45 protein-coding genes and 1 other annotated feature are annotated in these 46,041 nt (G+C 37.5%); of the genes, 34 read left to right on the plus strand and 11 right to left on the minus strand.

Annotated features, from left to right (window positions below; all coding sequences use genetic code 11):
• Positions 1-154: 154 nt before the first annotated feature.
• From ACTQZM_RS05770 to ACTQZM_RS05820, 11 genes are all read left to right on the plus strand, one after another.
• Complete coding sequence (locus tag ACTQZM_RS05770; RefSeq protein ID WP_441653164.1) at positions 155-400, plus strand: hypothetical protein; 246 nt, start codon at positions 155-157, stop codon at positions 398-400.
• Between the two features lie 45 nt (positions 401-445).
• On the plus strand, positions 446-667 hold the full coding sequence (locus ACTQZM_RS05775) for a hypothetical protein (protein ID WP_441653165.1): 222 nt from the start codon (positions 446-448) through the stop codon (positions 665-667).
• A gap of 126 nt (positions 668-793) precedes the next feature.
• Complete coding sequence (locus ACTQZM_RS05780; protein ID WP_171313907.1) at positions 794-991, plus strand: hypothetical protein; 198 nt, start codon at positions 794-796, stop codon at positions 989-991.
• Positions 957-1,172 carry a hypothetical protein gene (locus ACTQZM_RS05785; RefSeq protein ID WP_441653166.1) on the plus strand — a complete coding sequence of 72 codons (216 nt, stop codon included), beginning with the start codon at positions 957-959 and terminating at the stop codon, positions 1,170-1,172. Before ACTQZM_RS05780 ends, ACTQZM_RS05785 begins: the two co-directional genes overlap by 35 nt.
• A complete protein-coding gene (locus ACTQZM_RS05790) occupies positions 1,169-1,414 on the plus strand; it encodes a hypothetical protein (RefSeq protein WP_441653167.1) in 246 nt (81 codons plus the stop codon). The genes ACTQZM_RS05785 and ACTQZM_RS05790 overlap by 4 nt, the downstream gene beginning before the upstream one ends.
• The gene (locus tag ACTQZM_RS05795; RefSeq protein ID WP_441653168.1) at positions 1,414-2,340 is read left to right on the plus strand and encodes a phage replisome organizer N-terminal domain-containing protein; all 927 of its coding nucleotides are present in this window, start codon (positions 1,414-1,416) and stop codon (positions 2,338-2,340) included. Before ACTQZM_RS05790 ends, ACTQZM_RS05795 begins: the two co-directional genes overlap by 1 nt.
• 242 nt (positions 2,341-2,582) lie before the next feature.
• Positions 2,583-3,428, plus strand: a complete 846-nt coding sequence (locus ACTQZM_RS05800) for an ATP-binding protein (protein ID WP_441653169.1) — start codon at positions 2,583-2,585, stop codon at positions 3,426-3,428.
• Positions 3,429-3,444: 16 nt separating this feature from the next.
• Positions 3,445-3,777, plus strand: coding sequence for a hypothetical protein (locus tag ACTQZM_RS05805; protein WP_441653170.1), 333 nt, complete (start codon positions 3,445-3,447; stop codon positions 3,775-3,777).
• Entirely contained in the window at positions 3,770-3,937 is a 168-nt protein-coding gene (locus tag ACTQZM_RS05810) for a hypothetical protein (protein WP_441653171.1), read from the plus strand. Before ACTQZM_RS05805 ends, ACTQZM_RS05810 begins: the two co-directional genes overlap by 8 nt.
• A 74-nt stretch (positions 3,938-4,011) precedes the next feature.
• Complete coding sequence (locus tag ACTQZM_RS05815) at positions 4,012-4,554, plus strand: hypothetical protein (protein WP_441653172.1); 543 nt, start codon at positions 4,012-4,014, stop codon at positions 4,552-4,554.
• A 334-nt stretch (positions 4,555-4,888) separates the two neighbouring features.
• Positions 4,889-5,362: an ArpU family transcriptional regulator gene (locus ACTQZM_RS05820; protein WP_441653173.1), complete on the plus strand. Its 474-nt coding sequence runs from the start codon at positions 4,889-4,891 to the stop codon at positions 5,360-5,362.
• A gap of 12 nt (positions 5,363-5,374) precedes the next feature.
• On the opposite strand, the gene ACTQZM_RS05825 is transcribed toward ACTQZM_RS05820, so the two are convergent.
• On the minus strand, positions 5,375-5,557 hold the full coding sequence (locus ACTQZM_RS05825; RefSeq protein WP_060470583.1) for a hypothetical protein: 183 nt from the start codon (positions 5,555-5,557) through the stop codon (positions 5,375-5,377).
• Between the two features lie 120 nt (positions 5,558-5,677).
• Complete coding sequence (locus tag ACTQZM_RS05830; protein ID WP_322401173.1) at positions 5,678-5,809, minus strand: putative holin-like toxin; 132 nt, start codon at positions 5,807-5,809, stop codon at positions 5,678-5,680.
• 892 nt (positions 5,810-6,701) lie between these two features.
• On the opposite strand from ACTQZM_RS05830, the gene ACTQZM_RS05835 reads away from it, so the two are divergent.
• From ACTQZM_RS05835 to ACTQZM_RS05850, 4 genes are all read left to right on the plus strand, one after another.
• Positions 6,702-6,911, plus strand: a complete 210-nt coding sequence (locus tag ACTQZM_RS05835) for a hypothetical protein (protein WP_441653174.1) — start codon at positions 6,702-6,704, stop codon at positions 6,909-6,911.
• A 39-nt stretch (positions 6,912-6,950) separates the two neighbouring features.
• A complete protein-coding gene (locus ACTQZM_RS05840; RefSeq protein ID WP_168931843.1) occupies positions 6,951-7,175 on the plus strand; it encodes a DUF2922 domain-containing protein in 225 nt (74 codons plus the stop codon).
• An 82-nt stretch (positions 7,176-7,257) separates the two neighbouring features.
• Positions 7,258-7,809, plus strand: coding sequence for a TetR family transcriptional regulator (locus ACTQZM_RS05845; RefSeq protein WP_087663316.1), 552 nt, complete (start codon positions 7,258-7,260; stop codon positions 7,807-7,809).
• A gap of 601 nt (positions 7,810-8,410) precedes the next feature.
• Positions 8,411-9,394, plus strand: a complete 984-nt coding sequence (locus ACTQZM_RS05850) for an aldo/keto reductase (RefSeq protein WP_441653175.1) — start codon at positions 8,411-8,413, stop codon at positions 9,392-9,394.
• Between the two features lie 351 nt (positions 9,395-9,745).
• On the opposite strand, the gene ACTQZM_RS05855 is transcribed toward ACTQZM_RS05850, so the two are convergent.
• Both ACTQZM_RS05855 and ACTQZM_RS05860 read right to left on the minus strand, forming a co-directional pair.
• Positions 9,746-11,050, minus strand: a complete 1,305-nt coding sequence (locus ACTQZM_RS05855) for a 2-hydroxycarboxylate transporter family protein (protein WP_441653176.1) — start codon at positions 11,048-11,050, stop codon at positions 9,746-9,748.
• Between the two features lie 9 nt (positions 11,051-11,059).
• Positions 11,060-12,712, minus strand: a complete 1,653-nt coding sequence (locus ACTQZM_RS05860; RefSeq protein WP_441653177.1) for a malolactic enzyme — start codon at positions 12,710-12,712, stop codon at positions 11,060-11,062.
• A 100-nt stretch (positions 12,713-12,812) separates the two neighbouring features.
• Here ACTQZM_RS05860 and ACTQZM_RS05865 point away from each other — a divergent pair, with 100 nt between their 5' ends.
• Positions 12,813-13,700, plus strand: coding sequence for a LysR family transcriptional regulator (locus ACTQZM_RS05865; protein ID WP_441653178.1), 888 nt, complete (start codon positions 12,813-12,815; stop codon positions 13,698-13,700).
• A 58-nt stretch (positions 13,701-13,758) separates the two neighbouring features.
• Here the strand turns inward: ACTQZM_RS05865 and ACTQZM_RS05870 are convergent, their stop codons facing one another.
• Together ACTQZM_RS05870 and ACTQZM_RS05875 are read right to left on the minus strand one after the other, a co-directional pair.
• Positions 13,759-15,957, minus strand: coding sequence for a glycosyltransferase (locus tag ACTQZM_RS05870; protein ID WP_441653179.1), 2,199 nt, complete (start codon positions 15,955-15,957; stop codon positions 13,759-13,761).
• Between the two features lie 54 nt (positions 15,958-16,011).
• The gene (locus tag ACTQZM_RS05875) at positions 16,012-17,055 is read right to left on the minus strand and encodes a GGDEF domain-containing protein (RefSeq protein ID WP_441653180.1); all 1,044 of its coding nucleotides are present in this window, start codon (positions 17,053-17,055) and stop codon (positions 16,012-16,014) included.
• Between the two features lie 237 nt (positions 17,056-17,292).
• On the opposite strand from ACTQZM_RS05875, the gene glpK reads away from it, so the two are divergent.
• Both glpK and ACTQZM_RS05885 read left to right on the plus strand, forming a co-directional pair.
• Entirely contained in the window at positions 17,293-18,795 is a 1,503-nt protein-coding gene (glpK, locus tag ACTQZM_RS05880) for a glycerol kinase GlpK (protein ID WP_441653181.1), read from the plus strand.
• 351 nt (positions 18,796-19,146) lie between these two features.
• The gene (locus ACTQZM_RS05885; protein WP_441653182.1) at positions 19,147-19,803 is read left to right on the plus strand and encodes an HD domain-containing protein; all 657 of its coding nucleotides are present in this window, start codon (positions 19,147-19,149) and stop codon (positions 19,801-19,803) included.
• A gap of 188 nt (positions 19,804-19,991) precedes the next feature.
• On the opposite strand, the gene ACTQZM_RS05890 is transcribed toward ACTQZM_RS05885, so the two are convergent.
• Positions 19,992-20,873, minus strand: coding sequence for an Rpn family recombination-promoting nuclease/putative transposase (locus ACTQZM_RS05890; RefSeq protein WP_441653183.1), 882 nt, complete (start codon positions 20,871-20,873; stop codon positions 19,992-19,994).
• 760 nt (positions 20,874-21,633) lie between these two features.
• Between ACTQZM_RS05890 and rsmG the strand changes: the two genes are divergently transcribed.
• The 13 genes from rsmG (at position 21,634) to guaB (ending at position 36,497) form a co-directional block, all read left to right on the plus strand.
• The gene (gene rsmG / locus ACTQZM_RS05895) at positions 21,634-22,350 is read left to right on the plus strand and encodes a 16S rRNA (guanine(527)-N(7))-methyltransferase RsmG (RefSeq protein WP_441653184.1); all 717 of its coding nucleotides are present in this window, start codon (positions 21,634-21,636) and stop codon (positions 22,348-22,350) included.
• Between the two features lie 18 nt (positions 22,351-22,368).
• Positions 22,369-23,133: a ParA family protein gene (locus ACTQZM_RS05900; RefSeq protein ID WP_441653185.1), complete on the plus strand. Its 765-nt coding sequence runs from the start codon at positions 22,369-22,371 to the stop codon at positions 23,131-23,133.
• On the plus strand, positions 23,123-23,998 hold the full coding sequence (locus ACTQZM_RS05905; protein ID WP_047242584.1) for a ParB/RepB/Spo0J family partition protein: 876 nt from the start codon (positions 23,123-23,125) through the stop codon (positions 23,996-23,998). The genes ACTQZM_RS05900 and ACTQZM_RS05905 overlap by 11 nt, the downstream gene beginning before the upstream one ends.
• A 79-nt stretch (positions 23,999-24,077) precedes the next feature.
• A complete protein-coding gene (locus ACTQZM_RS05910; protein ID WP_016250529.1) occupies positions 24,078-24,266 on the plus strand; it encodes a DUF951 domain-containing protein in 189 nt (62 codons plus the stop codon).
• A gap of 2 nt (positions 24,267-24,268) precedes the next feature.
• The gene (ychF, locus tag ACTQZM_RS05915; protein ID WP_113827509.1) at positions 24,269-25,369 is read left to right on the plus strand and encodes a redox-regulated ATPase YchF; all 1,101 of its coding nucleotides are present in this window, start codon (positions 24,269-24,271) and stop codon (positions 25,367-25,369) included.
• A 97-nt stretch (positions 25,370-25,466) separates the two neighbouring features.
• Positions 25,467-26,165 carry a DUF1129 domain-containing protein gene (locus ACTQZM_RS05920; RefSeq protein WP_441653186.1) on the plus strand — a complete coding sequence of 233 codons (699 nt, stop codon included), beginning with the start codon at positions 25,467-25,469 and terminating at the stop codon, positions 26,163-26,165.
• Between the two features lie 495 nt (positions 26,166-26,660).
• Positions 26,661-27,521 carry an Rgg family transcriptional regulator gene (locus tag ACTQZM_RS05925; RefSeq protein ID WP_441653187.1) on the plus strand — a complete coding sequence of 287 codons (861 nt, stop codon included), beginning with the start codon at positions 26,661-26,663 and terminating at the stop codon, positions 27,519-27,521.
• Positions 27,522-27,575: 54 nt separating this feature from the next.
• On the plus strand, positions 27,576-28,439 hold the full coding sequence (locus tag ACTQZM_RS05930; protein WP_441653188.1) for an Rgg family transcriptional regulator: 864 nt from the start codon (positions 27,576-27,578) through the stop codon (positions 28,437-28,439).
• An 80-nt stretch (positions 28,440-28,519) separates the two neighbouring features.
• Positions 28,520-29,815, plus strand: coding sequence for a radical SAM/SPASM domain-containing protein (locus tag ACTQZM_RS05935; RefSeq protein ID WP_087402543.1), 1,296 nt, complete (start codon positions 28,520-28,522; stop codon positions 29,813-29,815).
• A 187-nt stretch (positions 29,816-30,002) separates the two neighbouring features.
• Entirely contained in the window at positions 30,003-31,568 is a 1,566-nt protein-coding gene (locus ACTQZM_RS05940; protein WP_441653189.1) for an ATP-binding cassette domain-containing protein, read from the plus strand.
• Positions 31,569-33,137, plus strand: a complete 1,569-nt coding sequence (locus ACTQZM_RS05945) for an ATP-binding cassette domain-containing protein (protein ID WP_441653190.1) — start codon at positions 31,569-31,571, stop codon at positions 33,135-33,137.
• Positions 33,138-33,541: 404 nt separating this feature from the next.
• Positions 33,542-34,720 (plus strand): MFS transporter, encoded by a 1,179-nt coding sequence (locus tag ACTQZM_RS05950; RefSeq protein WP_441653191.1) that lies wholly within the window; start codon positions 33,542-33,544, stop codon positions 34,718-34,720.
• Positions 34,721-35,012: 292 nt separating this feature from the next.
• Positions 35,013-36,497: an IMP dehydrogenase gene (gene guaB / locus ACTQZM_RS05955; protein WP_016250540.1), complete on the plus strand. Its 1,485-nt coding sequence runs from the start codon at positions 35,013-35,015 to the stop codon at positions 36,495-36,497.
• A gap of 362 nt (positions 36,498-36,859) precedes the next feature.
• Here guaB and ACTQZM_RS05960 read toward each other — a convergent pair whose 3' ends face one another.
• Positions 36,860-38,311 carry a polysaccharide deacetylase family protein gene (locus ACTQZM_RS05960; protein ID WP_441653192.1) on the minus strand — a complete coding sequence of 484 codons (1,452 nt, stop codon included), beginning with the start codon at positions 38,309-38,311 and terminating at the stop codon, positions 36,860-36,862.
• Positions 38,312-38,590: 279 nt separating this feature from the next.
• On the opposite strand from ACTQZM_RS05960, the gene ACTQZM_RS05965 reads away from it, so the two are divergent.
• The 3 genes from ACTQZM_RS05965 to ACTQZM_RS05975 are packed head-to-tail and all read left to right on the plus strand — an operon-like array spanning position 38,591 to position 41,385.
• On the plus strand, positions 38,591-39,526 hold the full coding sequence (locus ACTQZM_RS05965) for an FAD:protein FMN transferase (protein ID WP_441653193.1): 936 nt from the start codon (positions 38,591-38,593) through the stop codon (positions 39,524-39,526).
• A 21-nt stretch (positions 39,527-39,547) separates the two neighbouring features.
• Positions 39,548-40,153, plus strand: coding sequence for an NADPH-dependent FMN reductase (locus ACTQZM_RS05970; RefSeq protein WP_248626017.1), 606 nt, complete (start codon positions 39,548-39,550; stop codon positions 40,151-40,153).
• Positions 40,154-40,170: 17 nt separating this feature from the next.
• Entirely contained in the window at positions 40,171-41,385 is a 1,215-nt protein-coding gene (locus tag ACTQZM_RS05975; RefSeq protein WP_441653194.1) for an NAD(P)H-dependent oxidoreductase, read from the plus strand.
• A gap of 516 nt (positions 41,386-41,901) precedes the next feature.
• Here ACTQZM_RS05975 and serS read toward each other — a convergent pair.
• The 3 genes from serS to ACTQZM_RS05990 all read right to left on the minus strand — a co-directional run bounded on the left by serS (position 41,902) and on the right by ACTQZM_RS05990 (position 45,421).
• Positions 41,902-43,170 carry a serine--tRNA ligase gene (serS, locus tag ACTQZM_RS05980; RefSeq protein WP_441653195.1) on the minus strand — a complete coding sequence of 423 codons (1,269 nt, stop codon included), beginning with the start codon at positions 43,168-43,170 and terminating at the stop codon, positions 41,902-41,904.
• Positions 43,171-43,264: 94 nt separating this feature from the next.
• Positions 43,265-43,465 (minus strand) — a binding site (T-box leader).
• Positions 43,466-43,563: 98 nt separating this feature from the next.
• A complete protein-coding gene (locus tag ACTQZM_RS05985; RefSeq protein ID WP_441653196.1) occupies positions 43,564-44,742 on the minus strand; it encodes a sensor histidine kinase in 1,179 nt (392 codons plus the stop codon).
• The gene (locus ACTQZM_RS05990; protein WP_016250547.1) at positions 44,732-45,421 is read right to left on the minus strand and encodes a response regulator transcription factor; all 690 of its coding nucleotides are present in this window, start codon (positions 45,419-45,421) and stop codon (positions 44,732-44,734) included. The genes ACTQZM_RS05985 and ACTQZM_RS05990 overlap by 11 nt, the downstream gene beginning before the upstream one ends.
• Positions 45,422-46,041: the final 620 nt, after the last annotated feature.

Below are 46,041 nucleotides of genomic sequence, written 5' to 3' on the forward strand. Positions count from 1 at the left end.
TTAGATGAATACGGCGGGGCGATGGTGTTCTTGAATGGCTTTAGAGAAATTTTATCGAAATACAACCTAACGCCCGAATTAATTGCCAATATTTTAGAAAGGGGTGCAGATCATGAACATATTCAGCCAAGAAGCAACGCAGGAATTGCAAACAATGATAACTGAAATAATTAGAAAAGAATTGCCTCTTGTGGTTGCTGAGGTAGTCAGGGAGCAGATACAGCCACAAGGATATATCAAGGCGGAAAGAGTTAGAAAAGAATTGCTAGACAACATAGCACCGCAGACGCTAGAAGAATTTAAAGCGCTGGGTTTAAAGTCTTACAAGATGACTAGCCCACGCATGACATTTTACAAGAAGTCAGATATAGACAAGTTTATGATGCAATTTGAACAATAGAAAAATTATATCGAGCGTACACAAGAAAAGAGAGGAAGGCTAAACATGAACGAATCAGATTTAGAATACTATCACAAACAACTAACACAAGCCATTGATAAACTGGCCACGCTTGCAAGCTTTGACGAGTCTACAAAGTGCATTGAATGGAAAGACGGCAAAGAAATTCATTTGAATAAGTATGAAGTTGTTAGAAATACAGTAAAAGAAGTAATTGACGAATTGGAAGTAATCGAACTAGTTTACTTCATTGAATCAGAAAGCTAGAGGCATCGAGTAAATGAATTTCAGGGCAATAAAAAAAGGCTTACCCACCCGACCAAAGGAAGTAGCCTTACAAGCTATAAAATGCTTTTATTGCCCTTATTTTACCAAAGACAAGGGGGCATTTCAATGTATAAACGAAATATTTTACTAGGGTTGTTAGTGGGGCTAGGCATCGCGACCATCGCAACACCTAAAATTATTCTATTCATCGCTATTGTTGCGATGCTTTTATTGATACTAGATTTTGATGAATATCAATTGAACGATATTTTGAAGGGAGCTGATCAGCATGGAAAAAACCATTCAAACATTAAAGCTAGATAATAGAGAATTGATTGAGGAGTTAAACGAAATTAATTGCAGAAATACAAATATTATCAGAGAACTTCTTGGAAAAGCAAGAGATAGAGAAGTAGGACAAGCGCTAAAAGAACTAAGCGACAACAACAGAAGATTAATCAAAGTAATTACAATTTTAGAATACTTAGAGGAGTTAGAGAAATGAATATTAAAGAACTTAGAAAAATCACTAGTACAGATAAATTCACAGAAATGCCACTATCAACACAAGCGTATTATTTTCATTTATTCATCAACGCCGACAAAGATAATTTTGTGCAAAACCCTAAAGCAATTCAGAGGTTTATAGATGCTGATGATGACGAGATAGAAATATTAGAAGATGAAAACTATATTGTAAAATACGAAAGTTATGGCGTAATTTTGAATGATTTGAGGGAGATTTAATGACAGATAATAAAAAATATTATTACTTAAGATTAAAAGAAAATTTTTTTGATAGCGATGAAATAATTATGCTTGAAAGCATGGAAAAGGGCTATCTATATAGCAACATACTTCTTAAATTGTATTTAAGAAGCCTTAAAAATGAGGGTAAATTGATGTTCAATGACAGGATACCGTTCAATATAGATATGTTATCCCGAGTTACTAGACATAGTGAGAATGATGTTGAACAAGCTTTACGCATATTTGAAGAATTGAAACTTGTTGAAATTTTAGACAATGGAGCTATTTTCATGAGTGACATTCAGAACTTCATAGGCAAAACAACGACGGAAGCAGACAGAAAAAAAGCTTATAGGCGTAGAATTAACGCTGAAAAAGAACAAATAAAACAAAATAATGGAGAAAATAAAAATAACAACATTATTGCTAGTGGTGGTGTTTCAGGACATTTGTCGGACATTTGTCCAGACAAACGTACACCAGAGAAAGAGATAGAACTAGAGATAGAGAAAGAGAAAGAACTACAACAAGAGACAGAGGCAAGCGGTCAATTGTCGTTGTCGTTGTTGTTTGAATTTTGGGAGAGTAACGGTTTTGGGATGCTTGCACCAAAGACAAGACAAGACCTTGCTTATTGGGTTAAAGATTTTCAAGAGATAGGAGCAACCGAACAAGAAGCGCTGGAACTCATTCAAGAAGCTTTGAACCTTGCTATTAACGCAAATGCACGACGCTATAACTATGTGAATGGCATTCTTAAAAATTGGGAGGCAAAGCGCTATACAAACGTTAAGCAAGTCAACGCAGATCGTAAAGCAAGTGCAGGAATGCGAAAAGATATGACAGACAGACAGCGCGAAGATTATGAAAAAGTCGAGCGTGAAGCGATGGAGAACCCGAACAGCATATACAATGCGTTTTAGTGTTTAAAATCGTTTATCAGGCGTTTTGAATTGTCTGAGTGTAAATTATACTAGATTAGATTTAAAACGCCTTAGAGAAGAAACTAGATAGCAAAATGCGCTAATTTCTCTAGAACATAATCACGGAATAAAGAAAAACGAGTTGAAATATCTTCCTAAGGGTATTACACCCCCTAAGCTAACAAATTGATTTTAAAACCTAACTACAGGGAAAAGACGAGCAAAAAAGGAGCGTGGGTATTTTGGAAATAGCAGAACCATTCAAGAAGATGTACGGGGGCATTGTTGAAGCAGGTATTTGCCCCGTATGTGGTAACACTATGTACAAATGGGCGAAACCTACAAAGACAGCGAAAAGAGATGGCGCGGTTTGCCCGAGATGCAAATATATTCAGCAAGCAACCGAACAGCAGAAGCGCGATGAAGAAATTTATATCCAAAAGCAAAAAGAAAAACAATTAAATTACATGAAACGCAATTCAATTGTGAATGATAATATAACATTGAACTATACTTTAGAAACTTACAAAAATGACAACAGAGAAAGCGAGCAAGCAAAAATCAATGCTAAGTTTTGGCTTGATGCATTAGAGAAAAAACCCGTGCATATTGTACTTACTGGAGGCACTGGAGTAGGTAAAACACATTTAGCGGTAGCCATCGCCAACGAGTACCTCAAACGGTCAGACTATACAAAGAAAGTTATAGTAATCAACTATAGGGAGCTTCTAGAACAATTGAAGATAGGTTTTAACGATCCTAAAGTATACAAAGAATTACAAGGTTATCTCATGCAGGAAGTGAAGAAAGCTGATTTTGTGGTTATAGATGATTTAGGGGCAGAGCTGGGAGCAATAGAAAACCGAGCAACACCCACACAATACAATTTAGACACATTACAAAGCATTGTAGAAGCACGTTTGAACAAGGCAACACTATTCACAAGTAACTTTAATTCTAAGGAGTTACGTTTAGCATACGGCGAGCGTATATTTTCAAGAATTATGAACAACTCAAGCTATAAAGGGCAACTACTAGCATTTAGATTTGTTAAAACACAAGATAGACGGGTTAAGAGTGATTTTTAAACAAGGGAGGCAAGCGATGAAGCAATTAAACGATATTGAAACAAAAGTACTTGAATTAATTTCATATAGCGCAGATTGCCCGACATCATGCGAGTATATAGCAAGTAACGCAGGCATTACAGAAAGGACAACAAAGAAAGTTATCAATAGCCTAATTTTGAAGGGCGTTCCTATTCTAGGCGGTAGGGGCGTAGATGGCAAAAAGTCAGGCTATTATATCCCACGAACAGAGGAAGAGCGACAAGATGGCTTGCGTTCATTTACTAACCAAATTAAAGAGATGATCAAACGACAAAAAGCACTTGAAGCCATCGACCTTACAACGTGGAGGAATGCAGAATATGAATGAACTAATCAGCGACAAACTAACAAAGGCGCTTGACTTTGCAGAACAATTGAAGCGAGCCACATTATACGATGAACAAAGAGCGAACAAAGAAGAATTGCTATATATTGCAGATAATCAAATAACGTTACTCATGCAAGTTTTGCGATTGCTGGAAGAGTAACCTAATATTTTGAAAACTTGTAAAAACTTGTCATTTGAAAGGGGTGTTGCCTATGATTGTCTAGGCGGTGGAAGATGGCAACTAATAAATCACTTTACAACTACTACAAAATACTACTTTTAAAAATTAATAGCATTAAAGGAGATAAGATAATTATGAAAAAAACAATTCTTGATCAATTTAAAAATATTAGAACATTGAACGAATATTATAGACAAGAAACAAAGAAAGTATACGACAATATTTATTTGTCAGAGATTGGAAAAGGCGAAAAGATAGACAAGTTGAAAAAAGAATACAATGAAAAATTAGCTAGTTATAAAAAAATAGTAATTAATGAACTTTCTAACGCATTAGAAAAAATGACATTGCCTACTGATATAGTTACTAGTGAAGACGCCACTTATCAATTGAAATTCAACAATGCCTTGATTATGTTTAAAGATGGTCTAGTAAACGAAACAGCTGGGCTGAACATTATCAATCAATTCAAAGATGATACAGTCGCATTAAATGCTTTTAGCGCTTATTTATCGCGACGAAAGGACGAGCTAAGTAATAAATTATCCGATGTGATTTTTGGCATTTCTGACAAACGGCAAGTAATTGAAAAATGAATGGTTTGATTGATAGTGTTAGTAGAATTGATGTTGATTATTTATTTAACCTAGATAGTGACGATGATAACATTGTTGATAGTGATTTATACCTAAGTGGTTACGAGGATATAATAAACACATTTAGCGATGATATGCAGGCTATTATAAAATAAGATGGGGGCGATGCTACCCACCTACCCCTATTTTTTGAGGTTCACGCCGTCACTGCACATTTTTTCTCACGCGACTTTTTGAGCATAAAAAAATAGCCCTAGAAAACTAGGACTAAAGAAAAAACTTGATTTCTAAGCTAAACAGCGCTTGAATAAATTATATCATAAGGGGCGGTAATATGGCAAAGTTTGATTTGAACAAATACAAGAAAGACAATGAAAATGAAGTTGATTATCATAAAACTAAAGATAATTTAAAAGTATTTTTGAGCGCTTATTTAAAAGCAAGGGAGCGCGTAGGAATGCCAAGAGAGCCAAAATTGACAGCTACATTGTCAGAGATACCCGTTTCAAGTGGTAGAGTATCAAAAGAAGCAGAGGACATTCTTATATACAACGAGCAGGCAAAAGAAGAATTTTTAGAATTACATGAACTTTTTATTAGAGGGTACAGCGCTATTCAACACCCATTTAAGCCTGACATTGCAATGCGTAGGAAAAAGATATTTATGGATCGTTTCGTTTATGGATATCCGATTTTTATGGTCGCTGAAAGAAATCATATCAGCGAATATCTTGTGAGTACTGAAAGTAATGAAGCTATCGCACAATTTTGCAATGAATTAGATATTTTGGAATATAAAAAGGGTTAGCCAATTGATAGGCTAGCCCTTTAATTGTTCGCGTCTTTCTTGAATGTAGCTTTCAAATAGTTGTAAATCTTCTTCAGTCGCATAATTTAAAATGAATAGTTTGCCTGATCGTTTATAAGCTTGTTGATTAGTCTTTGCACGGTTCTTTTCTCTATACTTACGGTTAGCGATGGTTTGTTTATTTTCTGATTGCATCGCTTGCACCTCTTTTCTAAACATGATATAGTGTAAATAGAAAAAGGTTAGCACCGTTTGAAGACGGTAGCGGAATTTTTGTGACTAGATAGCCGTAAACCCTGCTAAAAGTTTAGACGGCTATTTTTTATTGTCTTTATTGTTCACTAGCACGATTAACGTCGCAAATGCAATCATTAAGCTTAGTGCTTCATAAACAGACATTGTGCAATTTCCTTTCTTCAGAATGTGAGTAAGAGTTTTTACACTCATAAGCACCACCCCCAGAAATGAGAATTGCTAACCGTCTTTAACTTTACTAACCTTATGAGTTTATTATAATGTATACGGTAAACAAACACAATAGTTTTTGAAATATTTTTTCGCTTAGTTGGTATTTTCTAACTAAGCTTTTTTATTTGCTTGTTTTCGCCTTAGATTGCTGATTAATTGCAACGCTGAGAGCATTCAAATAGCTAGGCAATATATTTATACCCCTAAGCACTCAAACGCCTAGAAACGTGTTTATTTAGGTTATATGAGAGCATAAAAAAAGAGGTGACCGTCAGCACAGGGAGTACAAGCCCCCAGGGTGCCAGGATTACCTCTTTTCACTTATTATATCAGAATACACATCTATTTCAAGTGCTGGAGCTTCTTTCTGATTAGTTAGGGTATTTATATTACTAACCGAAATACATTGCCTAGAGTGTTTAAACTTGCCATTTCTTACCCCTTAAAAAGAGGCTGACCCAAAAGTATTTTAGCAAGATAACTAAAAAAAGAAATCCTTACGATGAAATAAACAATTAATAATAAACAAAGAAAATCCGAATATTCAACTTGATTACTCATAAAATCAACGATGAATATTCGGATTATTTAGATACTCATTTTTTATAAGAGACTAATGGGTCAGCCCCAACATCATTCAACTTCTTTCTTGTATACGCCCGATAATTATTTTTTTGAACCACTTTTTGAACATCATTTTGAACTAAAAGCCTATTATATTGTATTTGTGTTTATTTATTTAAAAATCATGGAAGTGCGCTTGTATCATGGGTTTGTTGGTATTTGTTTATTTTTGCTTGTTAGTTAAAAACATAAAAGATGTAAGACATACGTATGAATTACTCAATAAACAAGCAAAGGATGAAGAAACATGAAAGCATTTATCAACAACAAACTAACTATTTTAGTGAATGATCCTAACCAAGAAAAGGCAATTAGCCAAACTTTTCCAAATGTCGTGGAAACTTATGATGAAACAAAAGCCCAACAATTTGCCCAAGCTTTGATGAAATTAGCCCCAGCAAATAGCGAAGTTGTCAGCATCATCGAAACCACGCAACGTAAGATTATCGCCAAATAAAAATGGCTTAGAATATAAGAAATATTGGAGGAATCAAACATGAAAAAATTATACCTAACTTTTGAAAATGAAAATGGCAAAAAAACAAGCATCACACCTAAAGTCTTTGCGGAAAATTTAGAGGCTGATGTGGTACGCCAAGCAATGGATGAAATGGCTGGACTTGGCATTTTCCATAAAGATGAGTACGGTTTATACACCAAAGTTGCCGGTGCGCGCTACGTAGAAACGATCGAAACACCATTATTTAGTGTCGATAAATAATTTTTTAGAGAGGCAGTCCAATCTGTCTCTCTTTGTCGTGTTATAATGAAGTCAAAGTATAGGTTATGAGAGGATTGAGAATATGGATACAAAAACAATTTTTGGAGAAAGCTTACTTGCATTAAATAAAACAAAAGATTTAGATAAAATTACAATTTCAGATATTTTGAAGAAGGCTGGTTTTAGTCGTCAAACTTTTTATAATCATTTTGCCGATAAATATGAACTGATTCAATATGTATACAAGCAAATGATTATCCCAACTTTTGATCATTTGTCTGCAGATTTTGATTTTACGGCGAATATGTTGGTTGCTTATCAAAACATGCAAAATCATCGGAAATTTATGCAGCAAGCTTGCCGGTTCAAAGATCAAAATAATTTGCAGGAATATATCTTTTATCACTGCTATAATTTTGACTTAGCTTGGTACCAATTATTGTTTAAAGGTCCGCTCCCAACCGAAGTACTGCTGGCTTGTCAATATCATGCCCACGCTTGCACCCATCTAACACTAGAGTGGATAGAAGACGGCACTTTTGACTACCAAGAAATCGTCGAAAGCATCGTCAACACCCGCAAAGCCAGCCTCAACCCCCTCTTTGAAAAACACAACAAACCAATGCCGTATTAAACCAAGGATGTGAGGTAGCTTGGGCAGACATGAGAAAATTCGTGTTTACCCACCGATGAGAAAATCAGTCAGCTTTAAAGATTTTCACAATCGGCGGGGCAAATTTTCAAAATGTCTAGCTACCGAACACAGATTAAAAAAGGTCGTGAGAAGGGTCGAACAGCTACAAGCAGCTAAGTTTGTCCGGAATGACAGGAAAATCCACTATTTTTAAGATTTTCCTAGGCAGGCCGGCTTAGATGCGATGTAGCTACCCTTCGAACGCCGTAAACCAAGGATGTGAAGCGACTCGGTCAGCTACGAGCAAAAGGTTATCAATCAACTTGGGCAAATACGAGAAAATTCATGTGTTACCTACTGCTAAGAAAATCGGATGAAAGGAGATTTTCTTAAGCAGGAGGGTGAATTTTCCGAGTATTTAGTTGATTGATACCGATAAGGATAAGTTTGTCCAGAACGTTGGGAAAGTCCAAGAAGTAAAGACTTTCCCAGACGGATTGCTTAGATGTTCAAAACTTGATTTTTTCGTGAAATTGTCTATTATCTTTGCATTTTTCTTGCGTTATACTAAAGCTATCAAGGACAAAGTGAGGGAAAGAGGATGGAATTAAGAAAATTTGGTTTAACAGATTTGATGGTATCGCAAGTTTGTCTTGGTTGTATGGGATTTGGTGAGGCAAATAGTGGGATGCATGCCTGGACGGTGGATTATCCAACTTCTGCGCGCTTAATTCATGAGGCTCAAGGGCTAGGCATCAATTTTTTTGATACTGCGATGAGTTATCAAAATGGTACGAGCGAAGAATTCTTAGGGCGTGCTTTGAAAGAAAATAATAGCCGTGAAAAAAGTGTGATTGCGACTAAGTTCATGCCGCAAATACATAGCCAATTGTATCCAGAATTAGCACCAAAAGCTTATATTGAACGCTGTTTGGAAGATAGTTTACGCCGCCTACAAACGGATTATATCGATTTATATATTATGCACGCTTGGGATGAAAGTATTGCGCCACTTGAATTGATGACGATTTTAGATGGTTTGGTAAAAAGTGGCAAGGTACGTCATATCGGGGTGTCAAACGCGTTTAGTTGGCAAGTCGCTCAAGCTAATGAAATCGCCAAAGCACATGGGTTGACGCCGTTTGCATCGATGCAAGGTCATTATAATTTGATTTTTAGAGAAGAAGAACGTGAAATGTTGCCGTACTGCCAAAAAGAAGGAATGGCCTATACACCTTATAGTTCGCTAGCTTCTGGTCGTTTGGCTCGTCTGACTTCCGATTCGAAACGTGCGCAATTAGATACTTACGCCAAAGGAAAATATGAAGCGACTAAAGACCAAGATCAAACAATAATCCAACGAGTTGCGGAATTAGCCGAAAAGAAAAACACGAGCATGAGTGCTATTGCTTTGACCTGGTTAATGCAAAAAGGCACCTTTCCAATTATGGGTGTTACCAAAGACCGACATTTGACTACCTTATCACAATTAGAGTGTGTCACCTTAACCCCAGAAGAATGCCAATATTTAGAAGAAAATTACCATGCCCACGACCTAGTAGGAATGATGAAATCAAGGATGTGAAGCGACTCGATCAGCTACGAGTAAAAGGTTATCAATCAACTTGGGCAAATACGAGAAAATTCATGTGTTACCTTCTGCTAAGAAAATCGGATGAAAGGAGATTTTCTTAAGCAGGAGGGTGAATTTTCCGAGTATTTAGTTGATTGATACCGATAAGGATAAGTTTGTCTAGAACGTCGGGAAAGTCCGAGAAGTAAAGACTTTCCCAGACGAGCTGGCTTATACGCCGAAGTAGCTAGTCGCTGAACACAGATTAGAAAAAGGATGTGAGCCGGGTCGGTTAGCTTTGATGAAAATTGAAATAGATAGACAAAACGAGAACCTCCGAATCAAAAAGAGGTTCTCGTTTTTTTAAGTCATAAATAATTGGATTAAAATACCGGATAGAATTAAGATAATCGCACCGCCAAGTCGGTTTCCCATTTGTGCAAAGGCGATGAGTTCCATACGATTGCTAGCAGATAGCACCGCGACATTTCCGGTACCGCCCATACTGTTATTGCACATTCCAGCAGTAATCATGGACTCAACTGGATAAAGACCGAATAATTTACCGAATATACCGGCTGCTACAGAGATTACCGTCACACTTACGACACAAAGTACGACAAATTGCCAAGTTAACGCTTGAGCTAAGACATTTAAGTTTAATAAGGCAATCCCAATCGCAGCTAAGACTGCCGCGGTTAAATTTTTGACAATTAGTTGGTTAAACATAACAGCTGACTCTTGATAATAACTAGGAATAAAATTAAAAGCTTTACAGATAAAAACAACAATAATCATAAACGCATAAGCATGAACTTTCGGTACAAAATAATTCAAAATACTTCCACTTAAGAAAAAGGCGATAGATAAGGCAAGTCCCACGCCCATTTTGGCAATATCTAATTTTGGTGCAGGCTGATTTAAATCAACATCAATCTTCATCAAAATTCCATGGCCATTTTGTTTAGGAAAGTTTTCGCCAATTTTGCTGGTCATAGCCGCAAAAATAATCGCCAGTACATTACATAAAGCAGAAGCCGGAATCAAACGTGAAATCACCGCTGCTGAAGAAGTGTGTAGGCTACCTGCATAAATACTAGAGAGTGGCACGACACCAGCACCGATTCCGCCCGCCATCGCAGGAAAAGCTACATACATCACCGAGTCTTTGAAGCCATTTCCTAAAAGCATGCCCACTAGACCGACAGCAAAAAAGCAACTAACCATTGAAAGAAGGGCAACCGGGATAAAACGTACCGCTGCTTTCACTAATAAATCACGGTTCATTCCTAAAATACTCCCTGTAATCAAAGCCGCAATATAAAAGTCCAAAAAGCCCATGTGGTTGACAAAATCTTTGGTTAAATCCACCGCACTATCTGGCAAAATATGGAAAGTGGCGATGGCAGCACTAGCAAAGATACAAAAGACCGCACCGCCGCCAAGATATGTTTTGACAATAGGAATTTTGGTCCCTAGAAAATGGAAGAGATTGCCTAATAATACTAAGACGGCTAAGGCACCTAGAATATTATGTGGTAATTTATCTACGCTTAACGCTAAGATTAAAACAAGTAATAAAATAAGATAAACTGGAAGGGAGATGCCGGCAATTTTGACCGACATCCATGATTCAAGTTTGTTTTTTTCACGAGTCAATTCCATCATCTCCACTCCTTATATATCCAATTCGCGGTATTCAGGAGTCCATTTCATGTCTGCCACGGCTTGTTTGACATCTTTTATTTCTTCGCGGTTTAAGCCTTGATCGACCACGTTTTGCGCCACGATTTCAGCAATTTTTTGGGAGAATTCGGTGATTTTAGCAACAGGTGGTAAAATGGCTGCCCCTGGTTTACTACTATCAACAATTCCTCCTAGGGCACGGCTTGCTTTGGCTAAGATTTCTCCATTGACGCGAGTGGCAGTAGAAGCAATCAATCCAAGTCCTAATCCTGGGTACATTAAGGCATTGTTTGCTTGCCCGATTTGATAAGTTACCCCTTTGTAAGTCACGTCTGCTGCAGGGATACCAGTTCCGACCAACGCACGTCCATCTGTCCAAGCAAGCAAATCAGCGGCTTTAGCTTCAGCCAGTTTGGTTGGATTGGATAATGGGAAGATAATAGGTCTTTTCGTATGTGCAGCCATTTCTTTGACGATACTTTCAGTAAATGTTCCTGGTTGTGTTGAAGTACCAATTAAAATCGTTGGGTGTACAGCTTTCACAATGGCTTCTAGATTGGTTAATTCATCAGCATTTTCAAATTCGCTTCGTTCGCGGACAAAAGCTTTTTGACCAGGTGTTAAATCTTTGGTATCACTAAATAGCAAACCTTGTTTATCCACGAGATAGAAATGTTTGCGCGCTTCTTCTTCACTCAAACCACTTCTTACCATTTCTTCAAAAATCAAATTACAAATCCCTACACCAGCAGTTCCGGCACCAAAATTTAAGATAACTTGGTCTTTTAAGTCTTCTTTAGAGATATTTAACGCACCAAAGATTCCGGCCATTACAACAAGTCCAGTTCCTTGAATATCATCATTGAAGGTGGTTAATTGATCTTGATATTTATCTAGAATTTTTGCGGCATTGCTTCGGCCAAAGTCTTCCCAGTGTAATAAAATTTCAGGGAATAATTTTTCAGTAGTACGCACGAATTTTTCAATAAAAGCATCATATTTTTCACCGTAAATTCTTTCATGACGGTTCCCTAGATATAATGGGTTGTCGAGTAAGGCTTGATTATTTGTACCAGCATCAATAGAAACAGGCAACACTTGGCTAGGATTGATACCAGCGGCGGCCGTGTAGACCATTAATTTTCCAATGGCAATATCGACGCCGTTCACTCCCCAGTCACCCATTCCTAAAATTCCTTCTGCATCTGTGACGACGATTAAGCGAATATCACGACCCGCTGCGGCATTTTTTAATGTAGCTTCGATGTTTTCAGGTTCGTCCACTGATAAGAAGGCGGCATCTTGTGGTTTTAGGAAGATTTCGTTGTATTGTTCGATGGATTCAGCCACCACTGGATCATAAACAACCGGCATAAATTCTACTAAATGTTCATCAATTAAGGCATAGAATAAGGTGCGGTTGGTATTGAATAAGTTCATCAAGAAGATTCGTTTTTCAAGACGTGATTCTTTGCTTAAAAATTGACCATATGCTTGGACTTTTTGTTGTTCCAAGGTTTGGACAGCGCTAGGAAGCATTCCGGTCAAGCCGTATTTTTGGCGTTCTTCTTTGGTAAATGCTGTTCCTTTGTTTAAAAATGGGTTGTTTAAAATTTCAAAACCGTTCATCTTTAGGTCCTCCAATAGTTTGTTTTTCTTTACGTGCGCTACTTTACGCTAAAAAATTTGTTATAGTCAAAAGGATGATTTATAATAAATTATATTTATATGAGAGGTACAGGCGATGAAATTTAAGGATTTGGAGTATTTTCAGCAGTTAGCGAAATTGAAGAGTTATACGAAGACGGCGGCCTTTTTTCAGGTGAAGCAGCCAACGATTACCTATGCCGTCAAGCGTTTGGAAGAGGAAGTACAGACGGAATTGCTTGTGCGGAATCAGTCGCATGCACAAATTCAATTGACACCTGCGGGCAAAATTTTGGCGAAACATGCCCAAAATATCTTAAAAGAACTCGCTTTGGCTAAGCTGGAAATCAATCATTTACAAGATATCCGCGTGCGCTTAGGATTACCGCCCATTATCGGTAATTTCTATTTTCCAAAGGTGTCCAAAGCCTTAGCCGCCCAGCAATTATTAGCCAAACTAGAGATTTCAAATTCTGGTTCACAGGAGTTGTATCAAGCTTTACTCAAAGGGCAACTGGATTTAGCGATGGTTGGTATGTTGAATCCTTTATATGATGACCAAATAGAGATATTACCGATTGCTCAAAAACAGTTTAAGATTGTTGTGGGGCGCCATCATCCACTCGCTAAACAAAAATCAGTCGCCTTTAGTGAGTTAGTAGAGGAAAAATTCGTGGTGTTAAACGAGCAGTATATTCACCCCAAAGCGATGCAAAAATTAGCCAAACAAGCAGGCTTTACCCCAAAAGTCATTTATCAAAATAGCGATTTGAACATTCTAAAAGGGATGATTAAAGAAGGGGTGGGGATTGGATTTTTAGTGGAAATTGCGGTAGATGAGCAAAAAGATGAGCTGGTATGTCTAGAGATTGCCGATAAAAATCAGCCTTCGTTTCATATTTCCTTGTTATCGCGCAAAAATCAGCCAGCCAGTGTGAGCCAACAAGTCGTACAACAAATTTTAGAAGAAAACTTATTATCGTAAAAACAGCCAACTGATAGCTAAAACTGTCAGTTGGCTGTTTGTGTTTCACGTGGAACATTTAACTGTTACGCGTGCTGAAAAGTTGACGGTAATTGGCATGGTGCAAGACTTCCTGCCAATTATCAATGTGGTAAACAAAGGTATCCTGCGACAAAGCCCGCACCAAACTTAACTGAAAATCAATGCCCTGATAGGAAATATTTAGTTTAGGGGCAAATAACAGTGACTCTGCTTGGATAATCAAGTGTTTGGCGATTAGATATTGCAACGTCAAAGTCCCATCTGTAGTGTGAATTTGTTGGAAAATCGGTACTTTGAGTTGTGCTTCTTCTCGCGTCATTTTCGTTTGGACTAAGCGCGTGCGTTGATAAAAAATATTGACAAACCGTCTAAACAAACTGATTTGATGGTCATAATATTGCGGCAAATTTTGATTAAATCCATCATATATATAGCTCAAATATTCGTGATACTGGCTTTTGTTGGTTAAATCCAGATGAACCCCAAAGAGATATTGATCCCCCAGAGGCACCACGCGCACCACTTCACCCATTAAAGTGAGCGGCTGGTGGTCACGCATTAAGGTAAAGGCCATTTTTTGATTGAGCGGCACATTGAGCATTTCTTCATTCATAAAAGAAAGGCCTGCTTCAGAAATATCATGCGTTTGGGTTTGATACAGTTGACCATTGAGCGGAAATTGCAATGGATAACTTGCCTTAAATCGTTCATAACTGCGATAACTTGGACGCCCCACGAAAAAGAGTAGTGCAAAAGTCAGATTAAATAAGTGACTCAGCAACCAAAAACTAATCACGCTACCATAGAAGAGTTCAGTCGGTGTCTTATTAAGATTAAACCGAATTAAGCCAACTAGCGCGAGTAGCCAAAGTAGAAAATGGGGCCAACCATAAAGAATGTCTTTTTTGCTCGCTTTGGCATTTTTATCGGTCACCTTGAAGCGATGTTCGCCCAGGCCAATCCATTGTTTGAATACCGGAATCGTCAAAAACGGTGCGAGAATGGTTTCTTGGATTTCGCCCCAACGTGGTGTGCTCACTTTGCTAGAGACTTCTTTTAGTGCAAGTTTTTGGAAAATTTGGCAAGGAATCCAAAAATACAACAAAGTCCAAAAGTTGGTGTCCACGACTTCCCAACCGAGCAATGTATAACAAATCGGCGCTAAAATAAATACTAATCTCCTTAAAAAACTCCACCAATATAAATAACTATTTAGATAAACAATTTTTTGACCGAAAGATAAGTGTTTATTCGTGAGTAGATGAATATTTCGCACACTTTGGACCACCCCTTGAGCCCAGCGCACACGTTGTTTAATCATGCTTGGGATATCCACAGGAGTCAGTCCACTAGCCATGGGTGAAAGCGTGGATAAATTTTGGTAGCCAGCAATATTCATCCGCGCACCTAATTCGAAATCTTCCGTAATCGTATCGGTTGGAAATCCGCCCGCTTGCATGATGGCTTCACGTGAAAGTACCGTATTCGATCCGGTATAAATCGCCGCACCATGGGCATTGTTTAAAATATTAATTTCCCTTGAGAAAAAGTCTTGCTCATTTGCTACATTTTGTTCGACAAAGAGATTAAATTGGAAAAGGTCCGCATTGTAAAAGCTTTGTGGTGTTTGCACAAGGCCCAGCGGTTTGATTTTCTCATCTTGTCTGCGTTTGTACTGATTCTCCACGAAAAAAGGTACCGTTTCAAGTAAAAAATTACTATAAGGAATCATATCCGCATCAAAAGTCGCCACTAAAGGAGATGTAGTCTGACTCAAAGCGTGATTGAGATTTCCGGATTTGGCATGTTTGTTACCGGTCATACCGATGTGAGTGATGCCGAATTCCTCTGCCAGTGCTTTGACTTCGGGGCGGTTACTATCATCACAAAGATAAATATGTACCTTTTGTTTGTCTGGATACTTCATCTTTACACAGGCATTGACAGTTTTTCTAAGAAGCGCGACATCTTCATTGTGTGTGGCAATCAAGACATCGACATCCGGATAGTCTGTTGCATTGGCCTGTGGTTTGCTTAATTTTTTGGCTTTTTGCTTATTGTAGATCAAGATCATCCCCGTAAAGGTTGAGGCCACTTCACACAACCATAGTAAAACGCCAAATACCAATACCCACCAAGCTTGGTGAAACGGCAAGGTAAAGAGCCCCCGCCAAGCTAAATAAATAACAGAAAACAAAAACGCTAAGGTAAAGACTATACGTTTTGTTAAACTCAAAATATCACCTTCTATTGTTATTAAATATCTATGAATTACAAATTGTTAGTTATCTTAATCACTCAGAATTGTTTGGTTTCTTCCTTGTTCTTTGGCACGATACAAAGCTTGGTCTGCCCGATTGAGTGTTTTGAACAGATTTTCGTTTCTTTGTTTATGCGCAATCCCTTGTGAAAGTGTCACGGTGTATGGAAAATCAACTTGTTGCTGACAAAACGCAGGTAAATTCTCTTGTAGCTGCACTAAGTTTTCGCATGATTCGCTAAGATTATTTCCAAAGAGTACAATCACCATTTCCTCGCCGCCAAACCGAAAAATTCGTGCGTTTGAACTTTCGATTTGCCGGAGATAATCCGCCACGAATCTTAATACGCGATCTCCTACTGCATGTCCATAGGTGTCATTGAACTTTTTAAAATAATCAATATCTAAAATACCGATACAACACTCTTCGCCGCTATTTTCCAGGGACAGCAGGAGTTGGTTGAGCTTGCGGCGGTTTTGTAATTTCGTCAGTGGATCAAAGTTGCTCGCTTGATACACCTCAGATAAATCTTCAATATATAAGCTCATCAAGCCGTTGCCAACTACACCAGAAGCTAGTAATATCAAGCAATCCAGGATAATAGTTGGATTCAAACGCCCGAGCATTAAGTGTAGGATTATCGAACTTATGACCATGAAACTCATCGTCAGATTCATCTGATGAAAAATCGACAAATGCTTTTTACTGTACTTGCTAATCAAGGGTAGAGTGCCCATCAAATATAAATAAAAAAACAAATTAACCACGCTCATCAGATTCGATCCAAAGATAAAACGCGTTAATGAAAGGAAAAAGATACTAGCAATGACCACGGACCAATCGAAATAAATACAAGCAAGCGCAATCAAAATAAAGCGAAAATCAAAATGAATTTGAAACGCGACAAAGGAATAATTCATTAAAACCGTGCCAACTAATACCACCCAAAGACAGTAAAAACAGTTTCTTTTGAGCGGACCAGCCCGTTTTTGATCTAAATAATCATTCATTCGAAAATATAAGTAAATCGCCAAAGTCAAGACACTAATATTGGCTAGGATACTATAAAACAAACAAACACACTCTTTATTTTAAAACACTCTTTCCAATTTTTTTTATTATACCGCTAAATAGCAACTATTTCCAAATGTTATCTTTCAAACATAACAAAATAATATAAAGTATGAAATTTGCTTACCTGTTTTCATCTTGTCTAGATTGTGGTAGTCTATAGGTGGCAAACGATTGCAAGTATTAAAAAAAGTATGACCAACAATTCAATAAATAATAGAGAAATTTGAGGTGAAGAGATGCAAAGCCAATATATTTTATCCATCGACCAAGGAACGACGAGTAGTCGGGCCTTATTAATCAATCATCAAGGAGAAGTGGTCGCGAGCTCGCAAAAGGAATTTCCACAATATTTTCCTAAAGAAGGTTGGGTCGAGCATAATCCGTTAGAAATTTGGCATAGTGTGCAAACCGTGATGGCTGGGGCGTTTATCGAGTCTGGTGTCAAGGCGAGTCAAATTGCGGCCATAGGGATTACCAACCAACGTGAGACGACCATTATTTGGGATAAAAAAACAGGCAAGCCCATCTATCCAGCTGTGGTTTGGCAATCGCGACAATCCAGTCCACTCGCTGATCAATTAAAGCAGCAAGGTTTAGAAGAATGGTTTTATCAAAAGACCGGCCTTCGAATAGATGCTTACTTTTCAGCAACTAAAATTCGCTTTATTTTAGATGCAGTCCCTGGCGCGCAAGAACGAGCAGAAAAGGGTGAATTACTTTTTGGTACAGTGGATACCTGGTTGGCTTGGAATCTTACTGGTGGAGCAATCCATGTTACTGATTATACCAATGCTAGTCGAACAATGTTATTTAATATTCATCAATTAACTTGGGATGAAGAGATATTAAAATTACTAAATATACCAGAATGTATGCTGCCAGAAGTCAAAGAAAATTCGACTGTCTATGGCTATACGCAACCTGATGTCTTTTTTGGTTGTAAAGTGCCCATCGCAGCCATGGCCGGAGATCAACAAGCTGCACTTTTTGGCCAACTTGCTTTTGAAGAAGGCATGATAAAAAATACGTATGGGACGGGTTCATTTATTGTGATGAATACCGGTCATACGCCGAAACATTCGGATCATCAGCTGTTAACGACGATTGCCTATGGTTTGAATGGTAAAGTCAATTATGCGCTGGAAGGGAGCATTTTTGTGGCCGGTTCGGCGATTCAATGGCTACGTGATGGTTTGAGAATCATTAAAAGTGCCAAAGAAAGCGAACAAGCCGTCTTAAAAGCTAGTCTAGATGATGAAGTGTATGTCGTGCCGGCTTTTGTTGGATTAGGGGCACCATATTGGGATGCCGATGCAAGAGGGGCCATTTTTGGGCTTACTCGAGGGACGACGCGCGAAGATTTAATCAAAGCCACCTTACAATCTGTGGCCTATCAAGTGGTAGATATTATTGATACCATGCAAAAAGACACGCAATTAACCATTCCACAGCTGAAAGTGGATGGTGGGGCAGCTCGGAATCATTATTTGATGCAATTTCAAGCAGATTTATTAGATATCGAAGTCCAACAAGCCGGTAATTTGGAGACCACTGCCTTAGGTGTGGCTTATCTAGCTGGCTTAGCGGTTGGTTTTTGGCAAAATGTAGATGAACTCAAAGCCATTCATACCATCGGCGCAACTTTTACCCCACACATGAGCGAACAAGAACGCCACAAACGCCTAACCAACTGGCAAAAAGCCATCCAAGCCACCCAAAAATACAAACCAGTAAAATAAGGTTGTGAGGCAGCTTGGTAAGACATGAAGAAATTCGTGTGTTTACCTACCGCTGAGAAAATCGGATGAAAGGAGATTTTCTCAAGTGGGAGGGCGAATTTCACAATGTCTAGCTGCCGAACACCGTGAATAAAGGTTGTGAGAAGGGTTGGTCAGCTACAAGCAGCTAAGTTTGTCCGGAATGTCAGGAAAATCCTCTGCATTTAAAGATTTTCCTAGACAGGCCGGCTTAGATGCGATGTAGCTACCCTTCGAACACCGTGGAATAAGGTTGTAAATTGACTCGGTCAGCTACGAGCGGATTGCCCAATGTTGGCTATCATAACTAAAAAATAAAGTAAAGGACACAAAATGAATCCAAAACAAGAAAAAATCATTCAGCAAATCGAACAAAAAATGAAAAATCAATTTGGTGGGGAAAGTAGCGGCCATGATTATTGGCATCTAGTCCGAGTGAAAAATCTAGCTCAAAGTATTGCCAAAAAAGAATCCGCCAATCTATTTATTGTGACGTGTGCTGCGTTACTCCATGATGCGATTGATGAAAAATTAGTTTCAGATGTTGCCAAAGCGAAACGCCAATTACAAGAAGAGTTGCTAGAAGTGGGATTGACCGCAGAAGAAATAACATGGATTTTGCAAATTATGCAAGAAATTTCTTTTAAAGGTGGCCATAATCCGCAGACTCCTTCCACTTTGGAGGCAGAAATTGTCCAGGATGCTGACCGTCTTGATGCCATTGGAGCGATTGGGATTGCGCGGACCATGAGTTACTCAGGTTTTCATCATAGATTGATTCACGATCCTCAGAAAGTTCCACGTGAAACACTAACATTAGAAACTTATCGTAACGGTCAAGATACCGCGATAATGCATTTTTATGAAAAGTTATTGAAGTTAAAAGATTTGATGAACACTACGACGGCTAAACAAATGGCCCAACATCGTCATCAATATATGGAAGAATTTTTGACAGAATTCTATGCAGAATGGGAGGGCGAATGCTAAAAAACAAAAATAAATAAAGTTTTTACTCCTTGCTTTCTTATTTAGTTAGTGAGAAGTTTTTTGTAGCACAATTTCGAAAGTCTAGCTAAAATAAGGACTCAATAAAAGTAACTAAACGAAAAGAGCAAAAAGAAGGATATTCTCTTTGCTCTTTTTGTAGTCTAATTTCCGAATACAGACGATACTACTTACTCATTTTCTTCCACGTCATCTATTATTTGTTGTATCTCTTCATCAGTAAGTTTGCCTCTATATGCATTTTTGATAAATCGAAAAATAATATTAGGGGCAGTTTGATTCGCTTTAAACTCAATAATGATATTTCGTACCCCTTCTTTTCTTTCTTCTAGCCTTCCTTCTATTTTACCTTCTTTTCTACCTCTTTTCTCGCCTATTCTTTCTCCAATTAATCGCTCGTCTTCAAGTCTTGTTGCATAGTCCATCAGTTCTCGCCTCTTTTCTGAATCTTGGTTATAATAATCAATTTCCTTCATTAATTTACTTGCTAGGGGATTGGTTTGATTAGGCTTTTGGTTCATCACATCGATAATCCCTGCCAAATCATTTGATACTTCACCTTCCGTCCCCTTTGAATTGATAAAAAGCACATGTGAATGCGTATCTAAGCGTAAATTCCGAATCGTGTCTTCATATTGATGGAATTGGTAGCGGCGTAATCTATAGCTAAACGGATCAAATGCACATAAGAAAATAACAAAACTTTCTTTTAACTTATGGAAGTTCTGTCCTTTCATTAGGGTTTCATTATCAATTTGTGACTGATAATAGCGTGCACGTTTTCCTAAGTCGCCGGTATTTTCCACCTGCATTTCAATATCATAATAACGTTTTTGGTCATCTTGCACCACGGCATCAAATCTAACACCGCGAGTGGAGGCTACTGGGGTAATGTCGTGTTGGATCTCTTTATGAACAATGCTAGTAATGTTTAGTTCTGGTAAAATCGCGCGGATAATGGCTAAACAGTTCTCCTCACTTTTCATAATCCAACCAAAGATAATATCGTTGGTCAATCCAAAATACACTGGATTTTTATTTTCTTTTTTCATGAAAATATCCTTTCTTCTCCACAAATTTATTATACTATAAAACCTTTTCATTGGATATCAAAAGAAGTACGAACAGTCAACTCGCCATTGGACTCAAAAAATCCAAAAATCATCTAGTATAGTATCTGGAGTATAAGTTTTTTGCTGCTACTTATTAAATACGCAAAAAAATCTCAAAAGCGCGAAAAAACCTCCCAAAATTTTTGGAAGGCTTGTTCATTTATTTTTATCTTTTAGACATGTGCATACTTTTCAAATAATCATTCTATTCTGTATCACATACAACACTTTTTTAGGCGAACCAAATCCACCTATCCTTTGGCGTGCAAGGGGTAAAGCAATTTTTACGGATTGCAACTGTCAAAGATTATTCAGGTAAAAAAAGAGGTATACTGGGAAAACGAAAGCTGTAGACTTATTAGAAAGGTAATTCCTTCATTATATAAACCAAAATCACACTGCATCAAAAAGTTGGCAAGCCCACATTTTGTTCCACGTGAAACATTTAGGCAGAGAAATCAATAGAATAGGCATATATTTGCTGGGCCGGTCTTATTAAGCATGACTAGGGAGCGTATTTTGTCATTGACTAGTTTTAAGATAGAAAAATGCTATAATAGATGAAGGAAAAAGCTAGGTTGTTTTTGCGGATAAAGGTTTACACTTTGGCGGATTTACGGTAAAGTAGTAATTGTTCTGTGAAACAAAAATTCTGTTTCACAAAAGAATCAGTCCTAGTAGAAAAAATTGAGGTAAATAGATGAACCCAGAAGAATTTAAAGCAAGTTTGGCGGCAAAGGGTATCGAATTAACACCCGTCCAGGAACAGCAATTTGCACGATATTTTGCTTTGCTGGTGGAGTGGAATGAAAAGATGAATCTGACCGCCATTACGGAAGAAAAAGAAGTCTATCTCAAGCACTTTTATGATTCGATTATGCTTGGTTTGGCCCTACAATTAGACGAAAATGCCAAATTATGCGATGTCGGCTCAGGAGCGGGTTTTCCAAGTATTCCGTTAAAAATTGTTTTTCCTGAGTTAAAGGTGACGATTGTGGACTCGTTAAACAAACGCATCCAGTTTTTAACGCATTTAGCTGCTGAACTAGGCTTAGAACAGGTGGCGTTTTACCATGATCGGGCGGAAACTTTCGGGCAAAATCCTAAATTCCGCGCACAGTTTGACTATGTGACTGCACGGGCGGTGGCGAGATTGAATGTCTTGAGCGAATTGTGTCTGCCATTAGTGAAAAAACAAGGCTACTTCTATGCACTAAAAGCAGCGAAAAGTGAAGAAGAACTGCAAGAAGCGCAAAAAGCCATTGCCACATTAGGCGGAAAATTTATAGAAGATATTGCCTTTGCATTGCCGGAGTTAAACGATGAGCGCCATATTTTAGTGATTCAAAAGCGCAAAGAAACGCCGAATAAATATCCGCGCAAACCAGGATTACCCAATAAAAAACCGATTCAATAATTTATGGAGGTGCACGAGTTGGTACGCATTATTTCAGTAGCAAATCAAAAAGGAGGCGTTGGTAAGACAACAACGACCGTCAATTTAGGGGGTAGTTTAGCTTATCTTGGCAAAAAAGTGTTGTTAGTCGATATCGATGCCCAAGGAAATGCAACAAGCGGCGTGGGGATTAGAAAACCCGACGTCAAAGAAGATATTTACGATATTTTAGTCAATGAAGTCGACATTAAAGAGACGATTTTACCAACCAGTCGTGAAAATTTATTTATTGTGCCAGCGACTTTACAATTAGCCGGGGCCGAAATTGAATTGACTTCCATGATGGCTCGTGAGTCTCGTTTGAAATTAGCCTTAGATGAAATTAAAGCCGATTACGATTATATTTTGATTGATTGTCCGCCTTCTTTAGGTCATTTAACTATCAATGCTTTTACCGCGAGTGATTCCATTTTGATTCCGGTACAGTGTGAGTATTATGCCTTAGAAGGTTTGAGTCAGTTATTAAATACGGTTCGTTTGGTGCAAAAACATTTCAATCCAGATTTGGCCATTGAAGGTGTCTTGTTGACGATGTTTGATGCCAGAACCAATCTCGGAGCTGAAGTGGTCGAAGAAGTGCGCCGTTACTTCCAGGAAAAAGTGTATGAAACGGTAATCCCACGCAATGTCAGACTCTCAGAAGCACCAAGTCATGGCTTGAGCATTATCGATTATGATATTCGTTCAAAAGGAGCCGAAGTGTATCAAGCTCTAGCAAAGGAAGTGTTAGCGCGTGAAAAATAAAGGCAAAGGTTTAGGACGTGGCATCGATGCGTTATTCCAAGATATTGAAGAAGTCGATGTGAAAAAAGAAGAAGTATTGGACTTACCGCTCAATGAATTGCGACCAAATCCTTATCAACCGCGAAAAACTTTTGATGAGCAGTCGTTAAAAGAATTGGCCAACTCCATCGAACGTTCTGGCGTGTTTCAACCGATTATTGTCCGTCGTTCACAGATTAAAGGATATGAAATCATTGCCGGAGAACGTCGCTTTAGAGCTTCAAAACTTGCGGGCAAAACGAATATTCCTGCAATTATCCGTAACTTTGACGAAGAGATGATGATGCAAATTGCGGTCTTGGAAAACTTGCAGCGTGAAGATTTAAATCCGCTAGAAGAAGCCGAGGCCTATGATATGCTGATGAAAAACTTGAAATTAACGCAAGCGCAAGTGGCTGAGCGTTTAGGCAAGAGTCGTCCGTATATCGCCAATTATTTGCGCTTGTTATCTTTACCAAAATTAGTCAAAGAAATGGTCCAAGAAGAGCGCCTATCGATGGGACAAGCCCGCACACTACTAGGCTTAAAAGATAAGAGCAATTTATTAAAACTAGCCAACCGTTGCGTCAAAGAAAATCTTACTGTCCGTCAATTGGAAAAACTAGTTTCTGAGATGAATGAAGCCAAAGAGAAGAAAAAAATTCCGCGCTTGATGAAGGAAAAACCGTATTATTTACGTGAAAGTGAAGAGCGTTTGATGGATAAATTTGGCACCAGTGTAGCGATCCAAGAGAAAAACGGCAAAGGAAAAATCGAAATCGAATACCTTTCACAAAATGATTTAACCCGTATTTTAGATATTTTGGATATTCATTTTGATTCATAAAAACAAGGAAGCAATTTGCTAGGCTATTCCTTGATGAAAGTCCGTGAAAAATTAGCGAAAAAAGAAATAGGTGAGGCGTATGTTTGATTTAAATGATATTGTTGAAATGAAAAAACCGCATGCCTGTAAGACGAATCGTTGGCAAATCATTCGCATGGGTGCCGATATCAAAATAAAATGTCTAGGATGCGAGCATATCGTCATGATGCCTAGACGCGAATTTACCAAAAAAATGAAGAAAATATTAGTGAAAGCTGAGGAACAATAAAAATGGCATTAACTGCTGGAATTGTAGGTTTACCAAATGTCGGCAAATCTACTTTATTTAACGCAATTACAAAAGCTGGCGCAGAAGCAGCGAACTATCCTTTTGCGACCATCGATCCTAACGTCGGCATGGTGGAAGTCCCTGATTGGCGTTTGAAACGATTAACAGAATTAGTCAAACCGAAAAAAGAAGTCCCAACCACCTTTGAATTTACCGATATTGCCGGAATTGTAAAAGGAGCAAGTAAAGGGGAAGGACTAGGAAACCAATTTTTAAGCCACATTCGTCAAGTGGATGCGATTTGTCATGTGGTCCGTTGCTTTGACGATGAGAATATTACTCACGTTGAAGGTCGCGTGGATCCGATTGCCGATATCGAAACGATTAATTTAGAGTTGGTGCTAGCGGACTTGGAATCTGTGAACAAACGCTATACTCGTGTAGCCAAAGTCGCTAAAACCAAAGATAAAGATGCGGTGGCGGAATTGGCAGTCTTAGATAAGATTAAACCTGTTTTAGAAGAAGGAAAATCTGCTCGTAGCGTCGAATTTAGTGAAGAAGAACAAAAAATTGTGAAGGGCTTATTCCTATTGACGACCAAACCGGTATTATATGTCGCAAATGTGTCTGAAGATGAAGTGGCAGATGGCGAGAACAATCCGTATGTCAAACAAGTAAAGGAATTTGCAGCAAGTGAAAATGCAGAAGTCATCATTGTTTGTGCACGGGCAGAAGAAGAAATTGCCGAGTTAGAAGAAGAGGACAAAGCTGAATTTTTAGAAGCGATGGGGATTGAAGAATCAGGCTTAGATCAATTAATTCGTGCAGCCTATGATTTATTAGGTTTAGCGACTTACTTTACAGCCGGTGAGCAAGAAGTCCGTGCTTGGACCTTTAGAAAAGGGATGAAAGCTCCTCAATGTGCGGGGATTATCCACTCTGACTTTGAACGAGGCTTTATCCGTGCTGAAACTGTATCTTTTGAAGACTTAGATCATTATGGCACGATGCATGCGGCTAAAGAAGCTGGTCGTGTCCGTTTAGAAGGTAAAGATTACGAAGTGCAAGACGGCGATATTATGCTCTTTAGATTTAACGTTTAAAAAAGTTCTATCACAAAGCCTAAAATTTTGTTACAATGTAGATAAGAATCCGCTTTACTGACTATTCAGTAATTGGAAAGGGGAACTTGGAAAGTAGATGGAAGTAGAAACACTTAGAGAATATGTTGCACAAAACCGCGAGCTAGAAACACAACTCACCAAGCGTAATCAGCAATATATTTTTGACTTGAAAAAAGCATTAAACGCAGCGAACCTCTCTGAAGAAGAATTAGCCGTTGTTTTACATGAGATGTTGCCAGTTTTGGTGCGTGAACAAAAAAGTGGCGTCACTGCGCGTCAATTGTTTGGCACTGTTTCTGAGCGTACAGATGCGATTATTAATAAACCAGCCGAAGAAGCCAAACCAAATAGCCAACCAGTGATGATTTGGTTAGATAATTTCTTATTGTTATTGGGATTATTCGGTCTGTTTATCGGTCTAGTTGCTCAGTTTAGTAAAGGACAAGCCCAACCATATGGCGTGTTGACGTTATTTGGTACAGCGGCAGTCGGTGGCTGGGTCTTCTATCTGATGCACCGCTATGTCTATCAATACCAAATGCCTGGCGCAGATGTGAAAAAACGTCCTCGTGGGGGCAAAGTCATTGCAATCTTAGTTGGTAGCTTTGCATTATGGTTTGTCGTAATCATGGGAAGTGCCTTGATTCCACAGCCAATCTTAAATCCAATTATCATGATGATTTTAGGGGCCATTGCTTTAGGTTTGCGTTTCTATTTGAAGAAAAAATTCAATATCGTCAGCAGCCTATCCAGCCCACGTACTCGTCAAAAATAACTAATTGAAACAATCAACAGCCTACAAACGTCTTTTTTCAGAGATGTTTGTGGACTGTTTTTTTTAGCAATTTGATTGAACTCATTTATACAGGATGAATCATGGATATCCTATACACAATAGTTATTGAAGAATAGTTACATTATATTATGTCGATAGCAAGTAGATATTGTTGCTACAAACAGATTCACTTATAATAGGAATAGGTTGTAAATCTATAAAAAGTATTCGTTTTTTGGTGGTATATTAATGTAACACATGAGTACTTGCTTGAAGGAGGTATTGCGGATCTTTTGAAGTCTTTTAAATAAAACATTATTTATTAAATTATAGGAATAATGATGAAACCTCCGAGAAGTAAGAGTATTTTTAAGGTGTTTTGTATTTTCTTATTCAATATGAAATCATCTCCTTTAAAAACAATTATGCCTATATATTAGTAGAAAATTCACATGTATCATTTTATTTCCCATATAAGGGATAAGGGGGAGAGTTATGGAAAAATTTGGAACGGTATTTAAAAAATTACGAGAATCTAGACATCTAAGCTTAGCAGATATTTCAAAAATGGGCGTTTCTACTTCACAAATATCACGCTTTGAAAATGGTGAAAGTGACTTGACGATTACGAAATTCATTGCAATCTTGAAAAAAATGAATATTTCCATTGATGAATATCTTTATGTCGTTAATAACTTTAAAAGAGATGATTTGAGTGAACTTTTGTATCAGATAAATAAATATCTCATAAACCATGATGCTAAGGGATTGAAAAACTTATTAGTTATTTACCAAGAAAAGACGGATGATTCAATTTATCATAGGTTGCATATTTTGATTATAAAAATTAGATTGTCATTTTTAAATTCTTGTAATCAGTATGAATTAAAGGATATTAAAGAGTTAAGCGAGTATTTATTTAGTGTCGAATATTGGGGAATATATGAACTATTAATTTTTTCCAGTGTGATTGATGTGTTAGAACCGCAATTATATATGACGTTGTTACGAGAGATGAATCGACGAGTGGATTTTTATAAAGATATTCCTAGAAATAAAAAGTTAATTATCATTATGAATATCAATGCTTATATTACCTGTGTTGAGGCAAATGATTTTATTTCAGCGGATTATATCGAAAAACAAATTGTACGAATGGATATTGAAGAGACGGATTTATATGAGCGGTTGTTTTTTAAATATGCTAAAAATATTTATAATTATAAAGTTTCAAAAGATGAGAAATATTTAGAAGTGATTAACAAAATTATTGCTGCAGTCAAAATAGCGGATAGCCAGCATCTAGCTGAAAATTTTGAGGAACATTTAAATAAGGTACTGCAGCTAAATGAGTAAAGGGATTGCCTAGTAAGTTTTTGTTTATCCCATATATGCAAGGAGTAGGATATTATGGAGAACTATGGAGAAATTTTTAAAACTTATCGCGAAGCAAGAGGGTTAAGTCTAAAAGATATTGCTGAAAGTGGTTTATCTACTTCACAGTTATCTAGATTTGAAAAAGGAGAAAGCGATTTAACGATAACAAAATTTATTAAGGCTTTACGAAAAATCAAAATGCCTGTAGATGAATTTATGTATGTAATGAACGATTTTAAAAAAGATGAAATAAGTGGTTCATGGGAAAAAATACAAACGCTATTCTATAGTAAAGATGTAGCTGGATTAAATAAGTTGTTGATTGCACAGAAAGAAAAAACAGATGAATTAAATATTTTTAAACGTTTAAATACTATTATTATTAAGATATATTTAGGAAATCTTACGAATAAAAAAACACATAGTGAAGAGGATATGGAATTTGTCATTGATTATTTGATGAAAGTGGATTATTGGGGAGAATATGAATTATTGATTTTTTCTAATTTGTTATCCTCTTTAAATCACGAAATGAGTATGATGCTGTTAAAAGAAATGAATCGTCGGACGGATTTGTATAGAGAGATTTCAAAAAATAGAAGAATCATTGCTTCGATGAATGTTAATGCCTTTATTATGTGTATTGAACGAAATAAATGGTTAGATGCACATTATTTTGAAAAACAACTAGAAATGACCTTTTTTAAGGAAACAGAAATTTATGAACGTTATTATTTTTATTTTGCTAAACAAATGCTCAGATATAAAAAAGATGGAGAGGATAACGCGATTATCGAAATGAAAAAGATTATTGCTGGATTAAAATTGGTGGATTGCCATAATATTGCCAGTTCATTTGAAGAAGAATTAGCTAAAATGTTGGGTAGTGATAGCTAGATTGCATATATGGGATGAATTTTAGATTAATGGAATTTGGGTATATAATGGGCTCATAGATAGCTCGGAGGTGTTTAAACATGAAATTATCGCCTTATATTCTTCATACCGATACTGACGAGGGTAGAGTTTATTATAATACCAAAAATAATCATTCATTTTTTATCAGCTCTCGATTAGTTGAGAAGATGAAAGATGATGTAGAAATACAAAATCAGTATGAAACATATTTAAAATCCTATCACTATAACCAAGAAGATAATGAATTCGAAAAAGTCACAGCTAAGATTACAAAAACGGACGAAAAAATTCTAGAGTTCACAATTTTAACACATGGAGATTGTAATTTTAGATGTAAATATTGCTATGAAAAATTTGAAGATATTGTAATGAGTGAAGAAGTGGAACAGGCAATTAGTGAATTTGCTGAAAAATTATTGTCTGTAAAAAATTATAAGCAATTTCATGTTCACTGGTTTGGCGGGGAACCACTTTTAGGCTATCGAACCATTAAAGCTTTATCTAGTAAATTTCAAGAATATTGTGATAGGTATGGAGTTACCTATTCTTCAGATATTACAACAAACGGATTTCTTCTTACGCGTAATAAACAAGCAGAACTTATTGAAAAATGTTCAGTTACTAGCTTTCAGATTACAGTAGATGGTGATCAAGAAGGACATGATAGCCAACGTGTTTTAGCAAATGGTCAAGGTTCTTATCAAAGGATATTGAATAATTTAAAACAACTATCTTCTAGTACTTTTCAATTTAATTGCATAATTAGATTTAATTTATCTGAATCGAATTTGGTTTCGGTAAGTAATTTTTTAGATCAAGATGGTAAATTTTTGAAAAATGATGAAAGATTTGAGTTACTTTTTTACAACGTTTCTGATTGGGGACAAGGATCTAGAGAAAAAGATTATTGTGTACGAATGTTAGCAGAGGATAGGAGTTATGAATTTGCTAGAAAAGCCTATGAAAATGGGTATAAACTCAACTATCCAGAAAGTTTGTTGCATAATTCATTTACTTGTTATGCCAATCGATTAAACCATTATATGTTCAACGTTAGAGGAATTATACAGGCGTGTACGATTGATTTGTATAGTTCACAAAACGTTTTTGGAAATATTGTTACGAAAAGTATCAATGAAACTAAGCGGAAACATTGGGTCAAAAATATAGATGTTGAAAGATGTCAGGATTGTCCCTATGTGTTGATATGCAAGTCTGGTCATTGTCCTTTAGTTAGGAATAGTAAAACTAGCTCTTGGGAGAGGCTGTGTCAATCGAATAAAAGACGGATACAGAAGAGTTTAGCTTTATTTGCACTGACAAAAGGTTATAACGATGTGCTTGACGTATTATAAATGAAAGGAGTTTTACTTTATGAATATTTCAGAAAACAAAACATTTAACGCTGAGCGTGAAATAAGTGTTAATATAAACTTTTTCTGCGCTAATTCATAAGAAGCATTGAAAGTTAAGGTATAAGTGTGTCTCCCCCACATATACCTTAACTTCTTTTATTTGAAAACAGAAAAAAGGAGTGTTTTTATGCGGTTATTTCGTTATGTACATCGCTGGCGCTTAGGATTCTTCGTCATGGCAGTTCTCGGCGCCTTTTGGGGGTTAGTTTCGCCCATCGTCATTGACAAAGTGTTAAATACAGATCAGCTAACGGACATGGCTTCGTTATTGAAGTTGACTTTATCTGGTCTAGGTGTGTATGTGCTTTTTAATGGTTTGCAGTATCTATCCGATGTAGTAACCTCTGAAGCCACACAAGAAGCTTTGGTCAATATTCGTCGACAATTGGTGCAACGGAAATTATATGCCAATGAAAAAGCAGCCAAATCCGATGCCATTAATCTCTTGAGCCAAGATGTCGAATTTTTCCATGATTACTATGTAGAAGAAGTGTTTAAATTTGTTGCCATGCTACTTAGTTTTTGTGCAGTGTCGGGTTATCTTATCTTACAAAATGTGAAACTCGGTCTACTATTTGTTATTCTTTCTTTATTGCGACCACTGCCACAATTATTACTAAATAGCTATACGGAAAAAGTCGGTGAAGCGCAAGGGGTTGCCCGTAACGAGGTGATGGCGCAGTTGATGGATTTTGTGAAAGGTCGAGGCACCATTTTACATAATCAAGCCAATCAAGCGACATTTGCCGATATGAAAACGCAGATTATGGATTATGAAAGTAAACGTGCGAAATACTACTATATCTATAATTTTCTATTCTTCTTTAATGGGATTACTATGTTTTTAGGTCGAGTAGTACCGATTGCCTTATACTTTTTATTCCCTCACTTTTTTGAAGAAACGAATTTTGCAGCACTTGTGGCGATGTTTATTGCTTCAGGTACATTAACAAATCCATTACAAACGATGATGTACTCGCTGTTAGCCTTTCAAGAAGCAAAAAGCACGACAGAAAAAGTCTATGCGGTGCTCGATGAAGTCCCTGAAAGTCCGCAAACGAATTATGTCGAACAGCTTCAACGTTTGGTCTGTACGGATGTTGCGAAAAGCTTTGATAAAAAACGTATTTTACAGGATTTTAACTATACTTTTGAAGCCGGCAAGCATTATTTAATTCGTGGGGCAAGTGGTAGTGGTAAGAGTACCTTACTCAAGCTCATTAGTAAAGAAGAAACCCTCGATGCAGGGAAGATTGCAGTTTATGATCATTTACAGCACTCCTTTACAGACTTTACGCAAAATGTCGGGATGATTCAGCAAAATCCGTATCTATTCAATGCGACTATCCGCGAAAACCTCAGCCTTGGTCAAGATTTTCAAGACGAGCAATTGTTAACGGTCTTACAACAAGTCGGATTGGATCAAGAATTTCCTGAAGGTTTGGATTTTCAAGTGGAAGATAATGGGAAAAATGTTTCTGGCGGTCAGCGGGTACGTCTAGAGATTGCACGCTTTTTATTGCGGCAAAAAGATATCCTACTCGCCGATGAAATTACTGCGGCACTCGATCCAGCAAATGCACGTAAAGTCCGTCAACTCCTACTTTCACTACCAATTATGATTATCGAAGTAGCACATTATGTAGACGATTTAAGTGTATATGATGCAGTGATTGATTGGGAGGTGGCTTAGATGTTTGTCAAAATTATGGGAAAAAAGGTTGTAGCTCTTTTAATACTATTAGGCTTTATTTCAACGCTGTGTATTTTGTGTGAACCATTGATTTTAAAACGACTTTTCACGCTTGAACACGCACAAGGAATGGATCAAGTCTGGAGCTTTATCTTCTATGGTTTGTGCGTTTATCTTTTACTTTATGCCTTGATGTTAGCGGATAATCTGTTGAGCAATTATTATATGGTCTATCGTACGGGCGAGTTGCGAGTGAAACTGTATCAGCTACTCACGACACGCAAGCACTCCTATACTGAAGACGAGCAAATTGCTATTTTAACGCAAGATGTCGAATTCTTCTTTCAACAATATATGACAATGGCATTATTGGTACTAGTGAGAATACAATTCATCATCGTGTTGTCTGCGTATTTGTTATATCAAAATGTCATTGTAGGTGCATTATTTATTGTTTGTGCGACGTTATCGATTTTTGTTCGTCACGCCTTTGATAAAAAAATTGACGAATCAGGGGGCAAGCAATCAACGACTCGTAGTACCTTGCTATCAAAAATCATGGACGCGATGAATGGTCAGCAAACTTTACGCATGAATCAAGCTTTGGATGCTGCTTTTTCACAAGTGAATGACGCAACAGTCGCTTATGAAAATGCGCGAAAAAAAGCGACTGTCATCCGTAAAGGGGCACAATTTGTTTTAGGTTTAGTTGGCTTTATTGCGCAAGTCTTACCATTGTTTATCGGTTTTTATCTTCAAAGTTTGGGTGTTTCTGGGGTAACGATGGCGAGTTTGATTGCGATGTTTGTAGCGTCTAGATCTTTTGGTACTAGCATAGGTGAAGCGATTGACTGTTATAATCAGCTTAGAGCAAGTAATTCCATCAAAGATAAATTTGTCGAAATCTTTGCATTAGAAGAGACTCCTCTGATTGTTCATCCAGCTGCAAATGCCCAACTTTCACAATTACAAGTGCAAGATTTAGCGAAAAGTTTTGGCGAACGTATCTTGTTTACAAACTTTTCACAAGCTTTTGAACGCGGCAAAAAATATCTCTTAACTGGTCCGAGTGGTTGTGGGAAATCAACCTTCTTTGCGATGCTTTTAGGCGATGAAACGTTGGATGAGGGACAAATTATTTTCCGTGAAAAAAATGGTCAGACAGTGGACAATTTTGCGGCTAATATTGGCTTGATTTCACAAAGTCCGCATTTATTTAATCAGACCATCCGTTACAATTTAGCGTTAGGTTCTGATTTTACCGATGAACAAATGCTAAAAGCGCTCGATCAAGTAGGGTTAACTTCGGAATTTACCGATATTTTGGATGTGAAAATTGAAAACAATGGGGAAAATATCTCCGGTGGGCAGAAGATTCGCCTAGAGATTGCGCGTTCGTTACTGCGTCAAAAGGAAGTACTTTTAGTTGATGAAGCCACGGCCTCCCTTGACCCAGAAAACGCCAAAAAAGTCCACGAATTGATTTTGAGCCTACCACTAACCATTATCGAAATCGCCCACCATATCGACCAAAAAGCACACTACGACCAAATCATCGCATTGAAATAAAAGGTTGTGAAGCGACTCGGTCAGCCTCGAGCGGAGAAATTTTTCCAAGATATTAGAAAGAGTCATAAAGCTTATTCAATATAAACAAAAACACCTGTAAGTTTCGTGCTTGCAGGTGTTTATTTATGTGCTTTTATATTTATAAAAATGAATCAAGATAGTCTAACTGAATCTCATCGAATTTTCATTTTTATATTGACATTGTGAAAAAATTACGATACGCTTAAAACAACAAAAACGTGATAGTAAAACAGAGAGGAAGAAGTTAAATGTAAGATACGAAACATCGAACTATAACAGGCGAACGGTATTGCTAGCTCGCTTGTCTCATTGAATTGAATAGCCAAAAAAGCTAGAGATGCTAAATTTCGCCTGATCATCTATGATTAAAGGAGAGATTTTTCGTGTTTCGTTCATTTTATCTTTTAGTAACTTCGCAATCGCTAGCTAACTTGGCTGATGTTTTTTTACGCTTAAGTTTGATAGCGGATATTTATTTAGTCACGCATTCTGTGATGGCTACCACCGTCATTCCTGTATTAATTGGTTTAAGTGCTTTTATCTCCAGCTTTTTGGTGCCATTAGTGACCAAAAAATTGCCAATGAATCAAGTATTGAGTTTTACGCAACTGGCTAAGACGCTACTTTTACTCTTATTGGTCGTTAGTTTAAACATTTGTGCTTATCCTATTGCCGTTGTTTACATTTGTATTGTAGGGATTTCGATTTTTGATGGTTTTGCGCAGCCGGTGAGTACTGCTTTAATTCCTACCTATTTGACAGATTTAGCTAGAGGAAATGCCTTGTTTGCGACCGTTAGTGAGATTATTTCGGTTGTCGGCTGGTCCTTAGGTGGTATCTTGTATGGCTATTTGCATTTAGTAGGTAGCTTGTGGGTTATTTTTGCGTTGTATTTGTTGGCGAGCATCCTATCCTTTGTTTTGCCTACTGCCCAGTGTGAGGTTATCGAAAATGAGACCAGTTGGCAAAGTGTGACAAAAGGATGGCGCTTCATTTTTACAAACAAGACATTGAGTGTGGTGGTCGGTTGTAATTTGTTCGAAATTTTAGCCAATAGCATTTGGGTTTCCTCAATTATTTTGGTTTTCGTTACGCAGATTTTGCATCAAGATGAGCATTATTGGGGATATATCAACACGACTTATTCACTGGGCATCATTTTAGGTGGTGCTTTGATTTATCGCTATGCTGAAAAGGTGAGTGGCAAAAAGGGTAAGAGTATTATTTTTGCGTTACTTTTTGCTGCGAGTATGACGTTGCTTGGCTTAGTGAGTGCGAATGCTTGGATTTTTCTTATTTGTTCAGTGGGGATTGGCTTCTTCTCACAATTGAAGGAAATTCCGGAAACCGTCTTACTTCAATCAGCGGTGGCAGAAAATCAGTTGGTCCATCTATATGCTGCCTTAGAAGTGATTAGTACGCTTAGTTTTTCTTTATTTACTCTAGTCATGAGTAGTCTAGCCCAGTATTTTGGCGTTCGTGTTGTATTTATGATTGCTATTTTGGCCTTGGTCGTTGAAGCGTGGATTTATTATCGTAATCAAAATCTTATAAACGAATAGACACAAATACCTGTAAGTTTCGTGCTTGCAGGTGTTTTTGCGGTGTGTCTATGGAAGAATGGTCAGAAAATGAGCGACAAATGAGCGATAAATGATTGATAAAATGAGCGATAAATTCCCCCCAACCTTAGCAATTTGATGAGAATCTAGTCAGAATCCTTGACTTCTCTTGTTTTTTTTGCTATGTTCATCATTAAAAATATCCAAATTTTTATGCCGGACCAATCGCTGAAAATCACGATTGTTTGACATAAAACCAATCAAAAATTTATTAAACGAGGTGTGTGAAGAAATGTCAAATTGGGAGACTAAATTCGCGAAAAAAGGATTAACGTTCGATGATGTTTTGCTTATCCCAGCAGAAAGTCACGTCTTGCCAAATGATGTCGATATGAGCGTGCAACTTGCGAAAAATATTAAGTTGAACATTCCTATTATTAGTGCAAGCATGGATACCGTCACTGATAGCAAAATGGCGATTGCAATGGCACGTCAAGGTGGATTAGGGGTTATTCACAAAAATATGTCCATCGAAGCTCAAGCAGATGAAGTTCGTAAGGTAAAACGTTCAGAAAGTGGCGTTATCATTGATCCATTCTTCTTAACACCACAAGATTTAGTCAGTGATGCAGAACACTTGATGAGTAAATATCGCATTAGTGGGGTGCCAATTGTTGAAACATTGGAAAACCGCAAATTAGTCGGTATCATTACCAACCGTGACATGCGTTTTGTGACAGATTATTCGATTGCAATTGAACAAGTCATGACGAAAGAAAATCTAGTGACAGCGCCAGTTGGAACTTCACTAAAAGATGCCGAAAAGATTTTACAACAACATAAAATCGAAAAATTACCAATCGTGGATGAAGCAGGTCGTCTAAGTGGTTTAATTACGATTAAAGATATCGAAAAAGTAATTGAATTTCCAAATGCAGCTAAAGATGAACATGGTCGTCTATTAGTGGCTGCAGCTGTTGGGGTTACAAGTGATACTTTTGAACGTGCCCAAGCGTTATTGCAAGCCGGTGCTGATGCGATTGTAATTGATACTGCGCATGGTCATAGTGCAGGGGTTTTACGCAAGATTAAAGAAATCCGCGAAACTTTCCCTGAAGCGACTTTAATTGCCGGAAATGTAGCGACTGCAGAAGGTACGAAGGCTTTATATGATGCCGGTGTCGATGTCGTCAAAGTTGGAATCGGACCTGGTTCTATTTGTACGACTCGTATCGTTGCGGGTGTTGGTGTGCCACAATTAACAGCGATTTACGATGCGGCTAGTGTGGCTCGTCAATATGGAAAAGCAATCATTGCCGATGGAGGAATCAAGTACTCAGGTGATATCGTGAAAGCTTTAGCCGCTGGTGGTTTTGCGGTGATGCTAGGAAGTATGTTAGCTGGTACGGATGAATCTCCAGGTGAATTCGAAATCTACCAAGGTCGTCGCTTCAAGACTTATCGTGGTATGGGATCATTAGGGGCGATGGAAAAAGGTTCAAGTGACCGTTACTTCCAAGGTGGCGTGAACGAAGCCAATAAACTTGTCCCAGAAGGAATTGAAGGTCGTGTCGCTTACAAAGGTAGTGTAGCCGATATTATCTTCCAAATGATTGGTGGATTGAAAGCTGGTATGGGTTATGTCGGAGCCGCTAATTTAGAAGCTTTACGTGAAAATGCCCAATTTGTACGTATGAGTGGCAATGGCTTACGTGAATCTCACCCACATGACGTCCAAATCACTAAAGAAGCACCAAACTACTCCGCCGAATTTTAATAAAAGGTTGTGAGGCAGCTTGGAAAGCCTCGAAGAAATTCGTGTGCTTACCTACCACTGCGAAAATCGGATGAAAGGAGATTTTTGCAAGTGGGAGGGCGAATTTCACAATGTCTAGCTGCCGAACACCGTGAATCAAGGTTGTGAGCCGGGTCGGTCAACTCCAAGCAGCTAAGATCCGAATTGGCAGAAAAGTCCGCAAGGTTAAAGACTTTTCTAGCCAAGGCGGCTTAGATGCACAGGAGTTACCCGGCGAACACAGATTAAAACAAGGTTGTGAGCTGGGTCGAACAGCCACGAGCGGATAGAGCAAATCAAAAAATCCTAGTCTACTTTTTGCATGTAGGCTAGGATTTTTTAGTTTATACAGTACGGGCATCGTCTTGGCTAAAGTATTGCATCCGTGGTTTGTCTTGATATTGCAGCAATTGGTCAACTGTCACGAATTCATAGCCTTGCGCACGTAATTGTTCAATGATTGGAGTGACCGCATCAATGGTGGTTTGATAAATATCATGCATCAAAATAATCGAACCAGGCTGTACCGTTTGTAAGACATGTTGCACAATCAGCGGTGTATTTTTTAGCTCCCAGTCACGTGAATCAATATTCCACTGGATGATGGCCTTGTCGATAACCTGTGCACCTTGGCTATTAATCGCACCATATGGCGGACGCAAAATCTTAGGTAGCTTTCCACCTGCTAGATAAATAGACTTATCGGCTTCATGGATATCCGTTTTGATTGCATCTGGAGCCATCGAACGTAAATTATTATGCACATTAGAGTGGCTACCGATTTCATGCCCTTCACTTGCGGCCCGTTTCACCACTTCAGGATATTGACGTGCGCTACTTCCTAACATAAAGAAAGTGGCCTTCACTTGTTGGGCTGCTAAAATATCTAACAATTGATTGGTGGTTTGCGCTTTTGGACCGTCATCAAAAGTTAAAGCGATGTACTTTTTATTCGGATCGAGGCCAGGCAGTTGCTCTTGGGTTTGACCTATGGCATAGTTTTGATCGATATAAGGTAACACTAAATTCAAAGGTAAGCTTACAGTTTTTAGATTCCCAATTTTCTTATCTAAAGTAATTTTTAGCTGATTATCTTGAATTTTCATCTTTTGATCCATGTTCAGATTTTTTAAATTTAAGACTTGATCAATCACTTTATCAGGCGCTTTGACTTGCTCTAAAATCTTTTGTTGCACAAGTGGTTTGATGGTGAGTAGATTTTCATCACTACCAATAATTTGTTTAGCACTTGGAGTTTGTCCTGTTTCACTAGAGAGTAAAAGTGCACTCTGTTGCAGTGGTTGCTCATGAAATTTTTCCTTGTCTGGATTCCATGTGAAGAATTGGCTGGATAGCACAATTTTATTCATTTTTGGATTTAAGACATGCTTTTCGATTTTTTTAATCCAAGTTGTACCCGCATCAATTTTATGTTTTTTCTGGAAAGCGACCTTCATCTCTTGGAATTTTTCTTCTATTAAAGGTTGTTCTTTCGTGAATTTTTCATTTTTCGGATGGAAAGTTACGGTGTATAAGCGTTTTTCTTGAACTTTTTCTTCACTAAAATCAGCTATTCGTTGCTGTTTAAGCAGTTGTTTTTGAGCCGTTTCAAAGGTATCGACTTTTTGCTGGTCTTTGTTATGCCAGATAAACACAATTAAAAAGGCAATCCCCAGAACAATCACCGCTAAAGGTAAGTGCCACATCCAACCCGTTTTATGCTTTCTATGCTCTAGTTGGACTTCTCGGTGTTGTCTTCTAGAATTTGTCGTTTTTTCATTTGAATTGTCGGTCATTTTCCCACTCCTTTTTCCCCTAATTCTGTGAAATAAAAAACTCATTGATTTTTCATTTTCGTATATACACTAAACTTATCATGTTTGAAAGCTGAATACAAGGGGACTTTAGACTGAAAATTTTTCAAAATATTTTCAATGATAATAACGAATTTTGGATAAGCTGTCATCTGACGTATTGGCTAATAAACAATAATAGTTCACTCTGTGAAATATTTTTCTTGCATTTTTGTTTAGAAACCGATATCATATAGTTCGTAAAAAGAAGGATGTGAGAAAATGCAAGCATCTAAGCAATGGAAGATGATGGGCACGTTTATTGATTTATGGATAGATTCTGATTTAGATTGTGAAAAAATATTCATAAATATAACAGATGAATTATTAGCTTTAAATCAGTGCTTTTCAGCCAATCAAGAAACCTCTGAATTAATGCAATTAAATCACTTAGCAGGAGTTTGTCCAGTGGCTGTGAGTCCAGCGCTTTTTTCGTTGATTTCAATTGGCAAGCAGCATAGTTTGGCACAACCTAGCCATTTGAATATTGCTATTGGTCCTTTAGTGAAATTGTGGCGTATTGGTTTTAAACAAGCGAAACTCCCTACACCAACAGAGATTTTTGCGACCTTACCATTGCTCAATAGTGAACAAATCATTTTAGATTCACAACAGCAAACGGTATTTTTAGCACGAAAAGGGATGGAAATTGATTTAGGGGCACTTGCTAAGGGTTACATTGCTGACTATTTAATGGCTAAATTGAAAAAACAATGCCATAGTGCGATGATTAATTTAGGTGGTAACTTTTTAGCTTTTGGTCCTAATCCAAAACGTGAAAATGGCAAATGGTATGTAGGCATTCAACATCCACAAAAGCCACGTCACCAACATTTAGGAATATTAGCAATTGAAAATCAATCTGTAGTCACTTCAGGTATTTATGAGCGTTTTTTGACGGTTGATGGAAAGCGGTATCATCATTTGCTAGATTCGCAAACAGGATTTCCTTTTGAAACGCGGATGGCCAGTTTGACGATTGTTGCAAACCAATCCTTAACCTGTGAAATATGGACAAGTCGTTTGTTTGGTTTACCTATTTCAGAGGCATTAGCAGTGATTGAGCAGCATCCAGAACTTGAAGGAATTATTGTAGATCAAGAAAATCAGGTATATCTTTCTTCAGGATTGAAATCTTTTTACTATCCAAATATTTAAGATTATAGGGGGTTAATTTTTATGAAATTAATTGCTATTGTAGGAACAAATTCACAACGTTCGACCAATCGACAGTTACTAGCATATATGCAAAAACATTTCGCTAAACAAGCAAGTATCGAGTTGGTAGAAATTAAAGATTTACCGATTTTTAATAAACCTGCCAATCGTAAAGTACCAGCAAGTGTTTTAGAATTGGCGGAAAAAATTCAACAAGCAGATGGTGTGATTATCGGAACGCCAGAATATGATCACTCGATTCCAGCGGTGTTAATGAGTGCTTTGGCTTGGTTATCTTATGGGATTCATCCATTATTAAATAAACCTGTGATGATTACTGGTGCCTCTTACGGAACATTAGGATCTTCAAGAGCACAAGCACAGTTACGTCAAATTCTTGATTCACCAGAAATCAATGCGACAATTATGCCTAGTTCAGAATTTCTATTGGCTCATTCATTACAAGCATTTGATGAAAATGGGGATTTAATCGATCTAGATACCATTCATAAGTTAGAAGGTTTGTTTGCTGATTTTCGCTTATTTATAAAAGTGAATGAAAAAATGGTTCATGCCAAAGAAGCCTTGAAAAAAGATGCAGAAAACTTTGATTGGGAAAACTTGTAAGAAAAGAGGATACGTCTATGAAAAAATTTGTTGGCATTGTCGGTTCAAATGCAGAACTATCATATAATCGTAAGTTATTAGAATTTATTCGTCGTCACTTTAAAACAAAATTTGAATTAGAATTATTGGAAATTGATCAAGTACCAATGTTTAATCAAGATGAAGATTGGCAAGAGAGCTTCCAACTAAGATATCTTTATAATAAAATTACCCGAGCAGATGGTGTGATCATTGCAACGCCTGAACACAATCACACAATTACTGCAGCCTTAAAGAGTGTTTTAGAATGGCTATCTTATAAGGTTCATCCATTTGAAAGTAAACCAGTAATGATTGTGGGTGCTTCTTATTATGATCAAGGAACTTCTCGTGCCCAAGTTCATCTACGAAAAATTTTAGATGCTCCTGGGGTCAATGCTTACACCTTACCGGGAAATGAATTTTTATTAGGAAAAGCCAAAGAAGCCTTTGATGATGAAGGGAATATTACCAATGTAGGTACGGTGAATTTCTTAGAGACTTGTTTAGATAATTTTGTAAAATATGTGGATGTAGTCAGTCATTTAAAAAAGCCTAAACCAATTGAACCAGAAGATTTAACCGCTTCTCATCCAATTGCTACTACGATTACTGAAATTGATCCAGATGACCCAGACTGGTTAGAAAAAGCAGCCGAATTAACAGGCGCTGTTTCAGGAGATACTTATGTGAAGTTAGATAATGGCCTATTAACAGTGAACCAATTAAATATGTTTTTAAAAGCTATGCCAATTGAATTAACTTATTCTGATGATAATAATCAATTTTTATACTATAATGCTAGTCACCAAGATCCGGATACCATGTTGGCTAAACGTGTGCCAAGTCAAGTGGGTAATCGACTATCAACAGTTCATAATTCTTTACCTGCAAATCGCATGAAAAATGTTGAGTGGGTGGTTGGTACTTTGCGTAACGGTAACCAAGAATATGTACGTACGATTGTGCCAGGTTCCCCAGAAGGCATTATCAATACGCATAACTATCAAGCGATGTATTATCCTGATGGTTCATTTGCTGGAATTAATGAAATTGTCTTTAATTTTAAACCTTGGTTGGATTGGTATTTACAAGAAACAGGTCAATACCTAGCAGGTGGCAAAGTAGCAGCAATGCCGTCAGCCGATGCCACTTCTGGAGCGTCACAAGCTGGGGGGCAAGCTGATGCCACTTCTGGAGCATCTGAACATTAAAAATAATTGATATCAATGAAAAAGCGAATAGCCAGCTTAAGGATTTCACTTAAGTTTGGTTATTCGCTTTATTTTGTGTGTTTTAATGTTAATCAAGAGAAGCAGTGTTGTGTAACCGGCCATTTCAGTCAGTGTTAAACCACCATCTGGCAAATGATTTAAACTAGTAAAATCTTTAAATATGGTGGATTTTCCTGTCATTCCGGACAACCTTAGCTTTATCAGTATCAATCAACTAAATACTTGGAAAATTCACCCTCCTGCATAAGAAAATCTCCTTTCATCCGATTTTCTTAGCAGAAGGTAATACATGAATTTTCTCGTATTTTCACAAGTTGATTGATAACCTTATGCTTGGAGCTAATCGACTTGGCTCACAATCTTATTTGACGGTATTCGGCAGCTAGACATTGTGAAATTCGCCCTACCACTTGCAAAAATCTCCTTTCATCCGATTTTTGCAGTGGTAGGTAAGCACACGAATTTCTTCATGTCTAATCAAGCTGCCTCACAACCTTATTTGATAACTGTTACGCCGCCCATGTATGGAACTAAGACTTCAGGGATGGTCACGCTACCGTCTTCGTTTTGGTAGTTTTCTAAGATAGCCGCAACCGTACGACCAACAGCGAGCCCTGAACCGTTCAACGTGTGGACATATTGCACTTTACCATTTTCATCACGGTAACGAATCATGGCACGTCTTGCTTGGAAGTCCTCGCAGTTTGAGCAAGAACTGATTTCGCGATACGTATCTTGCGCTGGAATCCATACTTCTAAGTCATAGGTTTTAGCCGCAGAGAATCCCATATCACCAGTTGATAAGGCCACCACACGGTAAGGCAAGTTCAATTTTTGCAAGATATTTTCAGCGTTTTGCGTCATTTTTTCTAATTCATTGTAAGATTCTTCTGGTTTGGTTAATTTCACCATTTCGACTTTGTTAAATTGGTGCAAGCGAATCAAACCACGTGTATCACGACCGGCACTCCCAGCTTCTGAACGGAAAGAAGGGCTCAAAGCAGTAAAATAAACAGGTAGATCCGCTTCTTCTAAAATTTCGCCATTATAATAGTTGGTTAATGGCACTTCAGCCGTTGGAATCAAAGTCAAATCTGTGTTGGCTAATTGGAAAACATCTTCCTTAAACTTAGGAAATTGTCCAGTCCCAAACATTGAATGGCTATTTACAATATAAGGGGGGATGACTTCGGTATAGCCTTCTTTGCCGTGTTCATCTAGCATGAAGTTGTAAATCGCTCTTTCCAAACGGGCACCTAACCCTTTATAAAAGACAAAACGACTACCAGACACCTTAGCCCCACGTTCAAAGTCTAAAATACCAAGGTTTTCAGCAATTTCCCAGTGAGGTTTTGGTTCAAAATCAAATTCGCGAACCGTTCCATGACGGCGTACTTCGACATTATCATCTTCATCTTTACCAATTGGCGTGCTTTCATGTGGCAAGTTTGGCAAAGTCGTGGCGATGGCAGTTAGTTCTTCGTCGATTTGGGCGATTTGTTCGTCCAAGGCTTTGATTTCTTCACCGACTTTTTTCATTTGGGCAATTTTGTCATCGGCATTTTCTTTATTGCGTTTTAATTGCGCAATTTCACCAGATACGTCATTTCTAAGTTTTTTCAACTCTTCTACTTTGACTAATTCTGCGCGGCGTTTTTCATCTAAAGCGACAAATTCATTGATTTTTGCTTCGTCGACATTGCGGGTAGCTAGTTTTTCTTTAACCATGGCTACATTTTGACGAATCATTTTAATATCTAACATCAAAATCCCTCCAAAAAATTTTTTTATCTTCTCATCCACAAAGTCATAGGGGCAGTAAACAAAAAAGTCCTAAAGCATAAGAAAATCTCTTACACTTTAGGACGTAAATTACGCGGTGCCACCTAAATTTAGTATCTACATACTACACTTTGTACAGGATAACGGTTGCGAGCCGTCACAAATTTCTTTGCGAGTCCTATCAGAAAGTGGATTCGCTATCTTCCATACAGTTTTGCACCACCCAACTGCTCTCTAAAAAGGAGTCAATAACTACTAGTCTTTCCAGGAAATCTATTTACGCTTATTGTAGCTTAAATTTTAGATTTTGCAAGTGTTTTGGCAAATTTGTGCAAAAAATAAACGCAGCCACCTAAAAAGAATGACTGCATATATTTATTTTTTGATTTTGCCTTTTTTAATAGGGAGATGCATGATGAAACTCGTCCACTCTGGGTTGGATTTAGCATAGATATAGCCGCCGTGTAAAGCGATGATACTTTGGGCGATGGCTAATCCTAATCCTGTGCCGCCTGTTTCTTGTGAGCGCGATTCTTCCACCCGATAAAAGCGGTCAAATAGTTGTTCCAGAGATTTTTGCGGAATCATTTGGCCATTGTTTTTTACCGTAATGATGACTTCCTGACTAATTTGCTCTAGTTCCACGACAATTTGGGTAGCACCTTTACCATATTTTAAAGCATTGGAAATCAGATTATTAAAGACGCGGACAATTTTTTCGGTATCGCATTCCATCATGATTTGTTTTTGATTGGCCTGTACGATAATCTCGATGCCTTTTTTCGCCGCTTCCAGTTCAAAATCGACGGCTAGCTGCTCGACTAATTGCACCATATCAAAAGTAATGTAGTAAATCGGCACACTAGATTGGCGAACCTTCGTATATTCAAACAAATCTTCCACTAAGGATTTCATCTGTTTGGCTTTCATAAAGGCGGTGTGCGTATATTTCAACAATTCCTCTTCTGAATGATATTGCTTATCTTCTATTAAACCTAAATAGCCAATAATCGAAGTCAGTGGCGTACGAATATCGTGACTCACGTTGGTAATCAATTCGTCTTTAGATTGCTCGATTTTGCGCTCTTCTTCAATCGCCATCATGGTACTATCCACAAGACCATTGATACTTTGAATAATCCGATTTAAATCTCCCTTCAGTTCAAAAGGAATCCGATAATCATAGTTCCCTTCAGCGATATAGTGCAACTCACTAATAATATGACGTAGCTGCATTTGTTTATACCGCCGATGTAGCCGCCAATAGAGCACCAAAGCATCTATCACAAGAAAGATTGGAATCAAAAAGTTACGGCCACTCCAAAATAAATCATTATCTAAATTTTGTGAGAAGATAAATTTCGTTTCAAAGATAGCGTCTTGCAGATTCGGCGAACTTTTAATGATTGCTGAAAGAATGACCAGTAACGAGACATTTAATAGTAGTAATAAAATGACTGTTACAATTCCCTCGGCAAATAATTCGCTGATTTCTTTGGAGGTGAGTACGATTTTTTTATTGTCATGTACCGCTTTTGTCTCTTTATTTTGCATCTATCTTATACCCTACACCCCAAACAGTTTGGATAATCTTTTCGCCACCAGTTGCTTCTTCAATCTTGTCGCGTAAATGACTAACATGCACCATGACCGTCTTAGCAGAAACAATACTTTCTTGTTTCCAGACACGTTCAAAGATTTCGTCTGCACTAAAGACACGATTCGGATGAGAAGCAAGTAAGTATAAAATGCCAAATTCTAAAGCTGTTAATTGAATTTCTTTGCCGCTAATCGTTTTTACCTCATGAGAATCTCGATTAATTACTAAGGAAGCCACCTCTAAAATTTCAGGTTGGTTGGCCTTGACTTGCATTTTCGTTCTTCTTAATAGAGACTTCACGCGCGCCATAATTTCTAAAGGATTAAATGGCTTAGTGACATAATCATCGGCACCCGCTACAAGCCCTTTGATCTTATCCATATCCGTTGATTTTGCAGTTAACATAATAATTGGAATTTGTGACTCTTTACGTAAAGCTTTCACCACTTGCATACCATCTACTTCAGGCATCATAATATCTAAAATCAAAAGCTCAATATCAGGATTTGTGCGTACCTTACTTAAGGCATCTTTGCCATCATAGGCTTTGACTGGTTCATAGCCTTCATTTTGTAAATAGATACTTAATAGTTCTACAATTTCCTTATCATCATCAGCTACTAAAATTTTCATACAAAAAAGCCTCCTAACATAATATATAGAAGTAAGTAGATTTTACTCACTTATTTTAGACTTATCACTAGCCTTATTTTAGCAAAAATTGGCCCGAAAAGAAAAAAATATCAAGAAATTTACCAAAAAATTTTACTGCTAAATCAGAAATATTCGCTAATTATCGAAATAAATAATCGATTTATCGGTTAATGTTCGTTCTTTTCTAGGTATTTTTACGTTTTGTAGAAATACGGACGCTTATAAACAACATAAAAGCAAACTTTAAGAAACTTCTATTTTTTAGTTGACGAAGGGCTAGAAACTTGATATACTAGCCAATGTCTTTGAGAGATGATAAAGATAGCTGCTTGAATCAGTCAGATTTAGATAACTTTTTTTGAAAAATATTTTTAAAAAAGTGTTGACAAAAAAAGACGGATTTGCTATTATAAAAAAGTCGCTAAGACATAAAAAACTTGACAATCGATTGAATCTAGTGTAAGATTTAAGAGTTGTTAGTTAAATAAAGTAGACCTTTGAAAACTGAACAAATAAATGCAAACAACCAATGTGTAGGGTCTTTAACTTTTGAGTTAAAGAAAAATACATGCAAGCAATAGCTAGCAAAATCAATTTTG

Source organism: Enterococcus cecorum, assembly GCF_052119425.1.
Classification (GTDB): Bacteria; Bacillota; Bacilli; order Lactobacillales; family Enterococcaceae; genus Enterococcus_E; species Enterococcus_E cecorum_C.

Excerpts from the sequence above, each read along its gene's own strand:
- ACTQZM_RS05770 (WP_441653164.1), top strand. The coding sequence starts at position 155 with ATGATAACTGAAATAATTAGAAAAGAATTGCCTCTTGTGGTTGCTGAG.
- ACTQZM_RS05775 (WP_441653165.1), top strand. The coding sequence starts at position 446 with ATGAACGAATCAGATTTAGAATACTATCACAAACAACTAACACAAGCC.
- ACTQZM_RS05780 (WP_171313907.1), top strand. The coding sequence starts at position 794 with ATGTATAAACGAAATATTTTACTAGGGTTGTTAGTGGGGCTAGGCATC.
- ACTQZM_RS05785 (WP_441653166.1), top strand. The coding sequence starts at position 957 with ATGGAAAAAACCATTCAAACATTAAAGCTAGATAATAGAGAATTGATT.
- ACTQZM_RS05790 (WP_441653167.1), top strand. The coding sequence starts at position 1,169 with ATGAATATTAAAGAACTTAGAAAAATCACTAGTACAGATAAATTCACA.
- ACTQZM_RS05795 (WP_441653168.1), top strand. The coding sequence starts at position 1,414 with ATGACAGATAATAAAAAATATTATTACTTAAGATTAAAAGAAAATTTT.
- ACTQZM_RS05805 (WP_441653170.1), top strand. The coding sequence starts at position 3,445 with ATGAAGCAATTAAACGATATTGAAACAAAAGTACTTGAATTAATTTCA.
- ACTQZM_RS05810 (WP_441653171.1), top strand. The coding sequence starts at position 3,770 with ATGAATGAACTAATCAGCGACAAACTAACAAAGGCGCTTGACTTTGCA.
- ACTQZM_RS05815 (WP_441653172.1), top strand. The coding sequence starts at position 4,012 with ATGGCAACTAATAAATCACTTTACAACTACTACAAAATACTACTTTTA.
- ACTQZM_RS05820 (WP_441653173.1), top strand. The coding sequence starts at position 4,889 with ATGGCAAAGTTTGATTTGAACAAATACAAGAAAGACAATGAAAATGAA.
- ACTQZM_RS05825 (WP_060470583.1), bottom strand. The coding sequence starts at position 5,557 with ATGCAATCAGAAAATAAACAAACCATCGCTAACCGTAAGTATAGAGAA.
- ACTQZM_RS05830 (WP_322401173.1), bottom strand. The coding sequence starts at position 5,809 with ATGAGTGTAAAAACTCTTACTCACATTCTGAAGAAAGGAAATTGCACA.
- ACTQZM_RS05835 (WP_441653174.1), top strand. The coding sequence starts at position 6,702 with ATGAAAGCATTTATCAACAACAAACTAACTATTTTAGTGAATGATCCT.
- ACTQZM_RS05840 (WP_168931843.1), top strand. The coding sequence starts at position 6,951 with ATGAAAAAATTATACCTAACTTTTGAAAATGAAAATGGCAAAAAAACA.
- ACTQZM_RS05845 (WP_087663316.1), top strand. The coding sequence starts at position 7,258 with ATGGATACAAAAACAATTTTTGGAGAAAGCTTACTTGCATTAAATAAA.
- ACTQZM_RS05850 (WP_441653175.1), top strand. The coding sequence starts at position 8,411 with ATGGAATTAAGAAAATTTGGTTTAACAGATTTGATGGTATCGCAAGTT.
- ACTQZM_RS05855 (WP_441653176.1), bottom strand. The coding sequence starts at position 11,050 with ATGATGGAATTGACTCGTGAAAAAAACAAACTTGAATCATGGATGTCG.
- ACTQZM_RS05865 (WP_441653178.1), top strand. The coding sequence starts at position 12,813 with ATGAAATTTAAGGATTTGGAGTATTTTCAGCAGTTAGCGAAATTGAAG.
- glpK (WP_441653181.1), top strand. The coding sequence starts at position 17,293 with ATGCAAAGCCAATATATTTTATCCATCGACCAAGGAACGACGAGTAGT.
- ACTQZM_RS05885 (WP_441653182.1), top strand. The coding sequence starts at position 19,147 with ATGAATCCAAAACAAGAAAAAATCATTCAGCAAATCGAACAAAAAATG.
- ACTQZM_RS05890 (WP_441653183.1), bottom strand. The coding sequence starts at position 20,873 with ATGAAAAAAGAAAATAAAAATCCAGTGTATTTTGGATTGACCAACGAT.
- rsmG (WP_441653184.1), top strand. The coding sequence starts at position 21,634 with ATGAACCCAGAAGAATTTAAAGCAAGTTTGGCGGCAAAGGGTATCGAA.
- ACTQZM_RS05910 (WP_016250529.1), top strand. The coding sequence starts at position 24,078 with ATGTTTGATTTAAATGATATTGTTGAAATGAAAAAACCGCATGCCTGT.
- ychF (WP_113827509.1), top strand. The coding sequence starts at position 24,269 with ATGGCATTAACTGCTGGAATTGTAGGTTTACCAAATGTCGGCAAATCT.
- ACTQZM_RS05920 (WP_441653186.1), top strand. The coding sequence starts at position 25,467 with ATGGAAGTAGAAACACTTAGAGAATATGTTGCACAAAACCGCGAGCTA.
- ACTQZM_RS05925 (WP_441653187.1), top strand. The coding sequence starts at position 26,661 with ATGGAAAAATTTGGAACGGTATTTAAAAAATTACGAGAATCTAGACAT.
- ACTQZM_RS05930 (WP_441653188.1), top strand. The coding sequence starts at position 27,576 with ATGGAGAACTATGGAGAAATTTTTAAAACTTATCGCGAAGCAAGAGGG.
- ACTQZM_RS05935 (WP_087402543.1), top strand. The coding sequence starts at position 28,520 with ATGAAATTATCGCCTTATATTCTTCATACCGATACTGACGAGGGTAGA.
- ACTQZM_RS05940 (WP_441653189.1), top strand. The coding sequence starts at position 30,003 with ATGCGGTTATTTCGTTATGTACATCGCTGGCGCTTAGGATTCTTCGTC.
- ACTQZM_RS05945 (WP_441653190.1), top strand. The coding sequence starts at position 31,569 with ATGTTTGTCAAAATTATGGGAAAAAAGGTTGTAGCTCTTTTAATACTA.
- guaB (WP_016250540.1), top strand. The coding sequence starts at position 35,013 with ATGTCAAATTGGGAGACTAAATTCGCGAAAAAAGGATTAACGTTCGAT.
- ACTQZM_RS05960 (WP_441653192.1), bottom strand. The coding sequence starts at position 38,311 with ATGACCGACAATTCAAATGAAAAAACGACAAATTCTAGAAGACAACAC.
- ACTQZM_RS05965 (WP_441653193.1), top strand. The coding sequence starts at position 38,591 with ATGCAAGCATCTAAGCAATGGAAGATGATGGGCACGTTTATTGATTTA.
- ACTQZM_RS05970 (WP_248626017.1), top strand. The coding sequence starts at position 39,548 with ATGAAATTAATTGCTATTGTAGGAACAAATTCACAACGTTCGACCAAT.
- ACTQZM_RS05975 (WP_441653194.1), top strand. The coding sequence starts at position 40,171 with ATGAAAAAATTTGTTGGCATTGTCGGTTCAAATGCAGAACTATCATAT.
- serS (WP_441653195.1), bottom strand. The coding sequence starts at position 43,170 with ATGTTAGATATTAAAATGATTCGTCAAAATGTAGCCATGGTTAAAGAA.
- ACTQZM_RS05985 (WP_441653196.1), bottom strand. The coding sequence starts at position 44,742 with ATGCAAAATAAAGAGACAAAAGCGGTACATGACAATAAAAAAATCGTA.
- ACTQZM_RS05990 (WP_016250547.1), bottom strand. The coding sequence starts at position 45,421 with ATGAAAATTTTAGTAGCTGATGATGATAAGGAAATTGTAGAACTATTA.